The following is a 57,671-nucleotide window of genomic DNA, read 5'->3' as shown; positions in this document are numbered from 1 at the left end:
AATGGCAAAAATGCTATTGAAAATATAGCAAATAAAATTGTAAATATAAGTGTTTTTGGTTTTTTAATAATGCCTTGCATTTTAATGTCCTCCCAACGAAGATGTATTGTCTTTTAAATTCACACATTGAATTTTAACACAATAAAGCATTTTGTCAATAATCTCAATGAATGAAAAAAATAAAATTGACAACGCAACTACATACAAACTATATATTATTATTATAAACATCAAGTACAAAAGCGGCTTACGCCGCGTTAAAAATAGGGTTCTCATATATATTTTTTCTAATCGCATCTACTCTAATCAAACCGTAACCAACTGCTCTAATAACTATTTCAACCAACAAATTCACTAAACTCACCTAAAGAAATCAAACAATCAAATCCTTTAGAAGCTACATGACATTTTTTGACCACGACATTGATGCCATTATTTTTTCATCTTTATATAATCAGAAAAATATAATCATCTTTAAAAAAGCTTCAACACAAAAACATTGAGCCATACTTTCCTCAAAGGTTTACCCTAGCTATTTTAACAATTTTTTTGAACTCTTATTAAAAAAGTAGAACTTTCTTATTATATAAATAATGAGTGTTAAAAATAAACCACTTTATTTTTAACACCCTAAACATAAAACATTATCCTTTAAACTATCTATTCATCAACTCTTTAGCACTTTTAGCAACTCTCTGACCAAAAATCTCTGCTCTTTCCTTCTGTTCCTCTGTTCCATCTTTTATACATACAGGACCAAAATGTGTATATGGCTGTCCTTTACTTGAACCTACAGAAAATACAAACATTCCTTTAACTAATAGCTCAGATATTATTGCAAGTTCAGCATTGTCTGCTCCACCGCCTAAGTAATTTTCTGTAGCAAATACGCTGCCGATTTTACCAGCAAATTTTAACTTGCATGTATCCAACCATTTTTTCATCTGCCATGAATATGATCCAGCATATGTAGGAGTTCCAAATATTACAACATCTGAATCTTCTATATACTCTTTGTCCACTTCCTCAATAGACATACATTGAACCTCAGTATCTTCAACTTTTTTTACACCTTTTGCAATAATCTCTCCAACTTTTTTTGTATTACCAGTCTCACTATGATAAACTATTGAAACCTTCATATACTTCATCTCCTTTAAATATTCAATTATATTTATATTAAACAAAAGTCACTCTATAGAATAAATTTTACTACAAAGGATAATTATTATCAATATCACAAACTGATTTTGACTCAAAAATCTAATAATTCTAATAAGTTACCCTTTTTTATACAACGTTTTTGTTGCTAATAAATCTAGAAAATATAAATCTCGTAGTTTGATGTTTTAGTTTTACATTTTAACATATCGCACCGCCAGATACTATAATATCTTTTTCATTTTCTACCGTAGCTTTTATACTACATTTCAAACCTTTCACAATATTATCCAGAATCATGCTTGGTACATTTTTTTTGCCTATCACCTGCTCAGGAATAAATGGAACATGTATAAAACCACCTTTTATATTAGTGTATTTTTTATTAATCATATATAAAAGTCCATACATAATATGATTGCATACAAATGTTCCAGCAGTATTCGAAATACTTGCAGGTATTAAATTATCATTTATTTCTTTAACCATAGCTTTTATGGGTAAATTAGAGAAATAAGCATTTTTACCATCTTCATATATTTTTTTATCTATTGGTTGATTGTCTTCATTATCAGATATTCTTGCATCATCTATATTAATAGCAACTCTTTCAACTGTAATATCACATCTTCCACCCGCTTGACCTACACATATTACTATATCAGGTTTTTCTTTCTCAATAATTTTTGTTAGTGTTTCAATTGATTTTCTAAATACTGTTGGTATTTCAGCTTTTATTATATGTGCCCCAACTATCTGATCATCTAGCTTTTTTACTGCCTCAAAAGAAGGATTAATTTTTTCACCTCCAAAAGGTTCAAAGCCTGTCATTAATACTTTCATAAAAACCTCCATTTAATCTATATAGCTTATTATGAGCTATTTACTAATCTAATTAATTATCTAATAATCTTTCGGCAGATGCTTTAATACCTATAGCTCCTAATGGTGCTGTAACTAATATTGACAACACTGCTATCGCCAGCATTACATCACCTGCTGCAACACCTAATGCTAATGGTCTAGCACCAATTGCTGCCTGTACTGTAGCTTTAGGTGTATATGATATAACACAAAATAATCTTTCCTTAAAGCTTAACTTAGACCCTGCTGTAGATATTAATACTCCTATACTTCTTCCTATTAGACCAATAAATATAATAACTAGACCTTTTAATCCTGAATCAAGAGCAACACTTGTGTTCACCTCTGCTCCAACTAGTACAAATAATAGTATTTCTGCAAAAACCCATATTTTATTAAATTTACTTGCTAGTCTTTTAGCCTGCACAGGTGATTTTTCTAATAGTATAAACCCTATAGCCATTACACCTAACAGTGCTGCTATCTCTAGCTTACTTTTCAATAAATTTTCAAGAGTTGTAAACAATATTGCTATACCTAAAATGATTAACACTTTTTTAGTGTCTCGTATGCTATACTTTTTAAACAGTTTTACTAATAATAAACCTACAACTATTCCTAACCCTATACCTAATATTATTGAAATAGGAATATTCAATATCTTCAAACCTATGTTTACATGCTTTCCACTATATAATCCTAAGAAGGTTGTAAATATAGTAATTGCAAAAACATCATCTATTGATGCACCTGCTAATATTAAAATTGGAATATTATTCTTTTTGCCAACACCTTTTTCAATATAATGTAACATATGTGGAACTACTACTGCTGGTGATACTGCTGCTATTATAAAACCTAATATACCACCCTGTATAAATGTAAATCCTAATACTTTTGTAGCTAGAAAAGCAATAGTGAAGCCTTCTATAATACCAGGGATACAACTCATTTTAACTGCAGTTTTACCAACTTTATTAAGATTTTCTTTACTTATTCCTAAACCAGCCCTCAATAAAATAATGATTAATGCAATCTTTCTAAAATCACTAGATGCTTTCATTGTATTTACATCTAGCCAATCTAATCCATACGGTCCTATTATCATTCCTAAAACCAACATACCTAAAAGTCCTGGCAGTTTTAATTTTTCAAACAACTTATTTATTAGTAGTCCTAATAAAATTATTATTGCTAAACTAGTAGCCATTTTTTATGCCTCCTTTTGTTTTAGTAATTATGTTATTTAGCTTATTATGAACTAATTTATGTTAATATAATCCCTCCTTAAAACACAAAAAAAACTCCTATTGAAGTATATAAAATACATCAATAGGAGTCATTAGCATTATCTGCGGTTAAGGCGAACTCCATCGCCATATATTAGCTACGTGATTATTATAATATAAATTTAATCTATATACAAGAATAAATATTATTAAATTTAAATTGTTTAAAATAAAAGTGACATACACCGGGTTAATATTGATATTTCTATACATTTATAGCTATTTTATTTATTAAAACACATCTATTAGCTATTGTTCTAATTCTTTGAAGATTTGATATGGTCAAGCTTTGTAGGATTTACAATTAAAATGCTCATCTATTTTCTTTATTCCTTGGTATAGGGTCTTTCTAAGAATCTTCTACGGTTCCATAAAGAACTTGTTTTTTTTTGATTATAAAATCATTGAAGAAACAAGCTCTTAAAGTCGCTCTCCGAAGAAACAATAGATAAACCCAAGTTACATATTGGTTATACTCTTTTTCAGCTATTATTTAGGATCGAATTTAAAACATATCCATATTTAAAACTTACAAAATAATAACTAATCAAACCTCAAATAACTACTATAGCAACTATTTCAACCAACAAATTCATTAGGGCTCAATCTGAGGTTTCTTTGCAGGTGACTTTTAAGAAGTAATTTTTTCAGCGCTTTTATATAATGAAAAAAATTGCTTCTTTACAGGAACAAGCAAAGATTCTCAGATTCGTGCCCCTTCCATTTGGTTATGAATCACCATCATGTAATAACTTCGTACTCACAACGCCTAACCCAAAAAAATCAAACCATTAAATCGTTTAGAAGCTACATGACATTTTTTGACCACGACATTGATGCCTATATTTTTTCATCTTTATATAATCAAAAAATATAGGCATCTTCGAGTAAAAAAAATGTCTTGTAAGGCTTCAACTCAAAAACATTGAGCCACTCTTTCCTCAAAGATTTACCCTAGATATTCTAATAATTTTTGTCGTAAAATTTGTACTATTTATAAAAAATTATGAAATTATCATTTAGCAATTGTTTTATATATTATTATAAACAATTTTACCTTCTATTATTGTCATTACCACATTATAATTATCATCTATAACGGTTAAATTAGCTTTTTTATTTTGTTTAATGCTTCCTATCATATCATCCATTTTCAGTATTTTAGCTGGAACTAATGAAGCCATATGAACTGCATCTATGGGGTCAATATTTACCTTTTGAATCATATTCTTTACGGCATTTATAAGTTTTAATGTACTGCCTGCTAATGAACCTGTCTTTAATCTAGGAATAGAATCTTTCACAACTACTTCAAGTTCCCCTAATATATATTCTCCATCATCAAGTCCTCCAGCCCTCATACAATCACTTATTAAACACACCTTATCTACACCTTTGCATTTAGCTAATATCTTCATAACAGCTGGATTTACATGTATTGTATCTGCTATCAATTCAGTATATACATCATCTATTGCTAACAATGCTCCAACTACACCAGGTTCTCTATGATGCAATCCTCTCATACCATTAAAGGTATGCACACCAATTCTGGCACCATTTTCTATAGCTTTTTTTGTCTGTTCAAAAGTAGCATTAGTATGCCCTAACGAAACTTCTATACCTCTAGCTGTTAAAAATTTAATAGCTTCTATTGTCTTTTCTTTTTCCGGAGCAATAGTTAATATTTTTATACTATTATTAGATGCACTAATTAACTCTTCTAAATCATTAATATCTAAATCTCTAATAAAAGCTTCTGGTTGAGCTCCTTTATGTTCTTTTGTTATATATGGACCTTCAACATATGCACCAATTATTTCTGCTCCATCAACACCTTTTTTCATTGCTTTATCAATATTCTCAACAGCTTTCAATGAACTTTCCCACTTGACAGTCATTGTTGTAGGAAGAAATGCAGTTATTCCATTTTGTGCTAAATACTTAGATATTTCATTTAAGGCTTCATAGGAAGCATCCATTGTATCATAGCTGTTAGCACCGTGGATATGCATATCTATAAGGCCTGGCAAGACTTTATATCCTGTTAAATCCAATATTTCTTGTTTCTCTTTATCCTCTTGGCATATCTGCTCAATGATTCCATCTTTTATAATTAACCCACCATTATTTAAAACTCCATCTTCACTATATATTTCAGTTGCTTTTATGTAGTATTTCATACTCTTCCCCTCTCGATTTTTATATTCTAATCATTAAAACCTTGACTATTCAAAATAATCAAGGTTTTAATTTTCTAATTCAAAATTTCTGATAAACTTTCTAAATTAAATACTGAACATATATAATCAGCCTTGCTCAAATCCTGTTTGCCAGAATTGGCATTTTTATATCCTATACATTTCATATCAGCTGCTTTTGCTGCTTTGACACCATTTGATGAATCTTCTATGACTAAACAATCTTTAGGCTTCTCATTAAAAATGCTAGCAGCTTTAATAAATATTTCTGGATTAGGTTTACCAATAGTAACTTCATCTCCATGAACAAAACCTTCTATATATTCATCTAGTTTAAATTTTTTTATTACAAAGGTTATTATCTCTTTTGGTGAAGATGACGCTATTATCATTTTAATATTATTCTTTTTAAAATATTTCATCCAATCCCTAACACCTTCTACCATTAATAAGTCATTAAGACTGTTTATATACATTTTCCTTTGTAATTTAATCAAATCTTCTAATGATATATTATTATGCAATGAGTAATCATTATAAATCTCTGTCCAAATATCTAAGCTATTCTTACCAATAAAAGAGTCTTTTTTCTCTTGACTTAAACAAATATTGAATTTTTTATATATCTCCTCATCTATTGCAGAATAAATATGCTCTGAATCAACTATAACTCCATCCATATCAAATATTACTAATTTCATAGTAACACTTCCCTCTATATCTTATGCACTTTAATTTTTGAAACTAATTCACTAATAATCTCTATATCAATTTTTCCAGTCTCTTTTTGCATAGCATTTGACATACCACAAGTATTTGCTAGTTTTAATGTATCAATAATACTGTAGTTATTTGATATTCCATATGCAAAGCCTGCTACTGTACTATCTCCTGAACCTACAGGATTTGATACTTCTATTTGAGGTACAATAACTTTATAACTACAATCTTTACTTACATATATCATACCAGCTTCACCAAGTGATACAGCTACATTTTCTGCCCCCATATCTATAAGTATGTTGCTTGCTTTTATAATATCTTCATCAGAATGTATTTTAATATCTGTTATAGCTTCTAATTCTTCTTTGTTTGGCTTTACTAAATAAGGTGATGCTTTTATTCCTTCAATTAAAGTATTAGAACTAGAATCTAATATGAATTTAACATTGCTTTTTTTAGCTTGCATAATTAAATCATAATATATTCTATTGTTTAATCCTTTAGGTATACTACCAGATGCTACAACAACTTCAGTGTTTTTCAAAGTATCTTTGTAAACATTCATAAAATTATATAATTCATTTTGTTTAATTTCTGGACCTTTTTCAAGTATCTCTGCTTGACTGCCGTCTTCTAAAAGAATCCCTAAACAAGTTCTTGTTTCTTCATCAATATCAGTAAAATTTGTTCTTATTCCTAAAACCTTCAACTTTTCCTTTACATATTCACCAGAAAATCCACCTACAAAGCCTAAACAATTAATATCTGCTCCAAGCTGTTTTAAAACCTTAGATACATTTAGCCCTTTGCCACCAGGTACTATAGTATAATCCTCACATCTAAATACTCCATTTTTATCAAAGTTTTTTAATACATAACTTCTATCTATTGATACATTTAAAGTTATAGTAGTAATCATAATTTAACCTCTATTATTACTTTGACACATCAGTATTTTATCAATTACAATTTTCTTCATGGCTTCTTTTGCAGGAATAAAATATTTTCTTGGATCATTTGCATCTGGGTTTTCTATAAAATACTCTTTAATTGCATTTGCATAAGGTATTTTTAATTCTGTAGCTATATTTACTTTGCATATACCTAATTCTATACATTTTTTTACACTTTGCTTTGGAACACCTGAAGCACCATGTAAAACTAGTGGTACATCTACTACTTTTCTTATCTCACTAAGTCTATCATAGTCTAGTTTTGGTTCTGATTTATATAAACCATGAGCTGTACCTATTGCTACAGCCAATGAGTCAATGCCTGTTTTTTGAACAAACTCTCTTGCCATTGCTGGATCTGTAAGCTCTGATGCCCCTTCTCTTACTATCAAATCATCCTCTTGCCCAACAAGTTTCCCAAGCTCTGCTTCTACGGTAACATCATATCTATGTGCATAATCAACAACTTCTCTTACCAATTTAATGTTGTCATTAAAAGAATGCTTTGAAGCATCTATCATTACAGATTTACAACCTAAATCTATAGAAGCTTTTATTTCATCAAATTTCTCATGGTGATCTAAATGAAATGCAACTGGAACATTTGATAATTTAGCTCCTATTCTTATAATTTCTTTCAAATATTCACTGCCTGCAAATTTTACAGTTCCAGGTGTTGCAGCCAGAATAACAGGTGACTTCATTTCATTTGCTGCATCTATTACTGTCTGTATCGTCTCCAAGTTGTGAATATTAAATGCTGGAACAGCATAATTATTTTTTTGTGCATCTATTAGCATTTGTCTAGTTGATACTAAAAACATTTATTAATCCCCCTATCTGGCTATATATCTATATACCATCACATTCATCTTGTTTATTACTTTTTTTATTTAGCTTAAAAGTTACAATTTGTTTTTTGCCTGTTTCTATACTTCTATTCATTAAACTTTCTGCATCAAAGCCATCTCTATCAAAAACAATCTCAAGTAGCATTGGTATATTTGTACCTGCTACAACTTGGCAATTCTTAGTTGCTAATGATATTTCTACGCTTTTTTTAAATGGTGAGCCTCCAGGAATATCTGTAAAAAATAGATATCCATCAACATTCATTTTTGCCATACTGTTTTTTATATTATCTTCTAAATCTATAACAGAATTTGTTTTTTCAAAGTCAACAGCTTCCAAATTTCCTTGTTTACCAACTACTAATTCTAATGCTGACTTCATTCCTGTTGCAAAATTTCCATGACCGCAAATAATTATTCCTAACATGACTAATCTCCTATTCAGTATGATATTATCAATCTTTTTCCTATAATCAATTACATTGTCCATAATTATTAGGAAGACTTACGTTTAAACGTGATAAGTCTTCCTTGTTTATTATAAAATACCTATATATTTTCCTACTACTCCAATTACAACTGTTAAACCAATAAGTTTAACTGGTGATAAACCTTTTTTGATTAAGTAGTACATCAACATAGTATACGCAAACGGTAACATCTTAGGCATAACTTTATCTAATACATCAGCTTGTAATGCTACACTAGCTTTACCTGCTTTTATAACTAATGTTGTATTTAAATTGATATATGAAGCGATTAAAGCACCTACAACTGTTAAACCTATAATTGAAGCGCCATGTGAAACAAACTTAGTACCTTGCTTTAACTTTGCAATTGCACTTACACCTGTTTTATAACCATAATGCATTAGACCAAATCTTAATCCAAAATGGACTATATTAAAGATTAATAAAAATACAATTGGTCCAGCTACATTTCCATCTATAGCAAGTGATGCACCAATACCAGCTGATATCGGTAACAATGTTAACCAAAATAAAGCATCTCCAATACCACCAAGTGGTCCCATAGTTGCAATTTTGATACCTCTGATACTATCAATGTTTTCTTTTGCTTCTTCCATAGCTATAACAATACCCATAATAAATGTTACTAAAAATGGATGAGTATTAAAGAATTCCATATGTGATTTCATAGATTTTGATAAATCATTCTTGTTTTTATGAATCTTTTTTAGTCCAGGTGCTAAACTGTATAACCAACCTGCTGCTTGCATCCTTTCATAGTTAAAAGATGCTTGTAAAAGTAATGACCTCCAAGCCATTTTATTTAAATCTTTTTTGTTTATAACTTTTGGTTTTGATAAATCTTCATAAGTATTAGATGCCATCAGTCATTACCTCCTTTTGAGCAGCATTAGATTCCTTAGATTTATTTGCATAAAAATCATACAATGCTATAGCTGTTGCCAATAAAGCTACTGCTAATATTGAAAGGTTTAAATATGTTACTAATATAAATCCAACGATTAAGAAAGCTACATACTCTTTCTTTAACATTATTTTTAATAATATTGCAAATCCTATAGCTGGCATCATACCACCTGCTACACTTAATCCATCTATAAATGTTTGTGGTAATAATGCAACCATGCTTGCTGCTGAATCTGCTCCGAAATATATTGGTAAGAATGCACAAATAAAATAACTAATAAATAATATTGTAAGTCCTAAATAATTAATTTTATCTATTCCTTTTAAATTAGCTTTTTCAGCATATTCATCTGCTTTATGCATAACTGGTGAAAATGCTGTGAATAATAATGTAATTCCAGCTTGAGCTGCTAAAGCAAATGGCACTGCAATACCAACTGCTACATTTGGATCTTGTTTAGATAATATTGCAAACGATGTCCCTATGATTCCACCAATAACTACGTTAGGAGGCTGTGCTCCTGCTAAAGGTACCATACCCATCCATACTAGTTCTAGCATACCTCCTGCAATTAAACCTGTTCTAATATCACCTAAAATAATACCAACTACAACTCCAGTTACAACTGGACGGTGAATATGTGTAAGACCATTAAATAAGTCAATACCTGTTATGCCTGCCCAAAGGGCAATTAATAGTGCTTTTATTAACATATTTGCCACCTCGCTTATAATTTTTATATAAAAGAATCTATTAAGATTCAACTATATCATTTTTATTATGTTCACTCCTTTATCATCAGGTACTCCTCTTAAATCTAATTCAACACCGAGCTTATCCAATTCTTTAAGAATATTTATATCATCTTCATCTACTGATACTGTAGGAGCTATTTGTTTTTTCCCTTCAGAATAATGCATATTTCCTATATTAACCTTATCTATAGGTACTCCGCCTTTAACTAATCTCAAAACATCCTGAGGAGTTTTACAAACTAAAAATATTTTTTGTGAAGCTGAAGCTTTATGAATTACATTAATAGTCTTTTCAATAGAAAAGTATCTAGTTGAAACTGTATCAGGCACAACCATATCCATTAAACTTTGTTGAACCTCATCATTTGAAACTTCATCATTTGCAACTAATATTAGATTTGCTCCTAACCAATTAACCCAAGTTACACCAACTTGTCCATGCACTAACCTATTGTCTATTCTTGTCCATAAAATATTTGGCATATAAACACCTCTTTCTATAATTTTATAATTATTATAAACCTATTATTTCTGCATGTATACGCGGATTATTTTCCACCTATACTAATTACCATTAAACTCGTGTATTGTAACACCTTTAACTACTCTATTAACAGATCCATCAGGACTTGGATTATCAGGATTAACCCCTAATTTTATAGATTTAAAAATAGCGAATATTTGTGCATTTAGTATATAATCAAATACTAAGAAGCTGTCATCTTCATAATCAACTTTTTCTTTTTCAATGCATATATAATAATCACATGACTCTTTCACTAATTTATCTTCGTATGATGTTACAGCTAAAACTTTATGTCCGCCATTCTGAGTATATATTTCCTTTAGAAAATCAATTTCATACTTTCTTGCATAGCTGTCATTTGAAAGATAAATAATAACTAATGTTTTATCATCAACTATAGACTTGGGACCATGTCTAAAACCTAAACAAGAATCAAATGAAGTTGCTACTTTACCACTTGTTAACTCTAATATTTTTAAAGCTGATTCTCTGGCCAATCCCTTTAATGCATTAGCCCCTAAATAAACAACTCTTTTTAAGTCTAATTTAGACACTTCTTTTAATAATTCAATATTACTTTGTAGAACATTTTCTCCATTTAAAATTATCCTATCTATTTGTTCTTGCAAATCATCTAATTTTTCTAAATTAAAAATTAATAAAGTAGATAATACCATTGATGTAAAGCTGCTAGTCATTGCAAAGCCTTTATCATTTGAATCATTTGGCATTAGAATAACAAATTCTTTTTCTCTCTCTTGACATGTTTTTGCTAATTCGCCATCTGGATTACAAGTCAATACAATGTGATATAGATTATCTATTAAATCACGTGCTAGATTTGCAGTAGCAACACTCTCTGGACTATTACCTGATCTTGCACAAGATATTAACAAAGTAGGTATATCTTTTTTAAAATAACACTCAGGATGCGAAACTATATCGGTAGATTCTATCATTTCAATTTTATTACATATTTTTTTATCCAAGTATGGAACAGTACAATCTCCAACAAAAGCTGAGCTTCCAGCACCTGTTAATATTATTCTTAGATCTTCATGTTTAAAAGCTTTATTTAGAAAAGTTTGTATTTCATTTTTTCTATCTTTTATAATCTCATATGTTTCTTTCCAAATTCTTGGTTGGTTGTTAATTTCTAAAGCTGTAATCCCAGCACCAAGCTTGTCTAATTCTTCTTTTTGGTATCCTAAATACGTCATAATCTTTCCTCCTATGGTCATAATGTTGTTATGTGGTCATGATAAGTTGTGTCAAAAAAAATATATTTTGTTTCTTCTGTTACTTATATTGGTTATATTGTTATGTGGTACGTATCAGTTATGTTTTAATTTTACCTTATAAAAATATATATGTCAAATATTATTTTTCTAAAACTACTCTATATTTAAATTTATCTCCTCTAGCAATACTTATAGTATATTCTATAATATTATTGCCTTCAAAGGTAATTCTCTCTGTCATCATACTTGGTGAATTAATAGCGTTTTGAAGCAAAGCTGCTTCATTTTCTCTTGTAAGCACTGGTCTAAAGCTTTCTTCAGCTTTTGTAAATATTGCATTGTATCTTTTGGTAAATATATCATACATAGCTTCTCTTTCTAAATCTTCTCTAGTAATACCAACAAATCTATTATAAGGTATATGACTTGTCTCCACAATCATTGGCTTATTATCTGCTAATCTAAGCCTTGTAAATTTATATATTTTGTCCCCTTCATTCATATTCATCTTTTTAGCTGTTCTTTCATTCAATCTTGTTATTTCAAAATCTAAAACTTTAGTAGAAGGAGTTTTGCCTAGCTTCTTCATTTCTTCTGTAAAGCTATAAAACTTCAATAAATCTTGTTTAAATCTTTCACCAGAAACAAATGTACCTTTTCCATGCTGTTTATATATATATCCTTCCTTTTCTAATTCAAGAATTGTCTGTCTCACTGTGGCACGGCTTATATCATAGATTTCACATAATTCTCTTTCTGAAGGAAGCTTGTCATTTTCTTTATATTTTCCACAATTAATATCATTTATAATGATATCCATTAACTGATAGTATAATGGTACTCTATCTCCTTTTTTTATCTTTGACATAATGTCACCTCATAGTTAGTTTTCATTTTTTTGTACTGTGGTACGTACCTTTTATTATATAATATTACATTTCTATTTTAGTGTCAACATTAATTTATATATTAACCCTGATTATTCATATAACTTTGAATAGTATGCTGTATAATTTTGAATTATGAGCAGAGAACTAAAATCTATGATTTTATGTGAATCGCTTACTCATTCTTGGAATGAGTTTCTGATTTGCCGCTTATTCATTCGAAGAATGAGGTTCATTTATAAAAGGTATTTAATTTTCTATGAATAATCTGGGATTAAACATCAATATTAAAAAGTTGTCTGTATTCCCATTTTGAAAGAGCCCAGCTTTAAATCACATTTTTGTATTAAAGAATTGGCGATAATAATCTTGATATAGCTTCCTTTATTTTTATTATTTTAGAACGATTTTTATATAGTTCTTTCGTTATCTCACTTGAATTTTTTATATCATCTTTAAATACTGATATTAGATTTTCTGAAACTTCTCTGTCGTAAATTAGTGCATTAACTTCAAAATTAAGCTTAAAACTTCGTATATCAACATTAGCTGTCCCTACAGAGCATATTTTTCCATCAACTACAAATGTTTTAGCATGTAAAAACCCTTTATTATAAACGTAAGCTTTTACACCAGCTTTTAGCAGCTCTCCTATATATGAATATGTAGCCCAATAAACAAACATATGATCAGGCTTATCCGGAATCATTATTCGCACGTCTACTCCTGATAAAGAAGCAATTCTTAGTGCCTCTAAAAAACTACCATCAGGTATGAAATAAGGAGTTTGTATGTAGAGACTTTTTTTTGCTGAATAAATCATTTTCAAATATGCATACTTAATTTGCTCTTGCTCTGAATCAGGACCGCTTGATACAATCTGTATACCTGCATCACCTTTATGATCTGCGTTTTTAAAATATTTTGATAAATTATCAAATTTTTCTTTTGAAGCATATCTCCAATCTTCTAAAAACCTACTTTGTAAACTGTATACAGCTTCACCTATTATTTTTAGATGAGTATCTCTCCAATATCCCAATCGTTTATTTAAGCCTAAATATTCATCACCAATATTAAAACCACCAACAAATCCATATTTACCATCTATTATTACTATCTTTCTATGATTTCTATAATTAACCCTTAAATTAACATAGGGTATTTTAGAGGGAAAAAAAGCTACTGTTTTTCCTCCTGCTTCGTCTAATTTTTTTAATAATTTTCTTGATATCAAACGACTACCCATAGCATCATATAATAATCTAACTTCGACTCCTTCTTTAGCTCTTTTAATTAAAGCGTATAAGATTTTTTTACTTAATCCATCATTTTTGATTATATAATACTGAATATGTATATGCTCTTTTGCTTCATTTATAGCTTTTAAAAGGTTATCGAATTTCACTTTACCATCAGTGTAAACTTCGATATTGTTGTTTTGAGTAAAAAGGGAATAGTTATCTACTAAATTCATATATATCATATCTTTATATTCATACATCAAATTATCTTTGAATTCAATATTGTTATTTCTTAATAGTTCAATTTCACTATTTATGAGATTTTTTAGATTTTCTTTTTCAAATTTATTAAATCTAAATATCTTCTTTTTAGCAATATTTTGTGAAAACAGTAAGTATAAAATAAATCCGACACCAGGAACAAATAATAGCACCATTATCCATGCCCAAGCAGACGCTGGATTTTTCCTTTCTAAAAAAATTACAGCAAAAGCTAACACTATATTTAAAAACATAAGAATAGATACTGATGATGCAAATATATTCACAATAAAAACCCTCCCCAATGATGTAGGTATATATAATAGATATTTTATAGTATTATTTACATCAACTCAATATATTAATTAATTTTTTATGAATTGTATTATGAAACTATGAATATTTTTAAAAATTATCCGTAATTTTCTAGAGATTTATTATCACTTAATACTTATCTTTATTAAAAATTGATAATAGTTCATTCTTGTATTTTTCTAATTGATCTAAATATCTTAATACAGCTATTCTATTAAATCTATTTTTATTTTTTTTCCATTCTTTTGCTAATCCAGAATCTACTATAAAGCTACCTATAGCAGTAAGTCCTAATATTTTAAACCATCCACCGAATATTATTCTAGTCAAAAAGAAAATTACAAGTCCAATTACAATACCCAAAACAATATAAGGAAATTTGGAAGGATCATTTAAATCAATATTTCTTAATTTTATTCTTGATAAAACTTTTTTTATTTCATCACCTAGCTCAGGGGTTTGTTTAGCTACACTATTTAACCAAACACCTTCGGATTGAACATCACTATTCCATTTATCTACTTCCTGTTTTATTAAAACATTTATTTTTGATAACTTAATAGTATCCTTAGTCTTTGAAGTCTTCACCATTTCAGCTTTAATAATTGATTCTAATTTACTCCATTGCTTATCAAAATCATTTTTGAAATCCATAATTTTTTCACTCCCTATTTTCACCTTTCAAGCACTAACTATATTTTAAACTACCAAAATCATTGATTGGTAATAAGTTTATATTTATAATTTATTCTTTTAAAAAACTCTATATGAGCTAAAATTTAGGTTCTGCTCTTAATTCAGACCTATACATCATATTTATTTAAAAAGTTATATAAATAATTGAGGTTAAAATGAAATTATTACATTTTAATTAAAATTGTTGTATTTTTTATTTTTTTACATTTTTTTCTATTGTCTTGTGATATATTAAATATTGCAATATAAGTTGAATTAATAAATTTAAGCATAAAATAATTAGTTCAACTTATATAAAAAACAAATAGGAGGTATGCTTCATGAAAAAAATAGTAAGTTTCATTTGTGTTACTGTGCTGTTATTTGCATTATGCACGGCAAGTTTTACAGCATCAGCTCCACCATTAACACAATTAGGAATGTATGGGGTTGAATCAGCTCAAGGAGGAGCTGAATACATTACATCATCAACTCAATTTTCTACAGTAAATGACCACGGTGGAAATCCATTTTATATATATACTTATGAAATTGGATACAGTCAAAATCGAATTGCCAAATTAAACGGTTCTATGCTCAATCAGGTTGGCTCACAAGCTATTGATTTAAATGGAGATAGTATAATTGACGGATATTATCGTATATGGGATGCTAGCGGGCATACTGGTGGTACTTTTACCTACCAAGCTACATCTATTAACTCTCCTTGGAATACAATGTCTACTAGTATATATATACAATAATAAGTTGATAATAATGAAAGCTAAGAACAAAATCTTCAATAATAAATATTTTTCAAACAAAAAAAACTAAAGCATATAAGTACACACCTATATGCTTTAGTTTCTTTAATGTCCTCTTTTTTTCTTTTTCTTTTTTTCATGCTTAATTTGATATTTAATCTCTTTTTCTCTCTCACGTTTTTCTTTTGAAGATATTTTTCTCTCAAGTTTATTTTCTTCACGAGCTTTATTTATTGCTTGTTGAGCTTTGGTACCAATTCCTTTAGTTTGTGTTTCCTTACGAACCTTTCTTTGAAGTCTTTTGGGATTAATTTTTTTAGTAGTTTTCATATCTACTGACATTGGTTTACTAAATCTGAGATTATAATAACTACTAAGTATGAATTCATATACTTCGTAATCTTTAGGTTCACTCCCAAATACAGTTTTAGCAATCTCAAGCTTTCCATTTTCAATTCTTTCAAAGACTCCAACCCAAAACGGTTCTTCAAAATAGACTGTTAATTTGTTCATTTTCTTTTCCTCCTGTTAAGTAAACCCAATTTCTAATTAGGGTTAAAGCTTTTTAAGAACGGACAACCCACAGGAGGGAAGGTTACTGACGAGCATATGTCGCATCCGGACTACCAACCGAATTGTGTTTTTATCTTAAGCTTTTATTTAAATGCAGATTATTCATGAATATATGAATAATCTGTTTCATTTATATTATATATATTTAGGCATTTATAATCAATAACTATGCAGATGCCTTTCTATTTACTATTTTCAAGCTGTAAGCAACAACATTATATATCACCAAGGTAATAACAACATTACTTATTGAAGTAGGAAGCACTATACCTAAAAACAACGCCTTAAAAGGTGCTGGAAGACCTACTATCAACAATGCTGAATATAAAAATACACTACCACTAACTATAGTTCCTATAAAGCTAATTATACCTATTGATATCTTATTTAAGCTCACTTTTTGAGCTAGTTTAATTAAAATTAAAACAACAAAGCATGTCACAATCTTATCAATTACATTCGGTATTTGCCCACCAGGAAAAGTAGTTGTCAGTGATGTAAATAATCCTCCTATAAAAGCAGTTAGTATACAATTGTTTAAGGTTGGATTTATAAATATTGCTACAAATATAAATGATAACATTAAATCAAATTTCATACTACCTAAAACACCAGGTGTTATTTGATGTAGTATTAAACCAACAGCCAACAATAAAGCAGTAAAAATATTTTTTCTTAAATTCATATGAAATCTCTCCTTTTATTTTTAATTTATTAGTTAAAATATTTTCTTTATAATTTTTCATTGATCTTCATACCATAAATAACACCTCCTTTAAAATCAGATTATTAGTTAGTTACAAAACTCTATACTACTTATAAATTCTATGTTTACATATTTTGAAGTAACTCAGTTTCCCTATATGATAATTGTAAAAGCTACCAATTATAGTTACTAGGGAACCATCTCATGTTTCTTTGAAAGCGTGACTTCAAGAGTTCGTTTCTTCATCGCTCTCACTTAAATCATAAGAAACGGGCTCTTGTCGGAACCGTCAAAGATTATGAGATGGGTCCCCTCACCAAAAACTTATAAGCTAAACGATTAATGTTATCTACACATTATATTTAAATATTTGTTCTGCAACTACCTAAATCAGATTATAGTTAGTAGTAAAAACAAAAAAACAAAAAATCCTTCAATCCCAAAGGGACGAAAGATTTGATTTCCGCGGTACCACCCAAATTAGGTAATATTAACTACCTCACTTATACAAATACGGAGCTAATGCTCGATATCCTGATTCTGTAACGAGAATCCCTCGACTTCAGTTACTAACTTCATAGCTTTCACCTAGTTCCTCACAGGTCCATTCATTAAAATTATAATATCGGTCTTCCACCAACACCGATTCGCTTAACTCATAATTTTTAACTACTACTCCTGTTCAACGGATTAATTATATTTATAATAGTAAAGCGTTAAATTCCTAAAAACTATTTTCATTAACTATAACATACTATTTTATGAATTGCAATGCTTTTTTTAGTACCAAATACAAGCATATATTATATCAGATTCTATGGCATCTTCATTATAAATACTGAAATATTGATTTTTTTGGGTATCTTTACTTGTTATTAATATTGCATCTCCTTTACTTATAGTAAATATTTCATTGGATGGAATTCTAATGTTTATATTACCATTTACACAGTATATTGCTTGAGTCAATTTTGAAAATCCATTTGCTTTATTATTTATTTCTATTTTTTTGACATTATCATTTGCTATATGTACAGCCTCTAACTCACCTTTACATTCTCTGTTAGTCATCAAATTAAAATCTGTTACTCTACCATAACTTTTAGTTATCCAACTACCGCTAAAGCTATCTTGTTCAAATGGCTTTAATAAGCATTCATGATGACCTTCATGCTTCAAAACAAACTCACCATCAATTATCATAATTATTCTATTTATATTTGGTAGACTTGTAAAAACAGATTCTTCAGCTTCAACCTTTGCCGAACTAATCCTCCAAAGAAAATTTCTTTCACTATACAACGCATCCTTTGGATATATTGCTATCTCTGTTGTTGTCCCCCCTGACCAATTACTAACTTTGAATTCATTTTTTCTTATTACTTCAACTTTATAAGTCATTTCATCAGAACCTTTCTATAGCTGTCTATTTTCTACCATATGCGTATATAACAGGCATATTAAAATGAAATTTGCCATCTTCTTTTTTAAAATTCTCTAATCCATTACAAATATCCTTTTCAAATTGTTTAAACTTGTTATCTCCTAGTTCTTTAATTTCTTGAAATATTGCTCGTACAGCATTTGCCCACATATCACTCCACCATTCATTTTTATCTCTATATATGACATCATTTACTTCCTCAAAAACCTGAATATCTTTAAATCCTGCATCTTGTAAAATTTGAGTTATACCTTTAACTGTATTCAAGTTTTGTTTATTTGATTCTTGCTTTTCTTCTGTATCCTCTTTCTTTTCACTATCTTCATTTGGTAAATATTTATCTGTTATATCTGATAACCATTCTTGATCTGTTTGTACACCCCAATAACTAAAGCTAACTTGTCCATTAGTTTTTAGAACACGTTTTATTTCTTTAAATTTGACATCACTAAAAAGAATATAAGCTAATATAAAACCACCAATAATATTGTCAAAGCTTTCATCATCAAATTCAAGCTTATCAGCATCCATATATAAAACCTCTGCATTATTAATATTTTGCCTTTTAATTATTTTGTCTGTTTCTCTAACCATTACTTCAGAATTATCTATACCTATAACTTTTCCTTCTTCATCAACTTTTTTAATAGCAGGAAATAAAGAAGCTCCTTTACCCATTCCAATATCTAAAATTTTTGTACCTTTATTTATACTAGAAAGCTCAACTAGTCTATTTCCAAACTCACCCCAATAATTAGGTCCAATTTCATTAAAAGTTGGAGCTACCTCATCCCATAATTTAATATATTGTTCTTTAATTTCTTGTTTGTTGTTATCCATACCCTCATCCTTTCTTTTTTATCCCATTTTTTAAACTAGCTTAATGAATTAACATTTTTAAGATATTTACTAAGAAAAGATACTCATCTCTTCTATTCTATCAAAAGCTTCTTTTAATTGTTCTATGCCAGCAGAAACAGCTATTCTTATATAGCCTTCTCCACAATCTCCAAACGCATTTCCAGGTAGAACCAATACATGTGCTTCATGTAATATTCTATCCGCTATCTCCGTAGAACTTAAACCTGTCTTTTTTATATTTATAAAAGCATAAATACTTCCTCTTGGCGGCAATATTGACATGTTTGGTATGCTTTTAATTCTATCATATACATAATAAATTCTTTTTTTATACTCTTTGATTATAAGAGGCTGAACTTCTTTTCTCATTCTTAAAGCGTGTAATGCAGCTCTTTGTGATATTGATGGTGCAGTATATACATTATTTTCATTTACATCATTCATAGTATTTATTATCATTGTTGGAGCTAAAACATAACCTATACGCCATCCTGTCATACAAAAATCTTTAGAAAAACTGCTTACTGTGATTGTTCTTTCCTTCATATTACCTATTGTTGTTATTGGTATAAATGGCTTATCATAGCTAAATGCTGTATAAATATCATCTGCTATAACAATAAGGTCATATTTTACAGCAATATCTGCTATAGCCTTTAAAGTTTCTTTGCTAAAACATGTTCCTGTTGGATTATTTGGAGTATTTATCATTATAGCTTTAGTTTTATTTGTTATTAATTTTTCTAATCTTTCAGTATTTACCTTGAATTCTTCATCTTCATAAGTATTTAGTACAATAGGTTTACCTCTGACCAATCGGATTTGCTGAGGGTATAGTGTGTAATATGGTGCATGAATTATTACCTCATCCCCATCATCTAATATTGATTCTAGAACAAGCCACATAGCATGTCCACCACTTGTAGTTATCATACATTCTTCTGATTTAACTTCATAGTTATAACAATCCTTATAATAACGACATATCTCTCCTCTTAACTCTAAATCCCCAAGAGCATCAGTATAGTGAGTATGACCTTTTTTAGCATCTTCAAAAGCAGCATTAATAATTCTTTCATCTGTTGTTAAATCAGGATCTCCTAAGCTTAAATTAATTAAATCATGATATTCTCTCGTACGACTACAACTTTTCCCCATAGGAGTAGAAAAATCGGTCCAATACCTTTTAGAAATAAATTTATGTTTCAATTCAAAACCCCCTTGTAATAATTCATTTCTATCAATGATGATGTATCTTGTTCAAATCATAACTATTTTTTAATTAAAGCTCCTATCTTGACTATAACTATTTTAATTACTACCCATAGAAGGTAGTATATAAATATTATACCATAAATGTTATATTTGTTTTAAAACAATAAATTATTATATTAAAGTTAATTTAAGTCAAATAACTTAATTACCAAAATATATTACTTTTTTACTTATTTTTATCAATTTCTACTTGGATATTATATGAATAATTAGAATAAAATTTATATTTTGTCTATCAGTTGTACGTAAATTGTATTATAATGAAATATATGTAATGATTTAATAGTAGTGTATTATAAAGGAGGTGTGAACGGTTGACTGAAAATAATTAAGTCAACAAATATTATGTACAATAAAAAATCACTTTTTATTTTCTTTTTAATTTTAAGTTTATTATTCACAAATCTATCTTTTGGGACACCATCGGTTTTTGCAGAAAAAAATAAATATCCAATAAAGTATGATCTAAGAGAACTAAACAGGTTAACCCCTGTCAAAGAACAAGGAAGCATAGGAAGCTGTTGGGCATTAACTTCAATAGCAGCCTTAGAATCATCTATTAAAACCAATGAAAGCATAGATTATGACTTTTCTGAAAACAATCTGATAACTCAATTGAGTAACAATTATTCTGATGGTTTTGATAGAGATGCAGATAATGGTGGTGATGACGCTTTAGCAACTGCTTATTATGCAAGCTGGAAAGGTCCTGTACTCGAAACAGATGACCCATATCCAGAATCTAAAAAAGCTGAGGATATTGTGATCAGAACTGGTAAAAAAGCTGCTAAACACGTTCAAGAAGTTATCTTCCTTCCCGAAAGAAAAAATCCACTGGATAATGACTTGATTAAGGAACATATTATGAAGTATGGTGCTATTTCTGCATCAACATGGAAAGGTACTAAGCAAACTTTTGGAAAATTTTATGATGAGAATAATTTTGCATGGTACTATCCTTATGACTATATGAATGATGAAGGGCATGGTCATTCAGTAAATATAATTGGATGGGATGATAATTATCCTAAAGAAAACTTTAAAATAACTCCTGATGGAGATGGAGCTTTCATAGCACAGAATACAAAAGGTTCTCTTTGGGGACAGCCAAACAGGGAAAAAAATATGGGTGGATTTTTTTACATATCATATTATGATATGATGCTGGGAACTAAACTAGATTCTAATATAGGTAACTCAGTTATTACAAGAATAGACAGTACAGATAATTATGATCATATATATCAATATGATCCTCTTGGTTATACAAAATCAATAACACCAAATAAAAATAATGAAGCTTGGTTTGCTAATAATTTCAGAATAAATAATACTAAACCTGAAGCACTAGCGGCTGTTAGTTTCTATACATTAGATGAAGATTTAGATTACACAATATATATGATAGATAATTTTAATGGTTCATTTAATGATATGAAAGAGCTTAAAAAAGGGAACATATCATTACCAGGATATCATACTATAGATTTAAATAAACAGGTACAACTAGACCCTAAGCAAAAAGTTTTAATACTTGTTAAATTAAAGTCAAAAAATAACACTACACCATCTATTGCTATTGAATCACCTGAAGGTATAATGTCAAGTAATGCAAAATCACATATCAAACAAAGTTATATTAAAAAATCTATTGATTGGAAAGATTTAAAAGGCATTGAGCATAACGCAAATGTATGCTTGAAAATGTTCACAAATGATTATCCACATTCTCAAGAAGAAATGATAAATGTTAGTGATATGAAAAAGGATGTAGACTTTTTAGTTGAGTGGACAAAAACACATCAACCCGTTGCTAAGTTAACAGGTTATACTGAAATGCAAAAAGCTACAATTGAAGATGTATATTCCAAAATCAATCAACCTATGACTAAGAAAGATTTTTACTTCATCATAAACAGATTATTTACAATGATGAATGATGGTCACACTAGTTGTCACTTTAGGTTATATGAACATGAAAAATATTTAAATCTTCCATTTGTATGGCTTGAAGAAGGTCCTATAGTATCAGATAATCTCGGAAAATTTATGATTGGAGATAAAATAATTAGTATAGGTGGTAAAACTCCTCAAGAGCTTGAGATAATGTTTAAAACTCAAATATCTACTGAAAACTATTATTGGCTTCATACACAAGCACCTTATTTTATTAATATATACAGCTATCTAAAACATTTTGATATGATAAATGATGATGAAACCGTTGACGTTGTAATAGAAAGACAAGGTAAAAACTTAATTATTAAAAAAGAATTTGAAATGTATGATGAAATAAAAACTTATTCATACGCTACATCACGAAATGATAACTGGCTTGAATATCGTATTGAACCAAAGAATAATTTAGGCTACTTTAGATTTGATAATTGGCCTAATGGCGAAGAATTAGAAATTCTTAAAAATAAAGTTGATGCATTCTTTAACGAAGTAGCAACTAATAAAATAAACAATATTGTTTTTGATTTAAGAGATAATAAAGGTGGATTTTCTCAGATTCTTGAATACATAATATCATATTTAGATACAGATACTGTCTATTCTCAGGATTATATAAAATATTTTAATCCTCCTAAAGTATCTGATGATATTTTATTTAAGGGTAATACCTATATAATGACATCTAATAGAAGCTTTAGCTGCTCCGTTTATGGAACTACTATACTTAAAGATAATGGTATAGCTAAAACAATTGGAGAACCAACTGGTGAGATGCCTGCATTTAATAGACATGGTAATGGTTCAGATGGTATATTACCAGCTACAGGTTGGAAATTCATGATGACAAGCTATACACCTAATAGACCTTTAGATCATGATGAAAGCGAAATATCTATTTCCCCTGATATTCCTGCTTACACTACAGCAAGTGACCTCATAGCAAGTAGAGATATTCAGCTAGAAAGAATGAGAGAAACAGCTAGAAACTTACCTTATGCTTTTTGTCCAAAAACTGTTAATTATACTGCTGACGAAAAAATAATAATTAAAAAGGATAGTGCATTTTACGTTGATAAAGCTAATGTTATTCACGTAGACGGTGTAATAAACAACATATGGATTGAAGATTGTATAAATCATGATCAAATAAATTTAGAGCTTGAGCAAGCCAGTGATATGTCTATAGAGCTTCCAAAATATTTAGAAAAAAACAAAACATATCATTTGATGATTGGTACAAAGACGCAAACTAAGTGTGTACTTTTTGATATATTAAACAAGCAAGGAGTTAACTTCGAAGATGAATATGATTATGTATTAGAAACAACTCCTGATGCCGAGTTATATATTGTTCGTGCCAAAAAGTCATATCTAGTAATTAATAATAACCATTTCAATAGTTTTATTATTGATGATTTTGAGAAATTAAACAAAAAAAATATTTGGATAGAAGATATTAAAACTCATGAAAAAATATACTATAAAAAATTAACTTTAAAAACAGGTGATAATATATATACAAAATTAGAAAAAACTCTACTTCCCAATAAAGAATATGTTTTAAAAATAAAATATGATGACACTGAATATACTGCTAAATTAAATATAGAAAACAAACCTATAAAATTAACTCTTCAACGTCATCATTATGTAGCAAAATATAATTATATTGTATTAAGTTTTAGTAAACCTATAAGCTCTAATATAAAAAATTCTGGAATAACACTAATTGATGAAAATGGAAAAAAATATTATGTAAAATCTCAAAGAGCTAATGATTGTTGTCAAATTTTACTAATTGTACCTCGCATGAATCTAAAACAAAATAAATTGTATACTCTAAAAATACCAAAGGGTAATATTAAGTCTATTAATAATAAAGTTTATGATAGTGAAATTCTAGTAGAATTTGAATACAATGAATGATTTTATTAAATTAATTACAATTTTGTAAATATTTAATCTAAAACAGGGTTTGTGTTTGATTTTATATAATTATTATATAATAATGTAATATTTGTTATTAAACTTATTTTATAGGAGGTGTATTGTTGGCATAACTATTAATTTGCCAACGACAATTATGAGTAATAAAAAATCAATTTTAGTTTTTATGTTAGCTTTATCATTACTATTTGTTAATTTACCATTTTCATCAAATGTTTTAGCACAAAGTAATAATACTATAAAAATAGCTCCTGATGGAGAATTATTTATAGTACGAGCTGTAGACGGAGCTATTTCTATCAACAATACAAAATGCCCAGATTTTATAATAAATTTTGATAATATTGAAAAAAATGATATTTGTATATTGGATGTAGCAAATAATCTAGAAATTCCTTTTAAAGATTTTATATTGAGATCAGGAGATGATATATATACTAAATCAACATTAACTTTAAATCCTGATAAACAATATATACTCAAAATACAACATGCAAATGGTACATACACAGCAAATTTGATTATTGATGAGCAGGCATTACCTTTAGATTTCGAACCATATGCAGATTCTTATCAATATTATACTCCAAGATTTAATTACATGATATTAGCTTTTACAAAACCATTAGATACAAATTTTGATTTATCTAATTTTGTTTTAACCGATCAAAACAATAATATTATTCCATTAGCTAAAGTCGAAAGAGCATGTGGATGCTATGACCAACTAATAATCACACCTAGTGAAAAGCTTGCACCAAATAATACTTATACTTTATCAGTACCTGCTGGTTCTATTAAATCAATTAACAACGAAGTATACAATGAAGATATCATAGTTGAATTCGAGCATGTATTATTTGATTTTGAACCTTATGAAAATTCTTCTTATTATACTTATCAATATAATTACATCAAATTAAATTTTACAAAATCAATAAAAACTCAATTTGATATATCTAATTTTGTTTTAACTGATGAAAACAACAATATAATTTCATTAGATCACATTGAAAGAGCATATGAATGCTATGATATATTGTTAGTCATACCTAGTCAAAGACTTACTCCAAATAAAACTTATACTTTATCAGTATCTGCTGGTTCCGTCAAATCAATTTACAATGAAGTATACGATAAAGATATTATAGTTGATTTTGAATGTATTCAGTAGCTTAATAATAAAAATCCTCCTTTACCTATATTATGGAGGATTTTTATTCTATTAGTAAAATATTATTTTAGCCCATATTTATCAATTATAAGTGTTGTTTTTGTACCTATTAGTATTTTCTAAAATTTCATGTAAAACATCTACAATATTTTGAAACTCAAACCTATTATTTAATCTAAAATATAAACTTCTAAAAAGGTTTTTAACATTAACATAGATTATAAGATCATGTGGATATACTTTAACTTCTGTCATTTTTTCAAAACTTTTTATCCACTGAATTATTTCAACCTCAGGTATTTGTTTTCTTTCTAATACTGACACTACCGCTGTAACTATTCTTTCATCTTCTTCATAAATGTACCCGTATTTACTTATGATTATTTTATTATGTATAGAAGATAGTATTCTTTTTAGATCATTGTAATCAATCTCTTCACACCTTGCTAATTCATCCAAAGTATCAGCTCCGTGACAAACGCTATCTATCCATCCTTTTCCTTCTACATAACCTCTTACATCTATATCTTCATCATAGAATTTTATAACTTTTTCAAAAATAATATCTATATCGTTTTTAGATAAAAATTTATCATGTCTATGATTATACAAAACTGAGCCTACTATTAAAACTGAAAAAGCTCTTACAAATGAAGTATCATCTGTTCTACCAAGTCCACATAATAAATGATTTTCATCCAAACAGATATAGAGTATTTTATAAATTTCTTCTTTTGTTAAGACATTATCTATTATCCATTTTGATAGAATAGAAAAACACAACTTGTCTCTAAGCTCTCCATCTGTATCACCTAAATAATCAACCATTTCTAAAGCTAAATCAAACGATTTATAACCTTTTGGTACTTCATAATTGTTTTCTTTTACTGTTTTTAGTAAAACTTTTAATTCTCCTTTATTCACAATAGTTCTCCTTTTTTAATTTAATTATATAATCTGTACTCTGACAACATTATGTCAGTGAGAACTAATTTCTTTATTAAAAGTTTAATTTAATTTCATATATGCTTTTTTTACTTGTATACCGATAGGTAAAGCTATTATAATTCCTACTGTTGTAGTTAATAATGATCCTGGAATTTTACTTAATGGAGCAATAAAATTCCCCAAAAAGAAAACATTTGTGAAATAATACCCAACTAATGATACAATTCCTCCAATAATATATGCAAATAAATTTACTTTCATTCTAAGCCCATTACCTTCATATTTATGTACTATCAAGGATACTACAAAAGCCATAGCCCCTTTAATTATTAATGTAAATGGTGCATAAGCAACAAATCCGCCTATAATATCAAATAAAAACATTCCTCCACCAGAAGCAATTGCTGCATCTATAGGATTTAATAAAAGTGCAGTTATAAAAAGAGCTGTTGTCCCTAAATGCATCATACTTGCACCTATAGGTATGTTAATAAATGTAGCGACCAAGTTAAATGCAGCAAGCAATGCCAAAATTACAATTCTTCTAGTAGTCCATCTATTTTTCTCTATTTTCATCTAATCACTCCCTTATTTAAAACACAATTCTATTATTCCACAGTTTTTAAATATGGTCAATGAGAGTTTTTGTTTAAACAGCAAGATATACTATTCAAAAAAAAGCTGAAAATAAAACAAAAAAAATTGTTTACTGTGTTAAAATCGCAAAGTAAAAAGGTTGCTAAACACAACCTTAATATGCTAGTTATATATTTTTAAAAATTATGACTTATATAATATAGCCTTTTCATTTATATTTTTATCTATTGCCTTTCCGCTTTTATTAATCTTTTTTAAAGATGAAGCAAACATTTTTAATTGTATAAGCCTATCTTCACTAATGTTAGAAGTAACAATTCTTCTATTACTTCTTTTTTCTCCTTTATAAGAACACATTAATTCACTTCCTTTTCATACTCAATATTTAATATTTAAAAACTTATTCCAATATCCATATATTTAATCAATTAACCTTGAAACTTTTTTTATATATAAAATCCAAAAAATCATCATAATCTTGTAATATGTATTCCATTGCATAACTAATATTATCAAAATAAGTTCCTAACAGCAGGGCTGTTGAATATAGAATATTAGCTATTTCTCTATCAAAAACTTTATCATTGTTATAAACTAATGTATCACATGCTAGATATCCAAATATTTTTTTACTACCTTCTTGACACAGTATAGGCACTGTTACTGATGAATTGTAATGTTTAGTGAAATCTGCATTTTCATTCATGTAATTTTCACTATTTTTATTAACACAATTGCATACATACATTTCTTTTTCTAAACATTGCAAAAAATCAGAGTTTAAATATATAGAATATTTTTTCTCACCTATTTCTCTTTTCCCTTCCATGTATGTCATTGAATCTCTAAATGCAGTAAACACTATTGTATCAAAATAATCTTCTCTTTGTCTTAATGGTTTATTTAAAAGCTTGATTGTAATAGCCACGTTATATGCTTTATCTTCACAATTAAGATAAGATTCTATTTCATTTTTAAGGTGTGTTGTAATATTAGATAATACTCTTCTGTATTCATCAATAATTCTATCATAGTGTTTTTGCTTAGTATTAGCTATCATTTTATTTTTTTTATTTTCTATTTTTTCTTCATCAACTTTACTATTTTTCATTAACTCTACATATTCTCTAATATCGTCAATTTCTGCAAAGTATTCATCATTAAATGCATATAATCTAGGTAAAAACTTATTTAATGTACCATTGATATATTTGTAATAAATTATCAAACCCTTACATTTAGCCTTGCAATTCTTCTGTATTTTTTCAATATTGTCTCTATCACATCTTAATTGATTTAGGTTGTTTTTATATTTGAAGTATAATATCATTTGTATAATACCAACAGAAATTAATAAAATAGAATTAAAAATTACAATAGAAATTACTATCCACCATTCTAAAGTATCTTGTTTTGTTATTCCTATGTAAGATAAAATAAAGCCCATCATAGTTATAACGAAATAAAAACAATTTATAACCTTCTGTAAATGCTCTCTCATTTTATCTTTTAAGTTAAAAATAATCTATCCCCCCTCTAATGCCTACCCTTATCCATATCTAATATATTAGCCATCTATTGAAAATATTCCGATAGGCTTTACATTTGGTAAAATAATCATTAAATGTATGTGTATATTAATATTTTATTTATTAATATATTTTATGAATTCTATTGTATTATGGTTATTATTGCAGTAGTATGTAGGATATTAAGGCTCATCTAAAGTTTCTTTTTAAATAATTTTTAAGTGTTTATTTAGGGCACTTCTGCATAAATAAAAAAACATTACTCAATATTATATGATACTAAGCAATGTTTTGTTTTTTCTATGATATTCTATTTTCTAAATCAGTTTGATTTAACTTATTATTCTTCAATTTTACTTGCTATCTTATTAAGCAAGCTTAACAATTCCTCTTTTTCATTATCATCATCTAAAGCATTTAATAACCTACTACATACAACGTGTTCTAATTCTAAATGTTCCTTTTGTGCAAGCTTTCCTTCTTCTGTTAATTTTAATCCAAATGAACGTCTGTCTCTTTTACTTATAAATCTTGTCAAATAATTTCTCTTTTCTAACCTATCTATAGCACTCGTTAACGTACTTTTTGGTGTTTCTAGAATATCGCTTATTTCTTTCAATATAATATCTGGATTTTCTGAAACCAAATTTATAATTCCTATTTCTATAGTAGTTAGTCCTTGTAATTTTTTAAATTGCTTTTCCAATTCACTATTATCTAAAGCCTTATTTATTCTATGTAATAGTACATTCAGTAATTTAATCTGATTTTCTTGCATTTAATCACTCCTATAGCATTTAATATAACAATATTTTTAATCCGTATAATACTTCTTAATTAACTTTTTTACTAGCAGCAACATAATAATTCACTGGTTCTTTATTTAAAACATCTCTTTCTTTTATTACGAAGTTGTGTCTTATTAAATAATCATCTATATCTTCTTTTTTATAATACGATAAATAAGGTATGATGCCAAGTACTTTAGCAATTTTGAGTACAGTAAGCATTATATGTTGTTTTATTTTTACAGGTTCAGCGTAACAATCAGTAGCCATTAATAAAAATCCATTTGGTTTTAATAATCTGTATATTTCATTTAATAACATATCAGGTTCTTTTACAATATGTAAAGCATTGAATAATAATATGGCATCAAATGATTCGTCTTTATAATTTAAGTTATATCCATCAGCCACCTTAAACTCTACATTATTTATTTTAAGTTTATTTGCTTTTTCTTTAGCTACAATTATCATTTCATTTGATATATCAATTGCTATAATCTTCTTTACAGTTTCAGCAATGCCAAAAGTAACTAACCCTGTTCCACATGCAATTTCTAATACATCAAAATCATTTTGAAGTATTTTATTTGAATTCTCTATTGAAAGTTTATATGCATCATCATATATGCTACACTGTTTATCATATTTACTAGCAAGCTTATTCCATATTTTTTTCTCTTTAAATATTCTTTTACTATTGTCCACCTTACATTCCCCTTTAACTCATTATTTATTTACTCTTGCTGTAACAATAAATGTGTCCATGTATAATCTTCTCCAGTCTATATCAACAAATCCACAATCGCCTAATAGCCTAGTAATCTCTTTTTTAGAACATATTCTATAGTCTCCATCATCACTAAATTTAGTAAAAAAATTAACCACTTGCCTTAAAATCACAACAAACCACGGATCTCCTATAATAATATGTCCTCCATTTTTAAGTACTCTATTCATTTCCTTTAAAGCTTAAATAGGTTTAGGATAACAATGAAATGAATCTATACATAAAACAACATCAAAAGTATTCTTATCCCACGGTAGATTTTCTGAATCTCCAATTTTTAATGCAACGTCATCATTTAATTTTTTCTTAGCAACTCTTATCATTTCACTCGAAAGATCTAAACCACAAAATGTAATATCCTCTTTCTTTGGTATCATAGATAACATATTACCTGTCCCACAGCCAATATCTAAAATAGATTTATACTTTATAGTACTAAGTTTCTCTAAAACCATACCATATATTTTACTTGAATGTTTACCATTAAAAGTTGTATCATAACAATCTGCTTGCGCATTAAATGTTTTTAATGATTTTTCTTTAATAATATCAGTATTATTCAACATAATCATCTCCCGTTTATTTGACACTAGTATTATTCGATATTAATATATTACTATTATCGTACTATTTTGTCAATTCTAATTTGTTTAATTAATTCTATTTTGAACAAGATAATAGTATAAATAACAATGTAAAATAAACAATTAATCACTAGAAAGGAAAGGTAGATATGCATATTTATTTAAATATTATATTAACTATTTCATTGTTTTTAGCAAGTTGTTTATCAAATTTTGATATTATTGATAAGGGTATCAGTCTAATAAATAATCCTACTAAGGCAATAGCTAATAGTATATTAAGTCAAATGACTTTAGAAGAAAAAATAGGGCAAATGTTTATGGTTGATGCTGATTCTCTTGATAATAAAAGAAATTTAACTGTATTAACTGAAAACTCTAAAGAATTATTGGCAAAATATAAATTAGGTGGCGTAATTTTTTTTAAAAACAATATTGTATCAATAAATCAAACACAAAAACTCATTAGTGATTTACAAGATAATTCAAAAATTCCCCTATTTATATCAGTTGATGAAGAAGGAGGAAAAGTATCTAGAATTGCTAGTAATCTAAATATGCATGCTACTGTACTACCAAATAGCAATATAATAGGTAATACTAAAAAATCAAAAAATGCTTACCTAATAGGACAAATACTAGGAAAAGAAATTTCATCACTTGGCTTTAATATGAACTTTGCACCTGTAGCAGATATTAACACTAATCCCAAAAACCCAGTAATTGGTGTGAGATCATATGGCAATGATGAAAAATTAGTTGCTGAAATGGTTTATAACTGTATTGTAGGTATGCAAGATCAGAATGTATCATCTGTTATCAAACATTTTCCAGGTCATGGAGACACAGCTACTGATACACATAAAGGCACTGTAATAATTAAGCATGATATTGAAAGACTTAGAAGTATAGAATTTATTCCATTTAAAAAAGGAATTCAAGCCGGTGTAGACGGTATAATGATTGCACATATAAAAGTACCTAATGTTACAAATGAAGAAATAGAAGCATCTCTTTCAAAAGAAGTTGTAACTAACATATTAAGAAATGAATTAGGTTATAAAGGATTGATTATAACAGATGCTCTAAATATGTGTGCTATAGCTAATGTATATGGTACAAAAAAAGTATGTGTCAAAGCTGTATTAGCAGGGGTAGATATATTACTAATGCCTATTCCTTTTGAAGAAGGCTACAATGAAGTTTTAAAATCTGCAAAATCAGGTATTATAACAGAAGAAAAAATAAATGAATCAGTTATAAGAATACTTGAAACTAAAATAAAAAGAAAGCTATTTGAAAAAACTCAAAAAAATCCAGAAAAAGAACTCGGCAGTCAACAAAATGTGGAAATACTAAAAAGTATTTTAGAATAAACCACTACTTAGTTTCTTGCTAATAATATGTGATTCGTATATCCCAAGTATCTCCACATAACCGTGATTAATCATCTAATAGTTTATTAAAGTTCCAATTTTTCATTCTTTCTTTAAAAGACTCATACAGACAGTCTATAGATTCTATACTTGCATCTACCCATTTATATTTATCATGTTCATCTGACAGTCTGATTTCACCTTTTTCTAGCTTACATAAATAGATTATTCCTGTTATCTGACGATTTTCATATACTACGTTCCAAGTGTCTAATAATCTAAATGGTTTAACACGTAAACCCGTTTCTTCTTGTACTTCCCTTAATAAGGTGTCTTGTGCTGTTTCAGAAAATTCCATTCTACCACCCGGTAAGTCCCACAATTCTTCCTTTACTCTTTTCTTATGCATTATTAAAAATTTATCTTTATCAATGATAATAGCTTTAACTGAAAACTCAATTTTTTTATTATTTTCCACTAGCACACCTTCCATTTTAAAAGTATTTGATTTATCAAAAGTTACTCACTAAAACATATTATACTTTAATATTATAACATTAAAAATTGTGCTTTTGAGGAAAAACAAGTATAACTAGATAAAATATTAAAATGTCTAAAATGTCAATGTGTTATAAAAAAACAAACCTGAGTAATAATAGTAGTATAACTTTTTTATGATAATATTTTAAATAGAATAAAATTTAATTATTTCTTTCTTTTTTAATTAAAAACATGTATACTATTATTACTAGGTACTAATAACTATTATTAGTACAAGGAGGTGTTGATATGAATTTACCAAAGCTAAAAATTGGTGATCTTGTTGCTAAAATACCTATTGTTCAAGGTGGAATGGGTGTAGGAATTTCTCTATCATCCCTTGCTGGGAATGTTTCACTAAATGGAGGCATAGGTGTTATTTCAGGAGTTGCTATTGGTTTTGACCAACCTGATTACTTTAAAAATAAAAAAGAAGCTGATATAAAAAGTTTAAGATATCACATAAGAAAAGCAAAGGAAATTTGCAACGATGGAATAATAGGAGTAAATATAATGACCGCTTTAAATAATTTTGAAGAAATGGTCAAAGAGTCCGTTAAGGAAAAAATTGATATAATTTTTTCTGGTGCAGGACTTCCATTAAGTTTACCCAAGTTTGTCAAAGGTACTACAACAAAAGCAGTTCCTATTATATCTTCAGGTAAAGCAGCTTCAGTAATTTGCAGAAGTTGGGATAGAAAACATAATATAATTCCTGATGCTTTTGTTTTAGAAGGACCAGAAGCAGGCGGACATTTAGGCTTTAATCTTGATGATTTAAACAATCCCAAAATAAAACTTGTTGACCTTTTAAAAGATGTGCTTGAATCAATTAAGCCATATGAAAAAAAATATTCAAGAAAAATACCAATAATTGCAGGTGGTGGAGTCTTTAATGGTAAAGATATAGCTCATTTAATCAAATTAGGTGCATCTGGTGTACAAATGGGCAGTAGATTTGTAGCAACTTACGAATGTGATGCTTCGGATGAATTTAAACAAGCTTATGTCAATTGCACTAAGGATGATATAACTCTTATAAAAAGCCCAGTAGGTTTAATTGGTCGAGCTATAAAAAATAATTTTTTAGATGAAGTTGAATTAAATAAAAGACGACCTGAAAAATGTATAATTAACTGTTTAAAAGGTTGTAATCCTTCTACTGCACCTTATTGCATTGCTGATGCTTTAATTAATTCTCAAAAAGGTAATATGCAGCATGGTTTTGCTTTTGCGGGTGCACAAACTCATAGGATAGATAAAATAGTACCTGTTAAAGAGCTTATGAATGAACTTGTAACTGAGTCAAAAAAATATTTATAAATATATAAAAATCGGTAAACAAAACTACTGGCAATTACTTAATATTTTGCTAGTAGTTTTGTTATCTTTACTTAAATAATGCAAGTTTTACAGCTCCATACCAAGCTCCTTGCCTTAGTTTAATCACCTTAATATTTGGGTAAATTTTACTTATTTCTGTTTTAAATTTATCATAAACAAATTTATTATTTACCAATATACTCCCATGAGCTATCAATGTTATTTCTTGCCCTTTATATTTCATTCTTTTCAAAATTGTCTGAGTTAAAAAAACAAGTTCTTTTGAAGCTTGATATAAAATAGCTTTTGAAGTGCTATCACCTTCTTGATAAGCTCTGTCAACTACCACTGATAACCCAGCTATTATCTTCTTATTAAAGGGAACTTTATAAATATAATTTATGAATTCTTCAACATCTTGAATACTTATTTCATCCATTAGCATACATAACAACTTTGATTTTTCACCTTTTTCATCCCAACTTTTAAGAGCTTTATTTATAGCTTGAGTAGCAATCCAATAACCACTACCTTCATCACCTATTAAATAATCCCAGCCTCCTGCTCTATAACAATTCCCCACAGTATCTTCACCATATGCTATAGAACCTGTTCCTGCTATAATAAGTATTCCTTCACCTTTTTCAATTCCAGCCTTCAAGGAAATCTCTGCATCATTAGTCACTGCTATTAATCCTTCTATTCCCAATGATTTTATTAACTGCATCATTCTTTGTTTATCTGCTTTACTATCTATACCAGCTGATCCAATACAAAATGAACTGCAATTTTCTTTGTTTAAATTATTTCTTTCAAGCAAAGCATTTACCGCAAGATGTATATTTTCACTAACTGTTTCTAGTGATGACGAGTTTATATTAGTTGTGCCGGTGATTGTCTTATCTATGAATTTGCCATTTAAATCTGCTATTGCAATGGTACTTTTAGTACCTCCACCTTCAATTCCTATTACAAAATTCAAATTCAATCCACTCCTTAAGCCTATAAATGCTTGATTCTCGCCTTATATTTTTTATAAAGATCATCATTGTCTGTACCATCAACATTTTGACTTCCCAAAATTGGAAGATCAAAACCTTCTTCTGTCAATGTTTTCAAAGCTTCTGCTACAATACTATTAAGAATAGTAATACCTGCAATAGTAGAACCTGGACCAGATTTTTTACCATTAAAGTCTAATAAACTATCACCACTCGGAACACAATTATCTAAAACAATATCACCTAATTCATATAATTTCTTTCCGCTTGAATCTCTTGATTGACAACTTTTAGCATGATTTAAAGATGTAATTACTATTAACTTTAAACCTTCTTCTCTTGCTTTTAAAGCCATCTGAACAGGTACACTATTGCGTCCAGAATTAGATATAATGATCATTAAATCATCTGGTTCAATGTCATAATGGTCCCATAATATTTCAGCTAATCCACTTAATCTCTCAAGCTTACTTCCCTTTGTTGCTCCAGAAGCAATTGTAACAGTATCATCTAACATAGCATTTATATTAGCCAGACCTCCCGCTCTATCAAACAATTCTTCACTAATCATATGAGAATGACCTGTTCCAAATATATGAATTATTTTTTTATTCTTAATTTTATCAACAAACAATTTAGATGTTTCAATTATTTTATCATATTGTGTAATACTTATTTGATTAATCAATTTTTGAGCTTCTTCTATATAACTTAATGCTGACACTTATATCTTCTCCTTTTTATTTCCTTATTTCCTGAAAACATGCAAAATTATATTAGGTGGAGTATCTCCACTTAATATAATTAATTTTTTAAATTCTCTTTATAATAAGTTTTAAACTGTGGTAAATATTCAATATTTTCTTTAATAATATCATCTAATATTTTTTTTGCAACTTTAGAGCTTGTTACTAAAGGATTCATAATTAAAGCCTGTACTGCGGTATTATAATCACCTGTAATTGCAGCTTTTATTGTTAATTCTTCATAGGCTTTTACAACCTGCAATAAACCTCTTATTTTGGCTTCCACCATCCCTACATTTAAGGGCATCGCTCCATGCTTTGTTATAAGACAACTGGTTTCTATAACTACATCGTTAGGCAAATCAGTTATAGCTCCATTATTCCTTGTATTTACAGGCATAACAATCCTTTGATCATTATAAATGGCATTTATTAAGCTGCATGCTGCATCTGAATAATATTGTCCTCCTCTTAATTCAAGCTGCTTTGGCTTAATATTAAGATTAGGGTTTTCATATAATTCAAACAATTCCTCTTCAACTTTTTTAACAACTTCCCCTCTGGTACCTTCTGTTTCAGCTGCTTTTTTTTCTTCATCTAGCATCTCATCAGTATGATAAAAATATCTATGGTATGGGCAAGGTAGCATATTTAAATCTTTTAATTGCTCTTTTAACCATTCATTATCAGGTATATTTTTAACACCATATTCTAAGTCATCGATTAAAGCATCTACAACCTTTGCTGTTACGTCTTTCCCATTGTAGTATATATTTCTTCCCCAAACTAAATGATTAAGACCAACAAAATGCACAAATACTTCATCCTTACTAACATCTAAAGCCTTCGCTGCTGCCATTTGCATCAATATAGGAACATTACAAAGTCCTATACATTTAATATTAGTATGTTTTAATACTGCCTCTGTAATGATTCCCGATGGATTTGTAAAATTAATAAGCCATGCATCAGGACATAATTCTTCCATATCTTTGCATATGTCTAATATTACAGGTATCGTCCTCTGAGCTTTTGCAAATCCTCCCGCACCAGTAGTTTCTTGACCTATACAACCATATTTCAAAGGTATTTTTTCATCTCTTATTCTTGCAGCTAATAACCCAACTCTAAATTGAGTTGTTACAAAATCAGCTCCTTTTAAAGCTTTTTTTCTATCCATAGTCAAGATAACTTCACAATCTAATCCCGCTTTTTTTACCATACGCTTTGCTAGTCCTCCTACAGTTTCCAGCTTATGCCTGCCTTCTTCAATATCAACTAGCCATAATTCTCTTACAGGTAGTTCCTTGTATCTATTAATAAAACCCTCTATAATTTCAGGTGTATAACTAGAGCCACCACCTATTGTTACAATCTTCAAACCTTTGTTTTTCATCTCTATTACCTCCTAATATTACCAACCGTATTTCTCTGGTCCCCATTTTTTATCTATCCTATTTTGCTCTATAATAACTAGCGTATTTGATAGTACTTCTCTATTAATTATTGCTCCCGGCCATAACACTGAATTAACTCCTACTTTAACACCCGGAAAAAAAATATTACCTACGCCTGTTCTGCTATGATCACCAATACATATTGCATCTGAAAAATCAGATGGTATTTCTACTCGTCCATTGATAACATTTGGTGTTTCTGTATCATCAAATCTTAAAGAACCTGTTATACATCCAGCTGCAATATCTGTATAACTACCAATGATGCCATTAATTTCACTATTATGAGCAATACTAACATTATCAAATGTTATGCCGGACATCTCTGCGTTAAAACCAATTTTATTATTATTACCAATAGTAGTATACTCCTTGATATTACATGTATCTTTTATCATTGTGTTATTACCAATAACTACATTGCCTTCTATAATTGGTCCATAGTCAATAATAGTATTATCTCCTATATATATGTCTCCTTTTATTATTACATTTTTCCCTATTCTACTACCTTTACCCAATCTAACTTTCCCATCAATTACAGCAGTTTCGTCTATATAAGCAGTCTTATGTATATCATTTTCTTTCATTAAAGAAAACAAATCATCAATAACAACCTTATTTGCCTCTAATATATTCCACGGTTTATCGACATCTATGCAGTAATTTTGAACCTCAACATTTAATATTTTTTTACTATCTTCAATCATCATCTGTAAGCTTTGCAACAAATCTGACTCTTTAGGCGGCATACCTCCAACACATACATTTTTCATGTATCCAGGATTAGTTTCAAGATACTTTACAACTTCATTGTTTAAAACAAAAACCCCACTAAGTCTGGTATTTACATAATGACTTCTCGGGTGACCATAGATATTCTTTATTTCATCGTCCTGTACTTTAGCACAAATCCAATCAATTGATCGCTCATCTTTCTTCAAATTTTGTGTCAAAGCTGTAGGTATTTTATTTTTCTTATATGCATCTATAACAGCCTTAATACTATCTTCGTCCACTACTGTATCACCAAATACTACTATATAGTCTTGTCCCTTTATTTGCTTTAAACCTTTTAACAAGCTTTTTGCAGTACCCTCTGATTGGTTTTCTTCAATAATCGTTATATTTGTTTTATCTTTTAAAAAATATTTAACCATCTCACTATTATAGCCTGTTACAACATATATTCCTTCTAGGTTCAACCTCTCTAACTGCTCTACAAGCCTAACAACAATAGGTTTATTTACTATAGGTATACAACATTTTTGCCACCAATCATTAAATGGCCAAATTTTTCTACCCTTGCCTGAACATAATATAACACCATACAATTTCACTTCCCCTTTCTAGAATATTGAACAAGTATTAAAATTCACTAGGAATTATACGAGATTTTTTTAAATGCCTTAAAATATTGTTTTAATAAAAGCCACATCTTTATAAAGCAGTATAATTCTTGTATAATTCCCTTACTATTAGTCATCTAGCATTTTAATTTTATTACAAATTTATACCTGTGCTTATACTATTTTCTTATTGAATATGACATTCGTCTATATGTATGCCTTTTCCCACGAATAGCAATAGATAATGCCATTATGTTCTCAGGATCTGCTATTCCACAATGTCCCGCATCTCCAATATGAATAACATCAGCTCCGGCCATTTTAGACATTAGCCCAATTTTTTCTATTACATTTATACTGGCACTTTCTTGTGATGTTCCCATTGCAGTTTTAGCTAATGCACCTGCTTCATGTATTACTTCTATTTGTCTTTTAGCCAAATCTTGATCCATTCCAGGTACTGTACCAGGTGCTGGAATCATAACAACATCAGCTCCGGCATTTGCAAAGTCCTTTAAAATTTGAGGATCATATACATTTTCTCTACCAGCTCCATGCATCTTTCCTGCTATAATCATCACTCTATCTCCTAAGATATCTACAGCCTTTTTAATTCCTTCAACTATTGTATTAATAGTAACACCGGTGTTTGGATTACCGGTTATAACTATATAATCAAAACCCAACTTTATTGCTTTTTTAAGATTTTCTTCATTAAGCTGTAGTCCTTTTGGATACAAAAATCCTTCAGGTACTGGCTCCATATTGACTCCTACGAATCGTCCCAAAATATTTTTCAAATTTCTGATATAATCATTATTTGTACTATTTGCTTTAATTTGTTTCCCTAATTTTATATAGCTACTAGCTACGTTTTCATCTACTATATCAAAATCTTCTAATCCAAAAACAAAGGGCATATTAAAATCAAATGTGTTTAATGTTATCATATCAGCACCAAAAGATGCAGCCAGCTCAGGATTACTTACTCCATATACCATTGATTGACTACTAATTACTGTTTCACACATTATTGTTCTACCTTCGGATTTTTTAATAGTCTTTATAAGCTCTTTTTTTGAAAATGTTGTAACATCATTATGATTTAATTCAAAAATTCTTTTCAATTACTCACTTCCTAATTTCTATTTTTGAAATTGTCTCATATAGACAAACCATTTCTTCAATTAAATCCATTGCTAAAGAAGCTCCCATTAGATGATCTTGTGCATGTACCATTAATATGTTCACTTTTGTTTCACTGCCATTTGCTTCTTTCTGGAGCATTTCTGTTTGAACATGATGTGCTTTCAAAAACTCACTCTTGGCTTCTTTTAATAAATCTTGAGCTTTTTCTGTATTACCTGTTTTTGCTTCTTTTAATGCTTCAAAACTAAGGCTTTTTGCATTCCCTGCATGAACAATTAGTGTTAATGCTATTTCTTCTAGTTTCATATTCCAGTCTCCTTTCAATAAATTACTTAATTATTAAATGTTTCTATAGCTAGTTCTAAAGCCTTTTTGCCATTAATCATTCCATAAATCATCGGAGGTATAACTGTATATTTTTTACAGTGGACTCCACATAAATCTGATACCATTTTTTCTTTGTATTTAATCTGTGGTCCAAGCATTACAATATCAAAATGATCTATTAAACTCTCTAGTTCAATAATTGATCTAGCCATTATTTCTATATCTTTAATTCCTTGTTTTTCAGCTTCTTGCTGCATCTTTTTAACTAATAAACTTGTTGACATTCCTTCATTACATAAAAGTAATATTTTCATTAAAATAACCTCCTTTGTTTATAACAGAATTTTTATGTTTCAATGCAATATAATTTATTTATTTACACCCTTTAAATTTTGTTTCTCACATGCCTTAAAGAATGGATAATATATTACTGCTGCAATGATAATTGATATTAAACTCCACACAGCAGCTTTCCAATCTCCACCTGTTATTAAATATGGACCGATAACAGCTGGCATTGTCCAAGGTACTGCTACAACAGGTCTACCAATTATATTTAAGGCCATTAAAATATATGTTGATGTTGTTAATAATAATGGAGTAACTACAAAAGGAATTAACATCATTGGATTAAGCATTATTGGAAAACCAAATATTACAGGTTCATTTATTTCAAATATTGCTGATGGTAAAGCTAAGCGTCCTAATTGCTTGTAGCCTTGATCTTTAGATTTAATCATTAACAATACAAGTGCAAGTGTAGCACCGCTACCTCCAATATTAATGAACATTGGTATAAAACCTTCCGCAGTGATATATGGTATCGGTTTTCCTGCTACAAAAGCTGCTGCGTTTGCTGCTAAGAATTGAAGTGTTATAGGTTCAGCAACAGCTCCCATAATTGCATCTCCATGTATCCCTACAGCCCATAATAAAGAAGTAAGTAATACGAAAACTATAATTCCTGGTAGTGTATTTAAGGCAAATACTGCTGGTTGAAAAATCATAGTTACAAAGGCTGTTACATCAAATCCTAAAAGTATTCTAATTACCCAAAGTGAAGTAATTAAAAAAGTAATTGGTAATAATGCCCTAAAAGAATTTCCGATAGATGGTGGTACATTTTCAGGTAATTTTATAACAATATTTTTCTTTTCAAAAAATTTTTGAATCTCAACTGCATATATCGCTACAATTATAGCTGTAAAAAGTCCCTCTGCTCCAAAATTGTCTGTACTAAGCCCACTACCAGGTTGAAGCTGTAAGACTAAAAATCCTACTAATGACATAGCTGCACCCATTATTGTATTTTCACCAAATTGTTTAGCTAAATTATATCCTATACCTACAACTGCTATTATTGCTAATACCCCAAAAGTAATATCAACAGGAGCGAAAATTTTATCTGCATAAGGTGCTATAAGTTCTTCCCACCCAGGAATAGGCAAACATCCAATAATTAAGAAAATACTTCCTGCAATTGTGAAAGGAACAGTAACAACTATACCATCTCTAATACCTTTGAGATATTTTGAATCACCTAATTTAGCAAGTGTTGGTAGAGCTTTTTCCATTAACCACGTCAAAAACCTGTTGTTTTTCATATTTATATCTCCTCTCTTAGTATAATACGGACAAACGTTTGAAATTTATTGTTCTTTATATACTCGATAAAAAATGACAATTATTCTGTAATCATACCATGGAAACGACCTAACCAATATGGTAATGTATATGTTGTAGACCCATCAAGTATTTCGCCATGCTCACTTCCACCTTTTATTTCAAATGGACATCTATTATACTTTTTTACATCCATTTCATCCATTGGAAGAGCTACGAACCAACTATTTCCATTTGGACCTTTTGACAAAGCTCTATTCGTACCGTTATAGTCAATAATATCATTACGTCCACTATTATCGACAAGCCATCTTCTTGTATCTATAGGATGACGTTTTAAAGCCCATGCTGCAGTTTCAAGATTTGCCTTTCCTAATGTATTAGGATATGCAAGTTGATATATATAAAACCAAAGTGGGTTATTGCCATATTGTATACTTATCCACCAATCATCTATGCCTGCACGATATTTTTCTATAAGTGTAGAATCTGTTTCCATTTGAAATAATAAATAGTATGCAAGCATTGCCATTTCTTCATCTGAGTAGTTAAGCTCTGCTTGTACTTCCATAGCTGTTTCTCTTGAATATGGGTCAAGTCTCGGGTCGTTATCAGGTGCATATGGATGATCCTCTTTATACCCACGTACTATCATTTCATTAAAACGATCTCTATATTCGCTTTGAAGGTCTGCATATCTATATGGATCAGCTAGAGCTAACTTACAATACTCAGTTTCCCACTTACTTTCACCAGTAAGATATGCTGCAGTTTTAAATACTGATAATAATACTAAACTATTAGTTGTACAATCTTCCCAAGCATAATCATTATTAAAATAATTACGTGTCATTTTACCCCATGAAGTAGGTTGACCCGTAGCATCTGTTAAGCAGTAATCATTCTCTAATACATGTTGAGCTATGTTACGGCTTGTATCCACAATAATCTGACCTAATTCTTTATCTCCATTTGGTCCTGCACATAATGTATCATATGCAACCTTGTAGATGAAAAGATGTCCTATAATTTCATCTGTACTTGTATCAGCTTTATAGATTACATCTGTGTCTGTATAATTTGTACCATCCCCTTTAGGTATTGACCTGTAAAGATTTGCAAGTCTTGCTGGTAATTCTAAACTTGCGTCTACTTCAATACCTGCAAAATCTTCAACTTTTTTTGCTCTTCTATTTACTTTTTTATACTCACTTCTTGCTGGATCATCAGGACCTGTGCCAGGTTCAAATGGCATAGCTTTTGATATCATTTTTCCATCTTTAAGCATCTTCTTAAAAAAGAAACCATCCCCAATAGGTACAGGTTCAGATTCTAATCCGTCAAGATGATATGAACGAGCTATAAAACCTTTCATTGTACGTTTCTGAGTTTCTCCTTCACCTTTAGTTACCCAATCACCTTGAACTTTTGCTTTATAAATATCTGCAGGATTTAATAAATGCATACCTTTCATTCCTACTGGTCCTTCGATTGGATATAAGAAGGTAGAATCACCATCTTTTCTTAAATATTCTTTAGACATTAAATTAGATTCATTAACAAGATGTCTTATTTTAGCATCTATTTCTCCATCCCTTGATGAAATATTTGCAAGCAAAAGAACTGCTTCAACTGATTTAGTTGCTCTTTTTCTTGCTTCTTCCTTTTTTACAGGATCAGTTTCTACTGCATATCTGAAGCACTCTCCTGCTGCATACATTGCTGTCCATAAACCATCATTATCCGATACTTCTGGTACCCATTCACCATTTACTAATTTTGACTGTGATACCATACCACGACGACTTACATTTTCTTGTGTATAGTTACTCATTAATATTGCCTTTTCTGTATATCCCATAGGTTTCATTTCAATGTGAGATACACCTGTTTCTGTAAGTACCCAAACACCTTTGTTATTATCTGACACAATAAACTCTATTTTGTTATTTGTATCATAAAAATAACGAGGACCTGTAAAATATTGTACTTTATCTCTTTCATCCTTTTCAAATGGATCAATTCTCATCATACCATTATTTGCACCAAACCACATTACACCGTCTTTATCAATGACTGAAGCGTTTACACCTAAATTTATTGGATAAAGATTTGAACTAATACTATTACCTTTCAAAGCAATATGATCTTTAATAGTTTGTGGGATTTCAGCATCAGTTTTAGTATACTTAGTTACAAATTTTTGTAATGTTTCACCTACTTTAATAGGTGTTCCACTATAGTTTACAACTTTTCTAGTTGAGTTACTAACCTTACCATCCTTAGTACTAGCATAAGTTTCGTTCTGACTTGTTATTGCTAAAGTAATTAACGAAAAAACACATACAACCGTAACCATCTTAAATACTCTTTTTTTCATTATATACCTCCTCTTGTCTAATATAGGCAAAAATTTATTACTTTAAAAATAATTGTCATGACATCAATTTTAATTTGCCTAGTATATTATATATGCAAATATTATACCAAAAATACCTTCCCTGATTTATCAGTCTTAACGTAACTAGTTGGATGTGTATGAATGTGTATAATTTAGTGTATATTCTTTTTACCACACATATAAACCAGAATGAATAAACACTTTTACTCTTAGTACATGATTTAATCCACTTATATTAGCTAATACTTTATATTTTAATAATATAAACATCTTAATATATGCATACTGTATATATTATCCTATAAGTCACTGTTCACTTTATCAAACTACACATAATTTTTGTTGGTACAAAGTTTGCTTTATAATATTCAGTTAATAAAACAAGCTCTTTATTTTTAAGATTCATGTAGAATTTGCACTAATATAAATTAATTCATTATAAACGGAGGTACTGTCATTAAAAAATGTCTTTAAAATAACTAATAAGTCAACATTAAGCAACTAAAATTTTCAAATCTAATATTTTTTTACATACAACTATCGGAGCTTATTATCCATTTCAATTTGTATATCTTAAAAGCTTAAGATGTAGTAATACTTATATCAGAACAATAATTGCTATTATTTCTCTTGTTACAATACTCGCACAATATTTTTGGGATTTGTAAGTGATTGGATACATCAGTAAAGAAAGTCTTTATTCCTTGTCTAACAACTGCGGCTACGTTACTAATTACATTACCACTGTATTATAAATCTTCATATTATCTGTATAGTTATGTGTATAATTTCTTTCTTTAAAACTGTATTACCACCATTATTAGATAATTGGACTATAGAAGAAATTAAAAATGAGAAAAAATTTACATACAGACCCATTAGGTTATGGGGATTTATAGGATTTACTTTGACTGTTTTTATTATGTATAAAAGGTGTGTATATTATTATTTATTCACTTTCACCTGAAGAAACTAAAAGCACAGCTCAAACTCTTGCTACTGCTTTTTATGTCGGTATAAGTGGTATTGTAGGTAGTTATATTAGGAGATTAATTATGATAATTTTGGGATTAAATATATGTTTAGATTAGTTGGCTACATAAGCTTAGGTATTACAGTCTTATTATTTTATCTTTTCACCTTAAAATTTTTGTTCTAGATTACATCAGAAAACTTTACTCTAAATTAATCAACTCGCCATTAGTTTGATATAATAAATAATTTAGGCATAAAAAAAATAAATAGTCAATTTGTAAAGTAATTTTGATTATTTTCTAGGCACTCAATCCCACACATACTTACTGTATGTAAATGATTGAATAACAACAAAAATACTCAAAAGAACGAGCAAGATGACTAGTTTATTTTTTGAATGTGCCTTACATCAAAATTAAGATTAGCGTTCTATATTAAGAAACATGGAGATGAAAAATGAAAAATTATCTCCATATCATTTAACTGTGACAATTGAAATGACATTCACTTTAATAATTTTCTATGATTACTCTAGGTATAATATCAAATAGAATGAATTAATTTTAATACATTTGCATACTCTCCTAGCGGAAAGTCTATGTTGAATAATTCCACAAATGGCACAAAGGCTTTTTCTAACATAACATACTCCTTGGAATATTTTTTTAAAATCATATCATATTCCTGCAATTTATTTAATTTTTCTCCTTTAGAAAGCCTTTCAATAGCACAAGCAATATGTAATACTAAACCTGACAAAATCCCTTGATTAAATGTAATTCCATTGAGCTTTAATATTGAGTTGAATTTTTTAAATGCATTCATATAATGCTTTCCATCAATATCTATATTTTCACTTATCACTTTTTCAATACTATTTAAAAATACTGTGTTATCATCAAGCATTATAAGCTCATCAAATAATTTACTGCCATTGCCAATTAAAAAATCATTAGTTGCTATATAATTTATTGTTTTATCCTCTGGTTCTACACTACTTATAACAGCAATAATATTTTTCTCCTTCTTTATTTTTTTCAATTTCTTGTTGTAATCTTCTTTATTATATATACTAATAGGTAATATGTTAGGTATAAAAAGATAATCGTCTTCTCTGTCAAGTAATTGCTTTTCTAAAATATTTTTTAATTTAATAGCAGTTCCTTCTCCAGTAATACAAGCTGTAATAATAACATGATCTTTTATGTTATTGTTAAAATTATTATTATTGGAATACATCCTGCCAATATATGGACTAAAATTAATTACACCCTGGTAAACTTCTTCTAATGAAGAATAATTAAGCGATTTTCTTGTTGCCTCTAAAACCATTGGAGTGCTAATCATTTCAATGGTTTTAATTGGTATTTCTGTTTTTTGATAAATTATATCTCCAAGTAGTAATAATGATCCCATATCAACAAGTAACAATACACCTTTACCCTCATCAGCTTTTTTTACTAATTCCGTTAAATTCTTTAATGCAATAGTAACTTTTTGATTTAAAGGCATATTATAACCTATAGCATGCTTGGATCCTAATAGCCTATTAGCAACATCTACTATAGATGTTGCTGCACTTTCACCATGCATAGCTACTATTATACCTACGTGACCTGTTTGTTTTTTATCAACGCAATCATCAATAATTAAAAACATTGTTATGAAACCGATTTCATCCTCTGGTATATTTACCTTGAATTTCTTTTCTAATTCTGATACAAAATCAGAAGCCATATTAAATTCTAATGGATGCATATTTTTTATATCATCTAAATTGGGATTTACAATGGATTTTTGATTATTAATTCTTTCTAATGTACAAGACACATGAATAGACATTCCATAGACAATCTTTTCATTGAATGGGGTATTCAAACTGGCAAATGATTTTTCTAGAAATTTTCTAGTCATATCAACTATTTCTTTGTTTACTACCTTGTATAAATCATTAAAATGTCCTTTATTAGCATTATAAATATAATTTTTTATATATTTATCCAGTTCAAGACTTAAAATCAAAAGACTGTCCTTTTCATCAAAACCTTTAGTCTTCAAATCCTTCATTTTCATTTCTAATGTATCATAAATATTAAAAAAATCATTTTGTTGTAAAAAGGTAAAATCATTTTCTTCAGCAGTAATAGTAATTTTTTTATCTGTTATTCCTATGTCTTTTAATTCTTTTTCAAATTCCTTGTAACGAAGCAGCCCGTTTTGAACATACTCAGGTAAATATTCATTTGTTATGAACATCTTTTTTTGTTTATGTGATATATATTCCAAAAATGCTCTTGCACAACACAATTTTATATCACTTACAAGCTGTCCTATATTATTAATACAATCATATAAAAGAAAAGCTATAACAGTATTTGAATGAATATCAATTGATACTTTTAGATGACATGCCTGCTGTTTAAAATAAAATTCAATTAATTCCCACCGTTCACTGATAGTCATTTCTCTAAGAGCAGGTATTTTGACAATCATAGGAATACGTCTAACAAATGTTTTTAATAATACAGAATCAATATTTTCAGTTGTAGCACAAATAATCAAGATATTTGCACTTTGATAATGCTCGTCTTCCCCTAATTTTCTATAAAGTCCTCTATCAAGTAAATAAAAAAGCATCTCTTGTCCTTCAGGTGGCAACCGATGAATTTCATCTAAAAGCAATACTCCACCATCAGCTTTTTTAACAATACCATCTTTATCCTTATTTGCACCTGTGTAACTCCCTTTTTTAACTCCAAAAAGCTGTGATAATAATAATTGAGGATTATTTGCATAATCTGCACAATTAAAAGAAACAAACGGAGCAGTTTTTTTTATTCTTTTGATTTCTTTAGCATATTCATACATCAACTCAGCAAACATGGTTTTTCCTACTCCTGTTTCACCCGCTAACATAGTATGTAGTCCACTTGGTGGATATAATATTGCTGCTTTTACTTGTTTAATTGCAGTTTTTAAAGTTATGTCAGCTCCAATGAGCCTGTCGAATACACTAATATTAGTTGAATCGTTTTTGATAAATTCAGTCGTATCTATTGTGTAAAGAACCGGTTTACCCTTTATTTTATGTAACTTCCCATTATTAACTAAAGTATTAAGTTCACTGGAAGCATTTGATCGCTGTATATTTAAAACTTTCGCAAGTTCATTGGTTGTAACTCCTTTTATTTTTCCGAATTCTTTTTTTTGGATTTCGCATAACTTTTTTACCTCTAAATAAATTTCATCTACCTTCTTCATAAACTCCTCCTTTCTACATCATAAACCCCATAATATTAAAAAATCAACAATAGGATTAGCTTGTACACTTCTTAATTTTGATAAATTTGTATCATTTTGAGATTATTCATAATACTATACCTAATAATAATATTATTATCTATATAAATTAATCACTTATATAAAATGTTATAATTGCTAGCTTTAACACTTTTATAATACATCAATTAAATGTATAGGTAAATAGTTAACCCTAGATTAATCATAAAAAATCAAATATTGCAAACAAAAACAATACCTATTTTTTTAAGCGAAGAATTAATATCACGATTTTAAGTGAATCACTTACTCACATGAAGAATGATTGATAATTACCGATTTTACACTTGTCCACACGAAAGCTTATATTGCTAACTCATCTACTAAATCTATTATTGTTTAAAAAACAGCTAAATTAGCGTTTCACCAATAATATGTTAGGATATAAGCTCAATGATAATTTCCAAATAGTTTTATTCTTTTTTTAAGAAACAATCCAATAGAATTACTCAAAATCAGAATTGATAATCGAATAGGAGGTATTTGATTATTTCAATTACCGACTTCTCCACCAAGCATACCGTTGGGTACTTGGCGGTTCATTAAGACAATCTGACTTTTTCGTACTGTGTTATTAAACTTTTAAAACCATGATTAATCAACCTTTGATTAGTTATGGTTTTGTTTAATATTGGTCTATTCGATATTCTCCAATATCCTTTTCGGGTATTTGCATATTCCCATACTTTATCTTTTAGAACACCTAATTTCCTTAGACATTTATACCTTGTTTTAACCTTTTTCCATGTTTTCCAGATACAAGCCCTAAGTCTTCGGCGTGTCTATTCTTCTATCTCTTTAAGCTTATTCTTCATATTTGCTAGTTTGTAGTAGTTAATCCATCCTACCGTTATCTGATTTAGTCTTTTTAACCTATATCTAAAATTCATGCTAATATTTCTATTTGTAATTTCTTTTATCTTCTTTTTAAATCTTCTATAGCTTTTCTCATGAACTCTGAATTTTACTCCAGTTTTAGTATAGTAGAATGTATACCCTAAGAACTTTCTCTTTATGGGCGAATCCACTGCGCTTTTATTTGTGTTGACTTTTAATTTAAGCCTTTGTTTCTTTTGACTCTTTTATATGCTTCATATAAGTTACATTTACTAACTATTATTTCTAATAATTTCTCAGTACTTTGTTCAGATTCGGTTTTCGAATATAGTAACGCCGATAAAACACTGGACACTCCCCGTTTACCTTGGATTACCAATCCTACTTCCACAGAGTAGTCTTCTTTTGAAGTTTTCTGTCTTTCATTCATGTTTATTGAGTATACCATTTCTTAATCACCTCCCTAATGTTCAGTCCTTCCCATTTATATATCATTAAATGGTACTATGACATCTGCTGACTTCTGATAGTTCAGCTATACATCTCTGTATAGGTTATCATTCAAATATTTAATCTGTTGTAACATATCTATCAGACCTCCCTAGGTAAGAACATAATCTTGCATTCCATATATCTGCCACATTTACTGTAATAACTTTCGGGTGATACGGACTTAGTTTTGTTATGCAAACTCATCCAACTATATTCAGCCTCATATGTGATTCGTGTTCCTCAGACCGAAAATTTGCCTCCAGCTTCCTTCAGATTCCACCTCACAATGGACACCCTTGCTCTTGGCTAACACCTGTGTTCAGGACTTTCTCCCTATAGATTATGTCCATGCTAGGCGCACAAAAATAAATCCTTCAAATTAAAGAAGGATTTATAGAAATTATAAATTTTTGAATCTACTATGTCATCCATCATAAGAATATAAAATAATGGAATTAACAGTTATATAAAGTGGGATTAAAAGTTATATTTAATACTAGATAAAAAACAATATTATTTCGAGTAAAAAAGTCTTGAAATTATATTTATCCGCAATTTTGATAAGTTTATAATTTCCTGTGTGTTATAAGTAAAATAGTAGATTATTGACTATTGTCGTTTCTACTTGAATATCATTTTAATAATTTAAACCTTAGATTATTTTACCTTTTATCATATTTCTTTCGATAGCTTTTTTTATATTGAAACCAATAGCATATGCTTGTTTCAATTCATCTTCTCTTCCTTCAAAATTACCTAAATCATGTATATTTTCCATAGTAAATCTTTCTATCGGTTTTATGTTTAAATGTCCAAAATAATGCTCAATAGTATCTATAATATGATTAGTTTCATTTTTTCTTTGACCTGCTCTGATAGCTACAGAAATTCCATACTTTCCTTCTGGAACAATATTTCCACCTTCTCCTGTATCACAATATGGCGTACTTCTATCAAAAAATACTTTTAACTGTCCAGTAACATCGCCCCAATATGATGGTGATGCAACTAAAACTACATCTGATTCTAATAAATCTTCAAAAATAGCGTTCATATCATCATGTTGTTTACATTTTCTCATGCTATAACAATAGTTGCAACCTTCACAATAATTAATATTTAAATATCCTAAAACATATCTTCTAACTACAACCCCTGCTTCTTCCATGCCTTTAATAATTTTATCTACTACTAAAGCTGTACTACCATTATTTCTCGGACTTCCAATAATACATACTGCTTTAATTTTAATCACCTCTCAAATTTTTTTTCATTTCATTTAGAGAACAAACTACTAAGAAAGATTAAAGGTAGATTTTAATCTAATTTCCAATAGATTATAAAATGTAAAGAGTTTAATCTTTACTTCATTACTTTTTTGGTTATAGCTAATTATACCTTATTGCTTTTGAATTAGTTTTAAAAATACTATCATTATTTGCTTCACTAGAACATAAAATTCCCAACCGACTTTTAATCGAAATAATATATTTTGTTTACTAATCCCCAAAATACTATCACTATTATTTTTTACCTTCTATACGTTACTTTTTATAACCTAGTAAAAAATCTTAAATACTTCATGATATCTGATACTTCATCTTATTTAATTACTTGTCCTATACTATAACTAAAATTTAATTAACTAAAAAACCGTTTATTATAATTCCACTCCTTTCAGATTATTTATACCTAACTCAGTATCAGTTTTAAAATCTACAATCTTATTAATTCAAATAGTGTAATAATCTTCACTTAGAATCAATGAAACTATCATTTTTTCCAAATATAAAAATAACTCTACAATATAATTATTAGGCTAATATCACAATATTCCTTTAACTACTTTTGTCGATTTTTAGTTTACATGCTCTATTGCGTAAATCATCAAAAAAATTTTTTTATTTTTTTTATAATACTTATAAAATATTATATTTTTAATACTTCTCAAGTTGTAAATACCCTTATTTATGAGCATAATGTACATGATTTTATTAATTTCGCTAATTTTCTAATTTACAGTATATACAATTTAAGAACTATATGTAACTTTAACAATTTATTGCATCATTGACAATAGACGAAACCCTTGATAAAATATTTTTAATGACATAATTATATTGACTAGAAGGCTTTATTATAACATCAATCAGTTTTAAGCTAATATCATGCAATATTATTATATAATTAATACGTGTTTTATAATGTTAATTATAAATTTATTTAAAACTGAAATATAGTTCAACCATTTTCGCGAAAGTAAAATGGTATGACTAATAAAAACTCGTCCTTGTAATAAAGGATGAGTTTTTTATCACAATCTAACCATGACAATTAAAGGAGGTATCATCTATGTTGAATTTCAATGAAATCCAAAAAGCTAAGGAAAGATTAAATGATGTTACAAAGAAAACTAATTTAATATATAGTCAAGTATTTAGTAATGAATGTAATAATGAAGTATATATTAAACCTGAAAATCTTCAACTTACAGGTGCCTATAAATTACGTGGAGCTTATAATAAAATTAGTAAACTTTCAGATGAAGAACGACAAAAAGGACTCATTGCTTCATCCGCAGGTAATCATGCACAAGGCGTTGCTTATGCAGCTAAAAAACTAGGTGCTAAAGCAACAATTGTAATGCCGAAATCTACACCTATAATAAAAGTTGAATCCACTAAAAAATTAGGTGCAGATATAATTCTCGAAGGAGAATGCTATGATGAAGCTTATGCTAAAGCAAGACAATTAGAAGAACAAGAAGGATATACGTTTATACATCCTTTTAATGACCTGGATATAATTGCTGGTCAAGGAACAATTGGTATAGAAATATTAGAAGAAAATAAAGATATAGATTATGTATTAGTTCCAATTGGAGGTGGTGGTCTAATAAGTGGTATCGCTACTGCTGTAAAACACATAAAACCTTCAATAAAAGTTATAGGTGTAGAACCTATTGGTGCAATGGCTATGAAAAAATCTATAGAAAACGGTAAACTTATAGAACTTGATTCTGTGAAAACAATAGCTGATGGAGTTGCTGTAAAAAGACCTGGTGATATACCTTTTTCAATAGTAAAAAAATATGTTGATGATATAATAACCATTTCAGAATACGAAATCATGGAAGCTTTCTTATTACTACTTGAAAATCATAAAATGGTTGGCGAGAATGCTGGTGTGTTATCTTTAGCAGCATCAAAGAAACTAAATGTAAAAAATAAAAAAATAGCTTGTGTCATCAGTGGAGGTAATATAGATGTGCTTACGATATCTACACTTATAAATAGGGGCCTAGTAACAAGAGGTAGAATTTACTGTTTTTCAGTGGAATTACCTAATACACCTGGTGAATTAAATAAAATATCCAAAATTTTATCAGATTTAAATGCAAATGTTATAAAGTTTGAACATAATAGATATGTTACTTATGATAGATTAACGAATGTAAAACTTGAAGCAACCATTGAAACTAGTGGAAAAGAGCATATAGAGCTTATCAATAAAAAACTTAAAGAAATAGGATTAGAAGTTAAGACAGTTCACTAATTTATTTCATAGAAAACAGACCATTATACTGCTTAGTATGTGTGGTCTGTTTTTTGATTATTTTATTTTCGGTTTAAGTATGTTCACAAAACATTACAAGAAAATCACTGCACTATTTTTTATGAAAATAGGCTATAAAGCTATTCTTTTCTTGGAGATGCAAATAAGAATTATCTGACTCATAAATACATAAATAAAATTGGAAAGAAAGTTGAAACAAAAAAAGTTGTTGATGCTTAATCATAAAATAATTTAAGATTTTTAGTTCTATTCTAATTCTAAAAGCACTATTTGAATTGCTTTACTAATCGTTTCTTTTTTATTTCAGCAGTAATCCATATAACAATAGGTAAAATTACTTGAAATGGAGAGGTAAAATACAGCCATATTTCGAATTGAAATTCATTATAATCAAATACACTATCATATTGAAAAAAAGATAAATTTATTACTAATAAAGTAATAATCGTTACGATAAAACGATAATCTTTAAATCCAAATATTTTAGTAAGTCCTTTACAAGTACATAGTATCAACATTCCTATTTTAATAAATCCACCTAACAAAAAAACAACAGCAACAACAACTTCTACTCTTTGAATTATACTAGCTATATTAATTCTTTGAACAGAATAGTAGGTAGAATAGTAGGTATTTGTTGCTGTATCAACTCCTATTACCAAAATACTTGTTAAAGAAAATATAAGAAGATATATTCCACCTAATAATAATCCTAAGTTATAAATTTTATAAGTTGATTTTTTTGTTTTGAAATCCTTAAAAACTATAGCAAATGCTATTATTTGACCAAAAGGAAAAGAAAAAGAATTAAATGCACCTTTTAAAATCGGTTTTATTCCATTATAAAATACAGGGCGTATATTGTCTATATTCATATCAGGTATTAACAACAATGATGAAATAAATAATATAAAAACAGGAATTATTACTAAAACTTCGCTGAATCTTCCCATAACCTCTATACCTTTTTTTATTCCCAAACCGCATAAAGCAGCAAAAAACATCATAGGTATAATTTTTGGTGTTTCCGTAAGACTAACTATTTTTATAAAATTACCGTAATTAACTAAAACATCAGCAGCCCAATAATATACAAATAAAGTTAATATTATTATAACAATTTTACCAATAAGTCTTCCAAAACATATTTCAATAATGTCATATAAGTTTTTGCTTGGAAAAATACACTGAAGACGGCTATAGATAAAAGCGAAAGGTAAAGCTAGCATTATAGCTATTATAATAGCTATCCATAAATCCTTTTTAGCTTCTAGCCCCATAATAACTACTGAAGATGATCCTGTTATAAACAGAATTATTAGTGCTATACCCTGTTTATCAGAAATAATTTCTTTATTCATTATTTATTTCTCCAATCTTATAGTTAATCAATATTTTTTGAATAATCCAATTATTGTATTTTAGTTTAACCAAATAATTAAATTTAATAGTATTTTTTCCTACAAAATTGGAATTTATTATTCACAAGCTTATTCTTAAAAACATTACTATTTTAGAAATATAATTGAATTAGTTAAAACTAAATTAACTATTTATTTATTAATAAAAAAAAATATGCTATAATTATTACGAAATAAATGGTAATAATGCTAAAAAAAATAGGAGGCTATAGTCGTATGAAAATGAAAATAAGACGTAAAATGATATCAGCATTTATTATATTAATAACCCTACCTTTAATAGGTTTAGGAATCGGCTCTTATAAAAAAACATTAGATATAATTGAAGGTGATTTGGAAGAACTCTCTATTAGCACTTTAGAAGGAATAGACTCATCTATTCATAATTACCTACAGGGTTATGAAAAAGTTATAAATATTATGTCAGATAACTTGAATGTAAAAGAAATTTCATATCATCCAGAATACGAACAATGGATGCTTGATCTTTTCAAAGGGATAAAAAAATCAAATAGCAGTATAACCGCAATTAACATGGGATTAAAAAATAAAAAAATATATTCTTATCCACATCACCAATTTTCTTCAAACTTTGATCATACAAAAAGGCAATGGTATAAAGATGCATATACCAAAAAAACAGTTTGCTGGACACAGCCTTATACTGATGAAATAACAAAAAAATTAACAATATCAGTATCAGCACCTGTATATGGTACTAACGCAAATGAATTTATTGGTGTAGTATCTATAGATATTGATTTGGAATCTCTATCAAATATAATAAATGAAATGAAAATAGGCGATAACGGCTATCCTTTTCTTGTAGATGCAAATGGTAAATTTATGACTCATAAAGATATAAAAAAAATTGGGCAGAAACTTGAAATAAATGAAATAGTTGATGCAATCTCATCAAATCAACAAGAAAATATTACTTATACCTATGAAGAAAGGGAAAAAAATGCCTCTTTCAAAAAAATGAACAAAACCGGATGGACAATAATAGGTACAGTGTATGCAGATGAAGTTTTTGATAGAGCAAATGTTATGATATATAGTACTATAATCATAGGAGGAATATCTTTATTAGTTGCTTTCATAATAGCTTATTTCTTTTCTAACAGTATAACAAAGGGTATTAAGCATTTACATAATGATATGGAAAAAATTAAAGAAGGTGACTTAACTGTAAGATCTAATATAAAAAATAAAGACGAACTTGGAAAACTTTCAAAAGATTTCAATAGTACAGTAAGTCAGCTATCAAATTTATTAAAAAATATCAGTAAGATATCTGATCAAGTAAAAACTTCTTCTGAAACCTTAGCATCTACAGCAGAAGAAACAAGTGCAATTTCAGACGATATAGCAGATGCAGTTGATGGAATAGCTAAAGGTACTGTTTCACAAACCTCTGATATTGAGCAAACAGTTAATCTAACAAATAATTTAGCTAATAAGTTAAACAAACTAGCTAATAATACAGACCATATGTTAAGCTCTGCAAGTAATGTAGTAAAATCAAATTCGAATGGTATTAGCGCTGTCAACGATTTAAAAGAAAAAACACAATTAACTAACAATACAACCAACAAAATGGAAAAAGCAATATTAGGGTTAGATGGCAAGTCAAAAACTATAGGTCAAATAATAAATACTATTACAGCTATTGCCGAACAAACAAATTTACTAGCTCTCAATGCTGCTATAGAATCAGCAAGAGCTGGAGAACATGGAAGAGGATTCGGAGTAGTTGCTAATGAAATAAGGATTCTTGCAGATGAATCAGCTAATGCTGCAAACGAAATAAAACATATCGTAGAAGATATCCAAAATGACACTGATGATACTGTTAAAATAATGCAGGAAGTTAAAGAAGTAAGTAATGAACAAGTAGATGCAGTTTTAAGAGTAAATACTTCATTTGATAATATATCAAAATCAATAGAAATGATTACTAATAAAATTAACACTATAGATGAATTTGTAAATCATATGAATAATGAAAAAGATTTAATTGTAGCTTCAATAGAAAATATAGCATCAGTATCAGAAGAAACAGCAGCTTCTTCTGAAGAAGTTAGTGCATCTATGGAGCAACAAGCAACAACCGTTGAAGAAGTTGCAAAAGCAGCTGAACATCTAAATGAGCTTTCAATAAAATTAGATAATGAAATAAAAAGATTTAAAATGTAAGATTTTAAAAAGTAGCCTCCTTTTGATATGATACTTCCAAAGTAGACAGTTTAATTAATTAAAATTAGATTGTTTACTTGGAGGTATTTTTATTATGGGAAGAAAACCAAAATTAAGTAAAGAAATAAAAGTAAAAGCATGTGAAGATTATAAGAATAATCAAGGTAGTTTTATTAGCATAGCTAAAGCTTATGGAGTTAATAAAGAATCTGTTAGACGATGGTATTATAGCTATTTAAATCATGGACCTGATGTATTTG

General features: G+C 28.6%; 53 protein-coding genes, 1 riboswitch and 1 other annotated feature (1 of these 55 running past the window's edge). Of the genes, 9 read left to right on the top strand and 44 right to left on the bottom strand.

Annotated elements, in window-relative coordinates; translation table 11 throughout:
• The 16 genes from AYC61_RS03885 to AYC61_RS03810 all read right to left on the bottom strand — a co-directional run.
• Positions 1 to 80 carry the start of an SLC13 family permease gene (locus AYC61_RS03885; RefSeq protein WP_066497170.1) on the bottom strand. Its footprint begins 1,267 nt before the window's first position, so 80 of the gene's 1,347 nt are visible here — the first part of the coding sequence; its start codon is at positions 78 to 80; its stop codon lies beyond the left edge, outside the window.
• Between the two features lie 576 nt (positions 81 to 656).
• Positions 657 to 1,142: a flavodoxin family protein gene (locus AYC61_RS03880; RefSeq protein ID WP_066497169.1), complete on the bottom strand. Its 486-nt coding sequence runs from the start codon at positions 1,140 to 1,142 to the stop codon at positions 657 to 659.
• Positions 1,143 to 1,362: 220 nt separating this feature from the next.
• Complete coding sequence (gene pcp / locus AYC61_RS03875) at positions 1,363 to 2,004, bottom strand: pyroglutamyl-peptidase I (protein WP_066497166.1); 642 nt, start codon at positions 2,002 to 2,004, stop codon at positions 1,363 to 1,365.
• Between the two features lie 52 nt (positions 2,005 to 2,056).
• A complete protein-coding gene (locus AYC61_RS03870; protein WP_066497162.1) occupies positions 2,057 to 3,235 on the bottom strand; it encodes a cation:proton antiporter in 1,179 nt (392 codons plus the stop codon).
• Between the two features lie 116 nt (positions 3,236 to 3,351).
• Positions 3,352 to 3,412, bottom strand: a riboswitch (Fluoride riboswitch).
• 933 nt (positions 3,413 to 4,345) lie between these two features.
• Positions 4,346 to 5,497, bottom strand: a complete 1,152-nt coding sequence (gene nagA, locus AYC61_RS03865; protein ID WP_066497159.1) for an N-acetylglucosamine-6-phosphate deacetylase — start codon at positions 5,495 to 5,497, stop codon at positions 4,346 to 4,348.
• A gap of 74 nt (positions 5,498 to 5,571) precedes the next feature.
• Entirely contained in the window at positions 5,572 to 6,216 is a 645-nt protein-coding gene (locus AYC61_RS03860; RefSeq protein ID WP_066497158.1) for an HAD family hydrolase, read from the bottom strand.
• 14 nt (positions 6,217 to 6,230) lie between these two features.
• Complete coding sequence (gene pfkB / locus AYC61_RS03855; RefSeq protein ID WP_066497155.1) at positions 6,231 to 7,157, bottom strand: 1-phosphofructokinase; 927 nt, start codon at positions 7,155 to 7,157, stop codon at positions 6,231 to 6,233.
• A 3-nt stretch (positions 7,158 to 7,160) separates the two neighbouring features.
• The gene (locus AYC61_RS03850) at positions 7,161 to 8,015 is read right to left on the bottom strand and encodes a tagatose bisphosphate family class II aldolase (RefSeq protein ID WP_066497151.1); all 855 of its coding nucleotides are present in this window, start codon (positions 8,013 to 8,015) and stop codon (positions 7,161 to 7,163) included.
• A 28-nt stretch (positions 8,016 to 8,043) separates the two neighbouring features.
• The gene (gene agaF, locus AYC61_RS03845; protein ID WP_066497149.1) at positions 8,044 to 8,469 is read right to left on the bottom strand and encodes a PTS galactosamine/N-acetylgalactosamine transporter subunit IIA; all 426 of its coding nucleotides are present in this window, start codon (positions 8,467 to 8,469) and stop codon (positions 8,044 to 8,046) included.
• 111 nt (positions 8,470 to 8,580) lie between these two features.
• Positions 8,581 to 9,396, bottom strand: a complete 816-nt coding sequence (locus tag AYC61_RS03840) for a PTS system mannose/fructose/sorbose family transporter subunit IID (RefSeq protein ID WP_066497145.1) — start codon at positions 9,394 to 9,396, stop codon at positions 8,581 to 8,583.
• Positions 9,386 to 10,153, bottom strand: a complete 768-nt coding sequence (agaW, locus tag AYC61_RS03835) for a PTS N-acetylgalactosamine transporter subunit IIC (RefSeq protein ID WP_066497143.1) — start codon at positions 10,151 to 10,153, stop codon at positions 9,386 to 9,388. Before agaW ends, AYC61_RS03840 begins: the two co-directional genes overlap by 11 nt.
• A 51-nt stretch (positions 10,154 to 10,204) precedes the next feature.
• Entirely contained in the window at positions 10,205 to 10,678 is a 474-nt protein-coding gene (gene agaV, locus AYC61_RS03830; protein ID WP_066497139.1) for a PTS N-acetylgalactosamine transporter subunit IIB, read from the bottom strand.
• 81 nt (positions 10,679 to 10,759) lie between these two features.
• Positions 10,760 to 11,941: an SIS domain-containing protein gene (locus AYC61_RS03825; protein WP_066497136.1), complete on the bottom strand. Its 1,182-nt coding sequence runs from the start codon at positions 11,939 to 11,941 to the stop codon at positions 10,760 to 10,762.
• Between the two features lie 160 nt (positions 11,942 to 12,101).
• On the bottom strand, positions 12,102 to 12,830 hold the full coding sequence (locus AYC61_RS03820; protein WP_066497135.1) for a GntR family transcriptional regulator: 729 nt from the start codon (positions 12,828 to 12,830) through the stop codon (positions 12,102 to 12,104).
• Between the two features lie 365 nt (positions 12,831 to 13,195).
• Positions 13,196 to 14,641, bottom strand: coding sequence for a cardiolipin synthase (gene cls, locus AYC61_RS03815; RefSeq protein WP_082759768.1), 1,446 nt, complete (start codon positions 14,639 to 14,641; stop codon positions 13,196 to 13,198).
• A 157-nt stretch (positions 14,642 to 14,798) separates the two neighbouring features.
• Entirely contained in the window at positions 14,799 to 15,323 is a 525-nt protein-coding gene (locus AYC61_RS03810; protein WP_066497132.1) for a hypothetical protein, read from the bottom strand.
• A 362-nt stretch (positions 15,324 to 15,685) separates the two neighbouring features.
• Between AYC61_RS03810 and AYC61_RS03805 the strand changes: the two genes are divergently transcribed.
• Positions 15,686 to 16,108 (top strand): DUF4879 domain-containing protein, encoded by a 423-nt coding sequence (locus AYC61_RS03805; protein WP_066497130.1) that lies wholly within the window; start codon positions 15,686 to 15,688, stop codon positions 16,106 to 16,108.
• A gap of 105 nt (positions 16,109 to 16,213) precedes the next feature.
• Here the strand turns inward: AYC61_RS03805 and AYC61_RS03800 are convergent, their stop codons facing one another.
• The 5 genes from AYC61_RS03800 to AYC61_RS03780 all read right to left on the bottom strand — a co-directional run bounded on the left by AYC61_RS03800 (position 16,214) and on the right by AYC61_RS03780 (position 20,901).
• A complete protein-coding gene (locus AYC61_RS03800; RefSeq protein WP_066497128.1) occupies positions 16,214 to 16,621 on the bottom strand; it encodes a YjdF family protein in 408 nt (135 codons plus the stop codon).
• Positions 16,622 to 16,847: 226 nt separating this feature from the next.
• Positions 16,848 to 17,366, bottom strand: coding sequence for a tryptophan transporter (locus AYC61_RS03795; RefSeq protein ID WP_066497126.1), 519 nt, complete (start codon positions 17,364 to 17,366; stop codon positions 16,848 to 16,850).
• A 461-nt stretch (positions 17,367 to 17,827) separates the two neighbouring features.
• Positions 17,828 to 18,082: a binding site (T-box leader), on the bottom strand.
• An 85-nt stretch (positions 18,083 to 18,167) separates the two neighbouring features.
• Positions 18,168 to 18,788 (bottom strand): HutD/Ves family protein, encoded by a 621-nt coding sequence (locus AYC61_RS03790; RefSeq protein WP_066497125.1) that lies wholly within the window; start codon positions 18,786 to 18,788, stop codon positions 18,168 to 18,170.
• 25 nt (positions 18,789 to 18,813) lie between these two features.
• Entirely contained in the window at positions 18,814 to 19,671 is an 858-nt protein-coding gene (locus AYC61_RS03785) for a class I SAM-dependent methyltransferase (protein ID WP_066497124.1), read from the bottom strand.
• 69 nt (positions 19,672 to 19,740) lie between these two features.
• Entirely contained in the window at positions 19,741 to 20,901 is a 1,161-nt protein-coding gene (locus AYC61_RS03780; RefSeq protein WP_066497119.1) for a pyridoxal phosphate-dependent aminotransferase, read from the bottom strand.
• A 411-nt stretch (positions 20,902 to 21,312) separates the two neighbouring features.
• On the opposite strand from AYC61_RS03780, the gene AYC61_RS03775 reads away from it, so the two are divergent.
• Together AYC61_RS03775 and AYC61_RS03770 are read left to right on the top strand one after the other, a co-directional pair.
• Positions 21,313 to 24,852 carry a lectin like domain-containing protein gene (locus AYC61_RS03775; RefSeq protein ID WP_066497117.1) on the top strand — a complete coding sequence of 1,180 codons (3,540 nt, stop codon included), beginning with the start codon at positions 21,313 to 21,315 and terminating at the stop codon, positions 24,850 to 24,852.
• A gap of 157 nt (positions 24,853 to 25,009) precedes the next feature.
• The gene (locus AYC61_RS03770) at positions 25,010 to 26,047 is read left to right on the top strand and encodes an Ig-like domain-containing protein (protein WP_156456333.1); all 1,038 of its coding nucleotides are present in this window, start codon (positions 25,010 to 25,012) and stop codon (positions 26,045 to 26,047) included.
• Between the two features lie 81 nt (positions 26,048 to 26,128).
• On the opposite strand, the gene AYC61_RS03765 is transcribed toward AYC61_RS03770, so the two are convergent.
• From AYC61_RS03765 to AYC61_RS03735, 8 genes are all read right to left on the bottom strand, one after another.
• The gene (locus AYC61_RS03765; RefSeq protein ID WP_066497112.1) at positions 26,129 to 26,971 is read right to left on the bottom strand and encodes a DUF2785 domain-containing protein; all 843 of its coding nucleotides are present in this window, start codon (positions 26,969 to 26,971) and stop codon (positions 26,129 to 26,131) included.
• 84 nt (positions 26,972 to 27,055) lie between these two features.
• Complete coding sequence (locus AYC61_RS03760; protein WP_066497111.1) at positions 27,056 to 27,571, bottom strand: ECF transporter S component; 516 nt, start codon at positions 27,569 to 27,571, stop codon at positions 27,056 to 27,058.
• Between the two features lie 204 nt (positions 27,572 to 27,775).
• A complete protein-coding gene (locus AYC61_RS20995; protein WP_156456332.1) occupies positions 27,776 to 27,949 on the bottom strand; it encodes a hypothetical protein in 174 nt (57 codons plus the stop codon).
• Between the two features lie 67 nt (positions 27,950 to 28,016).
• A complete protein-coding gene (locus AYC61_RS03755; RefSeq protein WP_162265431.1) occupies positions 28,017 to 29,042 on the bottom strand; it encodes a hypothetical protein in 1,026 nt (341 codons plus the stop codon).
• 419 nt (positions 29,043 to 29,461) lie between these two features.
• A complete protein-coding gene (locus tag AYC61_RS03750; RefSeq protein ID WP_066497108.1) occupies positions 29,462 to 29,899 on the bottom strand; it encodes a MarR family winged helix-turn-helix transcriptional regulator in 438 nt (145 codons plus the stop codon).
• A gap of 55 nt (positions 29,900 to 29,954) precedes the next feature.
• The gene (locus tag AYC61_RS03745) at positions 29,955 to 30,614 is read right to left on the bottom strand and encodes a class I SAM-dependent methyltransferase (RefSeq protein WP_066497107.1); all 660 of its coding nucleotides are present in this window, start codon (positions 30,612 to 30,614) and stop codon (positions 29,955 to 29,957) included.
• 21 nt (positions 30,615 to 30,635) lie between these two features.
• Positions 30,636 to 30,866 (bottom strand): hypothetical protein, encoded by a 231-nt coding sequence (locus tag AYC61_RS03740; RefSeq protein ID WP_066497105.1) that lies wholly within the window; start codon positions 30,864 to 30,866, stop codon positions 30,636 to 30,638.
• Between the two features lie 12 nt (positions 30,867 to 30,878).
• Positions 30,879 to 31,262, bottom strand: coding sequence for a class I SAM-dependent methyltransferase (locus tag AYC61_RS03735; protein WP_066497103.1), 384 nt, complete (start codon positions 31,260 to 31,262; stop codon positions 30,879 to 30,881).
• 167 nt (positions 31,263 to 31,429) lie between these two features.
• Here AYC61_RS03735 and AYC61_RS03730 point away from each other — a divergent pair, with 167 nt between their 5' ends.
• On the top strand, positions 31,430 to 32,656 hold the full coding sequence (locus tag AYC61_RS03730; RefSeq protein ID WP_066497100.1) for a glycoside hydrolase family 3 protein: 1,227 nt from the start codon (positions 31,430 to 31,432) through the stop codon (positions 32,654 to 32,656).
• 67 nt (positions 32,657 to 32,723) lie between these two features.
• Here AYC61_RS03730 and AYC61_RS03725 read toward each other — a convergent pair whose 3' ends face one another.
• Complete coding sequence (locus AYC61_RS03725; protein WP_066497098.1) at positions 32,724 to 33,134, bottom strand: NUDIX hydrolase; 411 nt, start codon at positions 33,132 to 33,134, stop codon at positions 32,724 to 32,726.
• Between the two features lie 311 nt (positions 33,135 to 33,445).
• Between AYC61_RS03725 and AYC61_RS03720 the strand changes: the two genes are divergently transcribed.
• Positions 33,446 to 34,519, top strand: a complete 1,074-nt coding sequence (locus AYC61_RS03720; RefSeq protein ID WP_066497097.1) for an NAD(P)H-dependent flavin oxidoreductase — start codon at positions 33,446 to 33,448, stop codon at positions 34,517 to 34,519.
• A 67-nt stretch (positions 34,520 to 34,586) separates the two neighbouring features.
• Here AYC61_RS03720 and AYC61_RS03715 read toward each other — a convergent pair whose 3' ends face one another.
• From AYC61_RS03715 to AYC61_RS03675, 9 genes are all read right to left on the bottom strand, one after another.
• Positions 34,587 to 35,501, bottom strand: coding sequence for a BadF/BadG/BcrA/BcrD ATPase family protein (locus AYC61_RS03715; RefSeq protein ID WP_066497095.1), 915 nt, complete (start codon positions 35,499 to 35,501; stop codon positions 34,587 to 34,589).
• Between the two features lie 20 nt (positions 35,502 to 35,521).
• Complete coding sequence (locus tag AYC61_RS03710) at positions 35,522 to 36,244, bottom strand: sugar isomerase domain-containing protein (RefSeq protein ID WP_066497093.1); 723 nt, start codon at positions 36,242 to 36,244, stop codon at positions 35,522 to 35,524.
• A gap of 80 nt (positions 36,245 to 36,324) precedes the next feature.
• Positions 36,325 to 37,662, bottom strand: coding sequence for a 6-phospho-beta-glucosidase (locus AYC61_RS03705; protein WP_066497091.1), 1,338 nt, complete (start codon positions 37,660 to 37,662; stop codon positions 36,325 to 36,327).
• A gap of 18 nt (positions 37,663 to 37,680) precedes the next feature.
• Positions 37,681 to 39,057 carry a nucleotidyltransferase family protein gene (locus AYC61_RS03700; RefSeq protein ID WP_066497086.1) on the bottom strand — a complete coding sequence of 459 codons (1,377 nt, stop codon included), beginning with the start codon at positions 39,055 to 39,057 and terminating at the stop codon, positions 37,681 to 37,683.
• Positions 39,058 to 39,251: 194 nt separating this feature from the next.
• Positions 39,252 to 40,199 carry a DUF7916 family protein gene (locus AYC61_RS03695; protein ID WP_066497084.1) on the bottom strand — a complete coding sequence of 316 codons (948 nt, stop codon included), beginning with the start codon at positions 40,197 to 40,199 and terminating at the stop codon, positions 39,252 to 39,254.
• A 4-nt stretch (positions 40,200 to 40,203) separates the two neighbouring features.
• On the bottom strand, positions 40,204 to 40,527 hold the full coding sequence (locus tag AYC61_RS03690; protein WP_066497082.1) for a PTS lactose/cellobiose transporter subunit IIA: 324 nt from the start codon (positions 40,525 to 40,527) through the stop codon (positions 40,204 to 40,206).
• A 26-nt stretch (positions 40,528 to 40,553) separates the two neighbouring features.
• A complete protein-coding gene (locus AYC61_RS03685) occupies positions 40,554 to 40,862 on the bottom strand; it encodes a PTS sugar transporter subunit IIB (protein WP_066497080.1) in 309 nt (102 codons plus the stop codon).
• A 54-nt stretch (positions 40,863 to 40,916) separates the two neighbouring features.
• Positions 40,917 to 42,152: a PTS sugar transporter subunit IIC gene (locus AYC61_RS03680; RefSeq protein ID WP_066497074.1), complete on the bottom strand. Its 1,236-nt coding sequence runs from the start codon at positions 42,150 to 42,152 to the stop codon at positions 40,917 to 40,919.
• An 80-nt stretch (positions 42,153 to 42,232) separates the two neighbouring features.
• Positions 42,233 to 44,551 (bottom strand): hypothetical protein, encoded by a 2,319-nt coding sequence (locus tag AYC61_RS03675; protein WP_066497072.1) that lies wholly within the window; start codon positions 44,549 to 44,551, stop codon positions 42,233 to 42,235.
• A 769-nt stretch (positions 44,552 to 45,320) separates the two neighbouring features.
• On the opposite strand from AYC61_RS03675, the gene AYC61_RS22245 reads away from it, so the two are divergent.
• Both AYC61_RS22245 and AYC61_RS21550 read left to right on the top strand, forming a co-directional pair.
• Positions 45,321 to 45,539: an MFS transporter gene (locus AYC61_RS22245; protein WP_420806804.1), complete on the top strand. Its 219-nt coding sequence runs from the start codon at positions 45,321 to 45,323 to the stop codon at positions 45,537 to 45,539.
• Complete coding sequence (locus AYC61_RS21550) at positions 45,508 to 45,663, top strand: hypothetical protein (RefSeq protein ID WP_162265430.1); 156 nt, start codon at positions 45,508 to 45,510, stop codon at positions 45,661 to 45,663. The genes AYC61_RS22245 and AYC61_RS21550 overlap by 32 nt, the downstream gene beginning before the upstream one ends.
• A 427-nt stretch (positions 45,664 to 46,090) precedes the next feature.
• On the opposite strand, the gene AYC61_RS03670 is transcribed toward AYC61_RS21550, so the two are convergent.
• The 4 genes from AYC61_RS03670 to AYC61_RS03660 form a co-directional block, all read right to left on the bottom strand.
• Positions 46,091 to 48,808 carry a sigma-54-dependent transcriptional regulator gene (locus AYC61_RS03670; RefSeq protein ID WP_066497069.1) on the bottom strand — a complete coding sequence of 906 codons (2,718 nt, stop codon included), beginning with the start codon at positions 48,806 to 48,808 and terminating at the stop codon, positions 46,091 to 46,093.
• 860 nt (positions 48,809 to 49,668) lie between these two features.
• Positions 49,669 to 49,914, bottom strand: coding sequence for a group II intron maturase-specific domain-containing protein (locus AYC61_RS21660; protein ID WP_202906795.1), 246 nt, complete (start codon positions 49,912 to 49,914; stop codon positions 49,669 to 49,671).
• Positions 49,915 to 49,937: 23 nt separating this feature from the next.
• Positions 49,938 to 50,171: a hypothetical protein gene (locus tag AYC61_RS20985; RefSeq protein ID WP_066497064.1), complete on the bottom strand. Its 234-nt coding sequence runs from the start codon at positions 50,169 to 50,171 to the stop codon at positions 49,938 to 49,940.
• 696 nt (positions 50,172 to 50,867) lie between these two features.
• A complete protein-coding gene (locus tag AYC61_RS03660) occupies positions 50,868 to 51,470 on the bottom strand; it encodes a flavodoxin family protein (RefSeq protein WP_066497061.1) in 603 nt (200 codons plus the stop codon).
• Positions 51,471 to 52,567: 1,097 nt separating this feature from the next.
• Here AYC61_RS03660 and ilvA point away from each other — a divergent pair.
• On the top strand, positions 52,568 to 53,770 hold the full coding sequence (gene ilvA / locus AYC61_RS03655; protein WP_066497059.1) for a threonine ammonia-lyase: 1,203 nt from the start codon (positions 52,568 to 52,570) through the stop codon (positions 53,768 to 53,770).
• 287 nt (positions 53,771 to 54,057) lie between these two features.
• Here ilvA and AYC61_RS03650 read toward each other — a convergent pair whose 3' ends face one another.
• Positions 54,058 to 55,152 (bottom strand): GerAB/ArcD/ProY family transporter, encoded by a 1,095-nt coding sequence (locus tag AYC61_RS03650; protein WP_066497057.1) that lies wholly within the window; start codon positions 55,150 to 55,152, stop codon positions 54,058 to 54,060.
• A gap of 276 nt (positions 55,153 to 55,428) precedes the next feature.
• Here AYC61_RS03650 and AYC61_RS03645 point away from each other — a divergent pair, with 276 nt between their 5' ends.
• Positions 55,429 to 57,411 (top strand): methyl-accepting chemotaxis protein, encoded by a 1,983-nt coding sequence (locus tag AYC61_RS03645; RefSeq protein WP_066497055.1) that lies wholly within the window; start codon positions 55,429 to 55,431, stop codon positions 57,409 to 57,411.
• The last annotated feature ends 260 nt before the right edge of the window (positions 57,412 to 57,671 follow it).

It is taken from the genome of Abyssisolibacter fermentans, from assembly GCF_001559865.1.
Lineage (GTDB): Bacteria > Bacillota > Clostridia > Tissierellales > MCWD3 > Abyssisolibacter > Abyssisolibacter fermentans.
The sequence above is the reverse complement of the archived record's forward strand: the minus strand, read 5'-3'. Positions and strand labels throughout refer to the sequence as shown.

What these genes read in the sequence shown, in the direction of transcription:
- AYC61_RS03880 (WP_066497169.1), bottom strand. Translation starts at nt 1,142, where the DNA reads ATGAAGGTTTCAATAGTTTATCATAGTGAGACTGGTAATACAAAAAAA.
- pcp (WP_066497166.1), bottom strand. Translation starts at nt 2,004, where the DNA reads ATGAAAGTATTAATGACAGGCTTTGAACCTTTTGGAGGTGAAAAAATT.
- AYC61_RS03870 (WP_066497162.1), bottom strand. Translation starts at nt 3,235, where the DNA reads ATGGCTACTAGTTTAGCAATAATAATTTTATTAGGACTACTAATAAAT.
- nagA (WP_066497159.1), bottom strand. Translation starts at nt 5,497, where the DNA reads ATGAAATACTACATAAAAGCAACTGAAATATATAGTGAAGATGGAGTT.
- AYC61_RS03860 (WP_066497158.1), bottom strand. Translation starts at nt 6,216, where the DNA reads ATGAAATTAGTAATATTTGATATGGATGGAGTTATAGTTGATTCAGAG.
- pfkB (WP_066497155.1), bottom strand. Translation starts at nt 7,157, where the DNA reads ATGATTACTACTATAACTTTAAATGTATCAATAGATAGAAGTTATGTA.
- AYC61_RS03850 (WP_066497151.1), bottom strand. Translation starts at nt 8,015, where the DNA reads ATGTTTTTAGTATCAACTAGACAAATGCTAATAGATGCACAAAAAAAT.
- agaF (WP_066497149.1), bottom strand. Translation starts at nt 8,469, where the DNA reads ATGTTAGGAATAATTATTTGCGGTCATGGAAATTTTGCAACAGGAATG.
- AYC61_RS03840 (WP_066497145.1), bottom strand. Translation starts at nt 9,396, where the DNA reads ATGGCATCTAATACTTATGAAGATTTATCAAAACCAAAAGTTATAAAC.
- agaW (WP_066497143.1), bottom strand. Translation starts at nt 10,153, where the DNA reads ATGTTAATAAAAGCACTATTAATTGCCCTTTGGGCAGGCATAACAGGT.
- agaV (WP_066497139.1), bottom strand. Translation starts at nt 10,678, where the DNA reads ATGCCAAATATTTTATGGACAAGAATAGACAATAGGTTAGTGCATGGA.
- AYC61_RS03825 (WP_066497136.1), bottom strand. Translation starts at nt 11,941, where the DNA reads ATGACGTATTTAGGATACCAAAAAGAAGAATTAGACAAGCTTGGTGCT.
- AYC61_RS03820 (WP_066497135.1), bottom strand. Translation starts at nt 12,830, where the DNA reads ATGTCAAAGATAAAAAAAGGAGATAGAGTACCATTATACTATCAGTTA.
- AYC61_RS03810 (WP_066497132.1), bottom strand. Translation starts at nt 15,323, where the DNA reads ATGGATTTCAAAAATGATTTTGATAAGCAATGGAGTAAATTAGAATCA.
- AYC61_RS03805 (WP_066497130.1), top strand. Translation starts at nt 15,686, where the DNA reads ATGAAAAAAATAGTAAGTTTCATTTGTGTTACTGTGCTGTTATTTGCA.
- AYC61_RS03800 (WP_066497128.1), bottom strand. Translation starts at nt 16,621, where the DNA reads ATGAACAAATTAACAGTCTATTTTGAAGAACCGTTTTGGGTTGGAGTC.
- AYC61_RS03795 (WP_066497126.1), bottom strand. Translation starts at nt 17,366, where the DNA reads ATGAATTTAAGAAAAAATATTTTTACTGCTTTATTGTTGGCTGTTGGT.
- AYC61_RS03790 (WP_066497125.1), bottom strand. Translation starts at nt 18,788, where the DNA reads ATGACTTATAAAGTTGAAGTAATAAGAAAAAATGAATTCAAAGTTAGT.
- AYC61_RS03785 (WP_066497124.1), bottom strand. Translation starts at nt 19,671, where the DNA reads ATGGATAACAACAAACAAGAAATTAAAGAACAATATATTAAATTATGG.
- AYC61_RS03775 (WP_066497117.1), top strand. Translation starts at nt 21,313, where the DNA reads ATGTACAATAAAAAATCACTTTTTATTTTCTTTTTAATTTTAAGTTTA.
- AYC61_RS03770 (WP_156456333.1), top strand. Translation starts at nt 25,010, where the DNA reads ATGAGTAATAAAAAATCAATTTTAGTTTTTATGTTAGCTTTATCATTA.
- AYC61_RS03760 (WP_066497111.1), bottom strand. Translation starts at nt 27,571, where the DNA reads ATGAAAATAGAGAAAAATAGATGGACTACTAGAAGAATTGTAATTTTG.
- AYC61_RS20995 (WP_156456332.1), bottom strand. Translation starts at nt 27,949, where the DNA reads ATGTGTTCTTATAAAGGAGAAAAAAGAAGTAATAGAAGAATTGTTACT.
- AYC61_RS03755 (WP_162265431.1), bottom strand. Translation starts at nt 29,042, where the DNA reads ATGATGGGCTTTATTTTATCTTACATAGGAATAACAAAACAAGATACT.
- AYC61_RS03750 (WP_066497108.1), bottom strand. Translation starts at nt 29,899, where the DNA reads ATGCAAGAAAATCAGATTAAATTACTGAATGTACTATTACATAGAATA.
- AYC61_RS03740 (WP_066497105.1), bottom strand. Translation starts at nt 30,866, where the DNA reads ATGAATAGAGTACTTAAAAATGGAGGACATATTATTATAGGAGATCCG.
- AYC61_RS03735 (WP_066497103.1), bottom strand. Translation starts at nt 31,262, where the DNA reads ATGTTGAATAATACTGATATTATTAAAGAAAAATCATTAAAAACATTT.
- AYC61_RS03730 (WP_066497100.1), top strand. Translation starts at nt 31,430, where the DNA reads ATGCATATTTATTTAAATATTATATTAACTATTTCATTGTTTTTAGCA.
- AYC61_RS03720 (WP_066497097.1), top strand. Translation starts at nt 33,446, where the DNA reads ATGAATTTACCAAAGCTAAAAATTGGTGATCTTGTTGCTAAAATACCT.
- AYC61_RS03705 (WP_066497091.1), bottom strand. Translation starts at nt 37,662, where the DNA reads ATGAAAAACAAAGGTTTGAAGATTGTAACAATAGGTGGTGGCTCTAGT.
- AYC61_RS03690 (WP_066497082.1), bottom strand. Translation starts at nt 40,527, where the DNA reads ATGAAACTAGAAGAAATAGCATTAACACTAATTGTTCATGCAGGGAAT.
- AYC61_RS03685 (WP_066497080.1), bottom strand. Translation starts at nt 40,862, where the DNA reads ATGAAAATATTACTTTTATGTAATGAAGGAATGTCAACAAGTTTATTA.
- AYC61_RS03680 (WP_066497074.1), bottom strand. Translation starts at nt 42,152, where the DNA reads ATGAAAAACAACAGGTTTTTGACGTGGTTAATGGAAAAAGCTCTACCA.
- AYC61_RS03675 (WP_066497072.1), bottom strand. Translation starts at nt 44,551, where the DNA reads ATGAAAAAAAGAGTATTTAAGATGGTTACGGTTGTATGTGTTTTTTCG.
- AYC61_RS03670 (WP_066497069.1), bottom strand. Translation starts at nt 48,808, where the DNA reads ATGAAGAAGGTAGATGAAATTTATTTAGAGGTAAAAAAGTTATGCGAA.
- AYC61_RS20985 (WP_066497064.1), bottom strand. Translation starts at nt 50,171, where the DNA reads ATGGTATACTCAATAAACATGAATGAAAGACAGAAAACTTCAAAAGAA.
- ilvA (WP_066497059.1), top strand. Translation starts at nt 52,568, where the DNA reads ATGTTGAATTTCAATGAAATCCAAAAAGCTAAGGAAAGATTAAATGAT.
- AYC61_RS03650 (WP_066497057.1), bottom strand. Translation starts at nt 55,152, where the DNA reads ATGAATAAAGAAATTATTTCTGATAAACAGGGTATAGCACTAATAATT.
- AYC61_RS03645 (WP_066497055.1), top strand. Translation starts at nt 55,429, where the DNA reads ATGAAAATGAAAATAAGACGTAAAATGATATCAGCATTTATTATATTA.